The 57671-nt window shown below is 63.5% G+C and carries 44 protein-coding genes and 2 pseudogenes (1 of these 46 running past the window's edge); 35 read left to right on the top strand and 11 right to left on the bottom strand.

From position 1 onward, the window contains the following. The 14 genes from AC5Y5O_RS25110 to AC5Y5O_RS25045 all read left to right on the top strand — a co-directional run. Nucleotides 1-1009: the 3' portion of a hypothetical protein gene (locus AC5Y5O_RS25110; RefSeq protein WP_061559487.1), read on the top strand. 44 nt of this gene lie to the left of the window's left edge; 1009 of the gene's 1053 nt are visible here — the last part of the coding sequence; its start codon lies off the left edge, out of view; the stop codon is at nt 1007-1009. Beyond that, a complete protein-coding gene (gene eccCb / locus AC5Y5O_RS25105; RefSeq protein ID WP_090610004.1) occupies nt 999-4097 on the top strand; it encodes a type VII secretion protein EccCb in 3099 nt (1032 codons plus the stop codon). Before AC5Y5O_RS25110 ends, eccCb begins: the two co-directional genes overlap by 11 nt. Then, complete coding sequence (locus AC5Y5O_RS25100) at nt 4094-4522, top strand: helix-turn-helix domain-containing protein (RefSeq protein ID WP_139043413.1); 429 nt, start codon at nt 4094-4096, stop codon at nt 4520-4522. The genes eccCb and AC5Y5O_RS25100 overlap by 4 nt, the downstream gene beginning before the upstream one ends. A gap of 220 nt (nt 4523-4742) precedes the next feature. Then, on the top strand, nt 4743-5039 hold the full coding sequence (locus AC5Y5O_RS25095; protein ID WP_061559484.1) for a PE domain-containing protein: 297 nt from the start codon (nt 4743-4745) through the stop codon (nt 5037-5039). A 15-nt stretch (nt 5040-5054) separates the two neighbouring features. Next, entirely contained in the window at nt 5055-6536 is a 1482-nt protein-coding gene (locus AC5Y5O_RS25090; protein ID WP_082811603.1) for a PPE domain-containing protein, read from the top strand. Between the two features lie 79 nt (nt 6537-6615). After that, complete coding sequence (locus AC5Y5O_RS25085) at nt 6616-6918, top strand: hypothetical protein (protein ID WP_061559482.1); 303 nt, start codon at nt 6616-6618, stop codon at nt 6916-6918. A gap of 44 nt (nt 6919-6962) precedes the next feature. Beyond that, nucleotides 6963-7256 (top strand): WXG100 family type VII secretion target, encoded by a 294-nt coding sequence (locus AC5Y5O_RS25080; RefSeq protein ID WP_061559481.1) that lies wholly within the window; start codon nt 6963-6965, stop codon nt 7254-7256. 56 nt (nt 7257-7312) lie between these two features. After that, a complete protein-coding gene (locus AC5Y5O_RS25075; RefSeq protein ID WP_239723493.1) occupies nt 7313-8194 on the top strand; it encodes an ESX secretion-associated protein EspG in 882 nt (293 codons plus the stop codon). A gap of 619 nt (nt 8195-8813) precedes the next feature. Continuing rightward, nucleotides 8814-9743, top strand: coding sequence for a MinD/ParA family ATP-binding protein (locus AC5Y5O_RS25070; RefSeq protein WP_175364742.1), 930 nt, complete (start codon nt 8814-8816; stop codon nt 9741-9743). Continuing rightward, nucleotides 9740-11239, top strand: a complete 1500-nt coding sequence (gene eccD / locus AC5Y5O_RS25065) for a type VII secretion integral membrane protein EccD (RefSeq protein ID WP_061559478.1) — start codon at nt 9740-9742, stop codon at nt 11237-11239. The genes AC5Y5O_RS25070 and eccD overlap by 4 nt, the downstream gene beginning before the upstream one ends. Next, a complete protein-coding gene (locus AC5Y5O_RS25060) occupies nt 11236-12861 on the top strand; it encodes a S8 family serine peptidase (protein WP_061559477.1) in 1626 nt (541 codons plus the stop codon). The genes eccD and AC5Y5O_RS25060 overlap by 4 nt, the downstream gene beginning before the upstream one ends. Continuing rightward, the gene (eccE, locus tag AC5Y5O_RS25055) at nt 12861-14405 is read left to right on the top strand and encodes a type VII secretion protein EccE (RefSeq protein ID WP_061559476.1); all 1545 of its coding nucleotides are present in this window, start codon (nt 12861-12863) and stop codon (nt 14403-14405) included. The genes AC5Y5O_RS25060 and eccE overlap by 1 nt, the downstream gene beginning before the upstream one ends. Before the next feature lie 65 nt (nt 14406-14470). After that, the gene (locus tag AC5Y5O_RS25050) at nt 14471-15289 is read left to right on the top strand and encodes a DUF2637 domain-containing protein (protein WP_061559475.1); all 819 of its coding nucleotides are present in this window, start codon (nt 14471-14473) and stop codon (nt 15287-15289) included. A gap of 67 nt (nt 15290-15356) precedes the next feature. Then, complete coding sequence (locus tag AC5Y5O_RS25045; protein WP_239723492.1) at nt 15357-16751, top strand: type IV secretory system conjugative DNA transfer family protein; 1395 nt, start codon at nt 15357-15359, stop codon at nt 16749-16751. 300 nt (nt 16752-17051) lie between these two features. Here AC5Y5O_RS25045 and AC5Y5O_RS25040 read toward each other — a convergent pair whose 3' ends face one another. From AC5Y5O_RS25040 to AC5Y5O_RS25030, 3 genes are read right to left on the bottom strand one after another with little or no spacing between them, the layout of a single operon-like run. Beyond that, entirely contained in the window at nt 17052-17663 is a 612-nt protein-coding gene (locus tag AC5Y5O_RS25040; RefSeq protein ID WP_061559473.1) for a hypothetical protein, read from the bottom strand. Between the two features lie 10 nt (nt 17664-17673). Continuing rightward, nucleotides 17674-18528, bottom strand: a complete 855-nt coding sequence (locus tag AC5Y5O_RS25035) for a hypothetical protein (RefSeq protein WP_061559472.1) — start codon at nt 18526-18528, stop codon at nt 17674-17676. Continuing rightward, nucleotides 18518-18901, bottom strand: coding sequence for a helix-turn-helix domain-containing protein (locus AC5Y5O_RS25030; protein ID WP_139043415.1), 384 nt, complete (start codon nt 18899-18901; stop codon nt 18518-18520). Before AC5Y5O_RS25030 ends, AC5Y5O_RS25035 begins: the two co-directional genes overlap by 11 nt. A 130-nt stretch (nt 18902-19031) precedes the next feature. Between AC5Y5O_RS25030 and AC5Y5O_RS25025 the strand changes: the two genes are divergently transcribed. From AC5Y5O_RS25025 to AC5Y5O_RS24990, 8 genes are all read left to right on the top strand, one after another. Further along, nucleotides 19032-19478, top strand: a complete 447-nt coding sequence (locus tag AC5Y5O_RS25025; protein ID WP_061559470.1) for a hypothetical protein — start codon at nt 19032-19034, stop codon at nt 19476-19478. After that, nucleotides 19475-20551, top strand: coding sequence for a hypothetical protein (locus tag AC5Y5O_RS25020; protein ID WP_061559469.1), 1077 nt, complete (start codon nt 19475-19477; stop codon nt 20549-20551). Before AC5Y5O_RS25025 ends, AC5Y5O_RS25020 begins: the two co-directional genes overlap by 4 nt. Further along, complete coding sequence (locus AC5Y5O_RS25015; protein ID WP_082811601.1) at nt 20499-21485, top strand: conjugal transfer protein; 987 nt, start codon at nt 20499-20501, stop codon at nt 21483-21485. The genes AC5Y5O_RS25020 and AC5Y5O_RS25015 overlap by 53 nt, the downstream gene beginning before the upstream one ends. A 35-nt stretch (nt 21486-21520) precedes the next feature. Continuing rightward, entirely contained in the window at nt 21521-21838 is a 318-nt protein-coding gene (locus tag AC5Y5O_RS25010; protein WP_082811600.1) for a hypothetical protein, read from the top strand. Between the two features lie 137 nt (nt 21839-21975). After that, nucleotides 21976-24747: an ATP-binding protein gene (locus AC5Y5O_RS25005; protein ID WP_239723509.1), complete on the top strand. Its 2772-nt coding sequence runs from the start codon at nt 21976-21978 to the stop codon at nt 24745-24747. Next, nucleotides 24744-26864, top strand: a complete 2121-nt coding sequence (locus tag AC5Y5O_RS25000; RefSeq protein ID WP_061559467.1) for a hypothetical protein — start codon at nt 24744-24746, stop codon at nt 26862-26864. The genes AC5Y5O_RS25005 and AC5Y5O_RS25000 overlap by 4 nt, the downstream gene beginning before the upstream one ends. Nucleotides 26865-26884: 20 nt before the next feature. Then, the gene (locus AC5Y5O_RS24995; protein WP_500027887.1) at nt 26885-28666 is read left to right on the top strand and encodes an AAA family ATPase; all 1782 of its coding nucleotides are present in this window, start codon (nt 26885-26887) and stop codon (nt 28664-28666) included. Nucleotides 28667-28824: 158 nt separating this feature from the next. Further along, on the top strand, nt 28825-29673 hold the full coding sequence (locus AC5Y5O_RS24990; RefSeq protein WP_061559465.1) for a class I SAM-dependent methyltransferase: 849 nt from the start codon (nt 28825-28827) through the stop codon (nt 29671-29673). A gap of 167 nt (nt 29674-29840) precedes the next feature. Here the strand turns inward: AC5Y5O_RS24990 and mobF are convergent, their stop codons facing one another. Next, nucleotides 29841-35696: a MobF family relaxase gene (gene mobF / locus AC5Y5O_RS24985; RefSeq protein WP_239723511.1), complete on the bottom strand. Its 5856-nt coding sequence runs from the start codon at nt 35694-35696 to the stop codon at nt 29841-29843. Between the two features lie 295 nt (nt 35697-35991). Here mobF and AC5Y5O_RS24980 point away from each other — a divergent pair, with 295 nt between their 5' ends. Beyond that, the gene (locus AC5Y5O_RS24980) at nt 35992-36576 is read left to right on the top strand and encodes a hypothetical protein (RefSeq protein ID WP_061559577.1); all 585 of its coding nucleotides are present in this window, start codon (nt 35992-35994) and stop codon (nt 36574-36576) included. 834 nt (nt 36577-37410) lie between these two features. On the opposite strand, the gene AC5Y5O_RS24975 is transcribed toward AC5Y5O_RS24980, so the two are convergent. The 4 genes from AC5Y5O_RS24975 to AC5Y5O_RS24960 form a co-directional block, all read right to left on the bottom strand. Further along, the gene (locus tag AC5Y5O_RS24975) at nt 37411-37674 is read right to left on the bottom strand and encodes a hypothetical protein (protein ID WP_061559539.1); all 264 of its coding nucleotides are present in this window, start codon (nt 37672-37674) and stop codon (nt 37411-37413) included. After that, nucleotides 37671-38060, bottom strand: coding sequence for a hypothetical protein (locus AC5Y5O_RS24970; RefSeq protein WP_061559538.1), 390 nt, complete (start codon nt 38058-38060; stop codon nt 37671-37673). The genes AC5Y5O_RS24975 and AC5Y5O_RS24970 overlap by 4 nt, the downstream gene beginning before the upstream one ends. An 18-nt stretch (nt 38061-38078) precedes the next feature. Beyond that, a complete protein-coding gene (gene nrdH / locus AC5Y5O_RS24965; RefSeq protein ID WP_061559537.1) occupies nt 38079-38318 on the bottom strand; it encodes a glutaredoxin-like protein NrdH in 240 nt (79 codons plus the stop codon). A 258-nt stretch (nt 38319-38576) separates the two neighbouring features. Continuing rightward, the gene (locus tag AC5Y5O_RS24960; protein ID WP_500027882.1) at nt 38577-39740 is read right to left on the bottom strand and encodes a DNA cytosine methyltransferase; all 1164 of its coding nucleotides are present in this window, start codon (nt 39738-39740) and stop codon (nt 38577-38579) included. Nucleotides 39741-39842: 102 nt separating this feature from the next. Between AC5Y5O_RS24960 and AC5Y5O_RS24955 the strand changes: the two genes are divergently transcribed. Then, nucleotides 39843-40976, top strand: a complete 1134-nt coding sequence (locus AC5Y5O_RS24955) for a tyrosine-type recombinase/integrase (protein WP_074376070.1) — start codon at nt 39843-39845, stop codon at nt 40974-40976. Then, complete coding sequence (locus AC5Y5O_RS24950; protein WP_109548542.1) at nt 40973-43057, top strand: tyrosine-type recombinase/integrase; 2085 nt, start codon at nt 40973-40975, stop codon at nt 43055-43057. Before AC5Y5O_RS24955 ends, AC5Y5O_RS24950 begins: the two co-directional genes overlap by 4 nt. Before the next feature lie 60 nt (nt 43058-43117). On the opposite strand, the pseudogene AC5Y5O_RS24945 reads toward AC5Y5O_RS24950, so the two are convergent. After that, a pseudogene (locus AC5Y5O_RS24945) lies at nt 43118-43783 on the bottom strand (DNA cytosine methyltransferase); the annotation flags it as partial. A 266-nt stretch (nt 43784-44049) separates the two neighbouring features. After that, nucleotides 44050-44586 carry a hypothetical protein gene (locus tag AC5Y5O_RS24940; protein WP_139043416.1) on the bottom strand — a complete coding sequence of 179 codons (537 nt, stop codon included), beginning with the start codon at nt 44584-44586 and terminating at the stop codon, nt 44050-44052. A 299-nt stretch (nt 44587-44885) separates the two neighbouring features. Between AC5Y5O_RS24940 and AC5Y5O_RS24935 the strand changes: the two genes are divergently transcribed. From AC5Y5O_RS24935 to AC5Y5O_RS24900, 8 genes are all read left to right on the top strand, one after another. Continuing rightward, entirely contained in the window at nt 44886-45113 is a 228-nt protein-coding gene (locus AC5Y5O_RS24935) for a helix-turn-helix domain-containing protein (protein ID WP_061559533.1), read from the top strand. A 109-nt stretch (nt 45114-45222) separates the two neighbouring features. Next, the gene (locus AC5Y5O_RS24930; RefSeq protein ID WP_061559532.1) at nt 45223-46224 is read left to right on the top strand and encodes a DUF4226 domain-containing protein; all 1002 of its coding nucleotides are present in this window, start codon (nt 45223-45225) and stop codon (nt 46222-46224) included. 508 nt (nt 46225-46732) lie between these two features. Next, complete coding sequence (locus tag AC5Y5O_RS24925; protein ID WP_061559529.1) at nt 46733-47074, top strand: hypothetical protein; 342 nt, start codon at nt 46733-46735, stop codon at nt 47072-47074. Between the two features lie 204 nt (nt 47075-47278). Beyond that, complete coding sequence (locus AC5Y5O_RS24920) at nt 47279-48103, top strand: DUF4226 domain-containing protein (RefSeq protein ID WP_082811612.1); 825 nt, start codon at nt 47279-47281, stop codon at nt 48101-48103. Further along, nucleotides 48103-49404: a tyrosine-type recombinase/integrase gene (locus AC5Y5O_RS24915; RefSeq protein WP_239723508.1), complete on the top strand. Its 1302-nt coding sequence runs from the start codon at nt 48103-48105 to the stop codon at nt 49402-49404. The genes AC5Y5O_RS24920 and AC5Y5O_RS24915 overlap by 1 nt, the downstream gene beginning before the upstream one ends. 58 nt (nt 49405-49462) lie before the next feature. Continuing rightward, the gene (locus AC5Y5O_RS24910; protein ID WP_232232271.1) at nt 49463-51289 is read left to right on the top strand and encodes a site-specific integrase; all 1827 of its coding nucleotides are present in this window, start codon (nt 49463-49465) and stop codon (nt 51287-51289) included. Continuing rightward, nucleotides 51265-53778, top strand: coding sequence for an integrase (locus tag AC5Y5O_RS24905; RefSeq protein WP_239723510.1), 2514 nt, complete (start codon nt 51265-51267; stop codon nt 53776-53778). The genes AC5Y5O_RS24910 and AC5Y5O_RS24905 overlap by 25 nt, the downstream gene beginning before the upstream one ends. Next, entirely contained in the window at nt 53775-54170 is a 396-nt protein-coding gene (locus tag AC5Y5O_RS24900) for a hypothetical protein (protein ID WP_036474258.1), read from the top strand. The genes AC5Y5O_RS24905 and AC5Y5O_RS24900 overlap by 4 nt, the downstream gene beginning before the upstream one ends. A 434-nt stretch (nt 54171-54604) precedes the next feature. Here AC5Y5O_RS24900 and AC5Y5O_RS24895 read toward each other — a convergent pair whose 3' ends face one another. Further along, nucleotides 54605-55453, bottom strand: a complete 849-nt coding sequence (locus tag AC5Y5O_RS24895; RefSeq protein ID WP_036474260.1) for a hypothetical protein — start codon at nt 55451-55453, stop codon at nt 54605-54607. A gap of 221 nt (nt 55454-55674) precedes the next feature. Between AC5Y5O_RS24895 and AC5Y5O_RS24890 the strand changes: the two genes are divergently transcribed. Together AC5Y5O_RS24890 and AC5Y5O_RS24885 are read left to right on the top strand one after the other, a co-directional pair. Further along, the gene (locus AC5Y5O_RS24890; protein WP_036474292.1) at nt 55675-57081 is read left to right on the top strand and encodes an AAA family ATPase; all 1407 of its coding nucleotides are present in this window, start codon (nt 55675-55677) and stop codon (nt 57079-57081) included. Beyond that, nucleotides 57082-57671, top strand: a pseudogene (locus AC5Y5O_RS24885) (hypothetical protein); the annotation flags it as partial.

The following is a 57671-nucleotide window of genomic DNA, read 5'->3' as shown; positions in this document are numbered from 1 at the left end:
GATGACGAAGGCGCAGATCATTTTGCCTGCGGTGATGGGCGCGGCGTTCTTGGGCATGATGGCCATGATCGTGACCCAGCCGGGGCTGCGCTCGGGACCGATGAGTTTGTTCTCGTTGTTCGTGCCGGTGATGATGATTGCGTCGTTCGCCGGGGTGTTTATGCAGGGCCGTTTCGGTGGCGGCGATAAGGCCTTGTCTCCGCAGGCATTGGAAGAAGAGCGCCGTGTCTACATGAACGAGCTCGACCAGACGCGTGACGTCATTCAAACTGACGCCGAGCGTCAATTCGCGAACTATCAGTTCTTGCATCCTGAGCCGTCGATGCTGCGCGGCTTGGTCGGTTCGCCGCGGATGTGGGAGCGCTCCGGTTCTGCCGAGGACTTGTCGATGCACTTTGGTTTTGTCCGTTTCGGAACTGGCACATCGGATTTGGCGAAGAAGCTGGCGAAGCCACGGTTAGGTGAGTCGGCCGATTATGAACCAGTCTGTTACGACGCGTTACGCAAGTTTGTGTTGGAACAATCCAAGATCAGTGGGATCGCCAAACCACTGTCCCTTAAGGCGATTCCGTTGATGACATTGGTGGGTGAGGATGGTCTGGACACAGCCCTTGATGTGGTGCGGGCGATGATTTGCCAGGCAGCCTGCTTTCATTCACCCCAGGATCTGAAGGTCATGGTCGTCACCGACGAACCAGCGCGATGGGATTGGCTGAAGTGGCTGCCGCATTGCCTACATGACAAGCTTTTTGACAGTGGCGGCCCGTTGCGAATGGTGTGGACTTCGCCGACGGCCATGGATGCGGCGGTGGGTCCCGAATTGCACGGCGCCCGTAAGAATTACGGCGACCCGACCGCAGGAGAAACACGCCCACATTGGCTGGTGATCAACGACCAACTCCGTGTGGATAGCGAATGGGACACGTTGAATCGCAAGGGCGTTGGGGGCGTCGCGGGCGTGACCTTTGTGCGTGTAGTGGTCAAGGAGGGTGCGGCGGATGACAACTGAGTTCACATTGCACGTCAAGCGCGACGGGGCCTACGACGAGGAGGGGTTTTTCGCGGTTCCCGACACGTTGGACACAGCGTCCGCGGTCGCGTTTGCACGCAAAATGGCCCGCTACCATGCGGATTCGCGAGTTACGCAAAGCTCAACTGCCGCCGCGTCGAAAGTCGTTGATTTGTATGAGATTCTCGGCCACCCCGATCCGGGCAATATCGATGTGGAGGAGGCCTGGGCGGCGACCCGACTTGGCCCGCCGCTGCAAGACGACGAGGGCGAGTTGCGGTGGGGCCGCGAGTGGATGCGGTTCCCGATCGGTATTGATCCCCGTAACGGGCAGCCTGTGGCACTGGATTTGAAGGAAACCCACGAGTTCGAAGGGATGGGCCATCACGTCGTCGTGGTCGGCACCACCGGTAGTGGTAAGTCGGTGTTTTTGACGGCGTTGATCACCTCGGCGTGTTTGACGCATTCACCAGATTCGCTGAAGGTGGCGGTGTTTGACTTCAAGGGAAGCGCACTGGCCCATTTGGTGGCAGGGTTTCCGCACACCGTGGCGGCGATGAGCAACTTGCGTAACGATCGCCTGTGGATCGTGCGGATGGAAGATGTCCTGCTCGGCGAGATGGAGCGCCGCAAGTCCTGGCTTGACCGGGCTGGCGTCAGTGACATCGCTGAGTACGAGTATTTGCGGATTCACAAAAAAGAGAAGTTGCGGCCCATGCCGCACCTGCTGCTAGTTGTCGATGAGTTCACGCAGATGTTCGCCGAACATGATGGCGCCAAAGCGGTCATGGACGAGGTCGGCCGTCAAGGACGCTCGCAGGGGCTTCGTCTCGTGATGGGGTCACAGCGGCTGGGCCATCAAATGCAGGGCGGCATCATGAGTAACATCCCGGTGCGGGTAGCGCTGCGCACTGTCGGCGACACCGATTCCCACGAGTTGTTGGGGAGCGACGAGGCCAATCATCTGCCCAAAAAGCCCGCTGGCGCGGGGCTTTTGAAGGTAGGCGCGAACAAAACCTTGACGCGGTTTCAGACGGCGTTCGTGCTCAAGAGCTACGTACCGCCCCAGCGGGCGGCAGCGGACGCGGCCAGGCAGGAAGCCGGTTACCTTGAGCCACAAGAGTTTCAGGCGGTTGGTATGCCTGCTCTGCAGTTGGCCCGCGTGGCAGACGGTGAGCAGACCAAAGTTCCCGAACCGCGCGCCATCATTGGCGCCGACGGCCGTACCGTCAAACAGGTACAGGCCACGGTGGATTACCTGAACGGGCTGAATCTTCCTGCACTGCAACCGATGTGGCTGCCGCCGCTGCAGCCGTTGCCTGCCGATGAGCTGGTGCGGCGACTGCGGGGCCAACCGTGGGATGTCGATTATGGCTCGTCCCAAGACGAGCTGTCGAGGCTGATGTTTCCGGTCGGAATCGAAGACAGGCCGCGCGATCACCGCCAGCTTGTGTATGCGCCCAACCTGGCCGAAGGTAACTGCGCGGTCGTTGGTATGGGGCAATCAGGCAAGACGGTGGCCATCGCCACGATGATCTCGGGTGCCGCGTTGCTGTATCACCCTCGGCGCCTTCAGTTGTATGTCATCGCGCTCAGCGGCCCGGATCTCAACGTGGTGGCAGGTTTGCCTCACGTCGGTGGTTTCGCCCGCGAGGTCGACCCCGAGCAGGTCAAACGAATCATCGCCGAGATGCTGGCGCTGATTGATCAACGCGAGCAGGCGTTCACCAAGCTGGGGTTGACGCTAACCAAGCTGCGTGAACGCAAATTTGGCGGCGTGCCCGGTGAGGTGCCTCAGGACCCATTCGGCGATGTGTTTTTGGTCATCGATGGCTGGCCGACGTTCGTGAAGAACTGGGAGCTGTTGATCCCTGATGTGGAACGAATCTTGGCCAAAGGACCTGACGTTGGGGTGCACGCGATCGTGTCGACCAGCGGTTGGGTGGCCAACAAATTCCCGTCAGGAATGACCAAGCTGTTCACCAGCAACGTGGAGCTCAAGCTGGGCGACAACGACGACACCACGGTCAACAATGGGAAAGTGGCGCGCGATGTTCCCTTCGGGGAGAGGAAGGTGTTCCTCGATAACGAAGACGACACCGGCGGCGAGGTCGAGCAGGTCGACGTGGTCAAAATCAGGGGACGCGGCACGACGATGGACGGGTACCATTTTCAGGCCGGGTTACCGGAGATAACGGTGCAAGGGCGGCGCGTCGACGTCGCCGCGGCCGTTGAGATGATTCACGGGATCGCTGGACCCGACAGCGCGGCCGCGCGGGTACGTATGTTGCCCAAAACGGTTGGTATCGACGAGGTTTTCGCGCAATGGGAGCAGCGTGAACATGGGCCGGGCGGCGCCAACCGCGCGGGTGTGGTGCCGTTCGGGATTTCTGAAATCGGTTTGGAGCCGGCGGTCGCGAATTTCGCTGCGACACCGCATTTGCTGTTTACCGGGCGGCCTGAATGCGGACTGTCGAGCGGGTTGGCGACGGTGGCCCAAGCTGTGATGAGGGTGTACGGGCCCGAGCAGGCCCAGATCTATGTCGTCGACCCTCACAATGAGTTGCTGCGCGTGGTCGAAGGTGATCATTTGGGCGCCTACGCTTTCCGAGAAGACCAAGTGCGCGCATTGGGGGACAGTCTGGGGGCTTTGATGACTGAACGGATGCCGCTGATCGATCAAAGCCAGCAGGAGTTGGCCGCGGGGACGCGGCGCTGGAGCGGGCCCGAGATCTTTGTCTTCATCGACCGTGAAGAGACCCTTGCCAGTTGGGACAGTGGTGGCTTCGTGCCGGGTACCGGGTACCCGTTGGGACCGCTGACGCGGTTTATTGCGCGGGGTAAAGAGGTCGGCTTGCACTTGGTTGTGTCGCGGCGCATCGCTCAGTGGGGCCGTACGCAGACCAATCCGATAATCGGGGAGTTGCTCAAGGCCAAAGCGCCGACGGTGGTGATGGACGGGGATGCTGATGAAGGGCCGATTGTTGGCCATACGAAAGCGATGCCAGCTGACCCCGGCCGTGGTCTCTACGTCACTGACCGGGTGGTGGCGCCGGTGCAGATCGCGTTCCCGGCGAGCACGCATTGAGTGAGCTTGACCCCGCGTTAGTGCTAGCCCATGCCGTGGACCAAGCCCGCTTGGAACAGGGGTTGTCCAAACATGACTTGGCGCGTGTGGCCCGCGTGGCGCGGCCGACGATCTCGCTGCTGATCAATCACGGCAAGGTTCCGTCTCGTGCGGCCACGCTGGACAGGATCGGGGCGGCGCTGGGTTGGGAGGCTGGCACGTGTGCGGCGTTGTTGGCCGGGCAGCCCCTACCAGGTCCGCGCTCGCCGGCTTCCCGCTCGGCCAAGCTTGTTGCCCAGCGGCTGTTCGAGATCGCCGACGAGGCGCGCACGGCTGCCGGGGCTGCCGAGCAGTCGGTTCTTCGACTGAAAACCATCGAAGAGCGGGCGCGGGCGGCTGCGCAGTTTGTGCTCGGCGGTTCAGTAGCTGATGAGGCTCAGATCTGAACCGATTTGATGTGCGGCGTGGCCTTTGCGCGTCGGTGACGCGAGATGGTATGTCGCCAGGTGAGCGGCATGGTAGACGACAGCGGGAAACATGGGGTGTTGCCTTTTGTCGAATGTGACAACTTTGGTTGCCGGTGTCTTTGGCGGCAAGTTATCGTCGCATCAACGAGCTCTACTGCACACGGGGCGAACAGGGTATTCGGACGGGGGTTGGATTGCAATGATGTTTGTTGAAGCACCTGCGCTGGCGGCGCAGGCGGCATCCGAGGGTACGGGCGGGGCGACCACGGCGGCTACTCTTGCCGGTTCGGCACCAGCTATGGGTGCTGTGCTGCCGATGGGCGGCGAGGAAGTGTCGGTCATGTTCGCTCAAGCCATCGCCGCGCACGGCGCGCAGTTCTTGGCGGTAGGTGCTGTGGGCGTAGCCCAGCGCGAGGCGTTCGCCGCCACCGTGGCTACATCGGCCGCCACCTACACCGCCATGGACACCGTCGGCAAGGCGCTGCTGTCGCTCTAACGCGGCGGTGCACTCATGTATTGGGGTATTCCACCGGAAATCAATGCTTTTCGGTTGACCAGGATGGGCGCAGGTCCGATGGCGCACGTCCCACAGATCACCGCGTACACGGCTGCTGCGGTCACCCATTTTGAGCAAGGCGTGCAGCAGCAGGTGACCGCGACGGTGACCGCGCCGGTTTTTCAGGGCTTTGGCGGAATGGGGATGCTCGACAGTGCCACACCGATGGCGGCCTGGCAGCAGGCCGCGGCGGTGCACGCGGAGACCGCGGCGGCCACCATCCAGGCCGGGTTGAGCGCCTACGGTGCGGCCGTCTCGGCGACCATTCCTCATGAAGTGGTGGTGGCCAACCGGATCCGCGAGGCCACCTTGGAGGCGACGAACATACTGGGGATCAACACCCCAGCGATCGGCGAAGCGAACGCCGAATACGGCGAATATTGGGCGCAGAACGCCGGGGCCATGGTCGGCTACATGGGCGCGATGGCCCCCGTGGTGAGCGCGCTCGCCGTCCCGTTGCCGGCGTTACCGGATATGAGCAATCCGCTGGGGCCGGCGGCCGGCTTGGCAGGGCTGGCCGGCGAAGGGGTTGGTGCTGGCGTGCAGGCCTTGGGCGCGGGCGTGAGCGCCGGTGGAGGAATGGTGTCGGCGGGCAGCGGGATCGGCACAGGCGTGGCTACTGGGATCTCGAGCGGCGTGTTCAACGGCACGGGAGCAGGTGTGCAGGCCGCGGGTTCGCCCACTGGAGGACAAACTCCGGCACCGCAGCCAGCTACCGCCGGCACAACCGCGGGGCAGGGCCTGCCCGCGGCGACAAGCCTCGGACAGGGTGTCACGAGCACTGCCCCGCAAGGCAAAGCTCCACTGCTGCAGGCGGGTCAAGGCGGGCAGCCTCCCTTGGGCGAGTCCGGACAGTCCTTGTTGGGCCAGCTCACCCAGGCCCCAACGGAGATGATGAGTTCGCTGAGCTCTCCTCTGGAATCTGTGGGGCAACTCCCGTCGAGTGCCGCTGGGCAGCTAAGCGGGCTGATGGGCCCGTTGTCTGCGTTGACGGGTGGAATGTCGGGCGGTTTGGGTGGCCCCCCGGGCGGGGGAGCACCGGGGCTCAGCGCCGCCAGTGCACCGTGGTCGGGACTTAGTGGCGCCAACGGCGGGTTCGCCGGAGGCGGCTCACCGGTGGCCGCGGCGCTAACCAAGCCCTCTGCTGGCGGGCTGGGCGGCCCGGTGGGTGTGCCGGGCGGCTGGTGGGCCAACGTGCCTGACGGCGCTGACGTTGGCGAACAACCTGCCGCGGGACTGCGAAGCGGCGCGGCAGCGGGCAGAGGAGCCATGGCTCCCGGAATGTATGGGCCGATGGCAGCAACGGGGCGCTCCGGGCGCGGCAGTGAATATGCCGCTGTCGGCGAGCAGGATAAGACGATCACGCTACCGGCCTCTGCGCATGTAGCGCCGGTGCTCACGTCTGAGGGCGTGGTCCATGTCGGGCAGGGAGGCTAGATCCCGGCAGGGGACCGGGTCATTGCTGAATTGATCGAACCAGCAGTAACCACTTTGCTAGCGAAGGAGATACACCATCATGGCGTTGAACGCCGATGTCGCCCAGATGCTTACGGGCGCAAGTCAAATGACGAACATTCAACAAGAGGTGCTAACGGCGTTGGGCCGTTACGTCACAATGAACCAGAACCTCACCGGTACTGGGTTTAGCGGTGATGCGGCGCTGGCGTCCATGGCCACCACCGAAGACATCAACCGGACCGGCCAGCAGGTCAGCCAGCGGTTTCAGAGCGTCATCGACATGATGAAGAGCTCGGCGCACCAGTACCAGCAGGTCAACGAGCAAAACCGCGCGGCGTTGGGCTCCGTCGTTTCGACCTAACCGCGCCGACATTTCAGGCAACGACTTTTAGAGGAGAATTGATTATGGATTCAATGCGTTACGACCACGCGATGATGGCCGATCACGTTTCGGCGCAGGCACAGTTGGTCGCCCACATGAACGACCTGCGCAGCCGCGCTATGGGGACGATCAACCAGGTTGCCTCAGTCTGGACGCAGCACGGTTCTGACGCTGCCCAGGTCGCCATGCACGAGATCGATCAGGCGTTCCAGGCGGTGTTTCACACTATCGAGGACCATGGGCGCAAGGTGGGGCAAGCGTCGACGAACGCGCTGGGCACCGATCACGCGGTCCAGGCCGGTTTCCGGGGCTTGTGACCGAGACCGGCACCGCAGTTACAGCGCGGCTGTCGACCACGTCGGAAGGCTTGTGGTTGGCAGCCGCGCTTTGCGGTGTGGCGCAATTGCCGCCCGCCCTCAAGATCCGGCCCATCGGGGCGGTGCAGGCCACGATCGCCGATCACCCCGGCATGGAGGTGCTCAAGGAGGCGGGAATACTTCGGGGCGGCGAGGTTGACCCGAGCGTGTCCTCGTGGGTGAGGACACTAGGGCGTCCCGACGTCGAGATCGACGTGACGATTACCCGACCGGAGACGCGCCCGGATCGCCTTGAAGGCCCCCCAGTGGTCTTCGCCGCCCCGGAGGACCCCATTGAGGCCGCCGAGGCGCTGGCGCAGTGGTACGCCGCGCGGCCTGCCCAGCGTGTTGTCACGTTGTGTCGGCGCGACAATGCGTGGGTGGCTGCCGCGCGGCTATGGCGACCGGGCCAAGACACTAGCGATGAGGTTGTCGTCAGCCCGCTGGGTAAGAGGGAGATCGCGCATGTCGTCGTCGACACGCTCGGGCCGGCCGAGCCGGCCCAATTCCACGGCATCAATAGCGAAGCGACCGTACTCAATACAGTTCTGGGCGCCTGGCAGGCCAACCCCGCGATCGACGTCATCGCCGGCCTGGTAGAGGTTGGCCTTTCAGTTCCCCAGGCGCGGCTAGTCGAAGCGGTCGCCGATCGGGGCACGACCCGCGCGGTCATCGCCGCGGCCGAATTCTCTATCAGTGGGCCGGCGCGGGCGCCAATGGCGGTGACCGTGGCCGACACCTTGGTCGGCCGCGTCGTGGTTAGTAACAGCATCGGTCCTGACGGCAGGCAATGGACCACGTTGCTGCCCGGCGCCGACCACGCGATCCACACAGCTGTGCTCGAGCTGCTTGAAACTTTGCCCTCTGGCCGCCGCTGGGCTACTCATCAGCGGACCTAAAATTTCGAAACGCGCGAATATGGCGTCCGTTGTAGACGGATGAAAATCGTGGTTGTTACTGTCGCGCTGTGGCCAATTTACGTGGCACCAAGCGAAATTCGGATACGGTCTGGTGACGAGGGGACACGGCATGACAAGCCCACATGAGCGCGAGGAACGCGACTTTTTCAACGACCTGGCGGCGAGTCCGCCGCCAGAGACGCGGCCCGCACCACCGGCAGCAGAACCCCGCCATCCCAGCGACAGCGACGGACCGGCCAGAGATGATGGGCGGCCGCGGTTTGCACCACCTGAGGGCACTTTCGGGCCCCCTACCCCGGACACGACGCCACCACCGCCCTCAGCGCAGCAAGCCGAACCCCATCCGAAGCCGGCGCCCGTTGAAAACTATGGTGCCTCAAATCAATTCGGCCACCCGCAGGCCGCGCCGGAGGAAGCGCCCGGTGGGCGTCGCGGCGCAACGGAGCCAGCCATTCACCCCGATCCCCGGCAGGTGCCGCGTCCGCTCCCGCCGGCACAAGAACGCGGGTGGCGCGAGCCAACACCGCAACCGTCTGCACGCGCCGCGGGCACACCGCGCTCCTCGGACGCACTGCGAGAGCACCTGCGCGCCACGGACTTGATCACCCCTGACAAGGAGGAGCCATCCAAGGGATGGCGCCTGGCGCTGCTCAAAGTTTCTGGTGGGCTCATCAACGTCGGTGAGTCCAGCGACGAGCGCACAGTGCGCGGCCTCAAGACTGCGATCGGGGCCAATCTGCGGGGTACGTACACCGTCGTGGTACTCGGGGGCAAGGGCGGGTCGGGGAAAACCGCGATGACCGTGGCCGCCGCCAGCGAATTTGCTCGCACCCGTCACGACCAAGTGGTCGCCGTCGATGCCGATCCGGCCCAGGCCGCAAATTTGGCTGCCCGTGTCGATCCCAAAGCGTCATCGCTGCGCGCGATCAACGAAGACCTGAACCTTCATGGCTACGCCGATGTGGGGGCCCTGACCGGTCACAACAAAGCTGGTTTAGACGTGGTGGCTTCCCCGCGCCATGGAGGCGCACGCGGGGAGGGGTTGACTTCGCTCGAGTTCGTCAAAGGCCATACGCGCCTACAGCGTTTCTACAGTGTGCTTTTCGTTGACTGCGGCGTCGATCTCGAACACGAGATAATGAAGGGGGTGTTCGAACGCGCTGATGCGGTGCTGATGGTGGCCTCGGCCGTGGCGGACGGCGCCGAAGGCGCGAGCACAAATTTCGAGTGGTTGCGCGACGAAGGCTATCACCAGCTCTTGTCGCGAACGGTGTTGGTGATCAACCACATTCGCCCGCCGCGCAATCGAAAGGATCGCAAGGAGACGGCCAAACTTGTCGCCACACTCAGGGAGCATTTCGGGAACTGGGTCAAAAACGATCGCATTATCGAGGTGCCGTTTGACCCCCACATCGCCTCGGCGGGCGAGATAGACCTTCGACGGGTCAGCCCGAAGACCGCCCGCGCGGTACTGAAAACTGCCGCCGCATTGGCGACAGGATTTTCCACGGCGGCCGATGCGCGATGACCACAGCCCATCCCGCGCAACAGGCACCGGAGGTCCCTCGGCTGTGCAAGGTTCATTTGCTGGTCGGTGATGACAGGCTCATCGATTACGTGCTGCCCGCCGGGGTGGCGTTGATTGCGGTGATCGAGGACCTCATCCCGCGGGTCAACACGATTCTCAAAGATCGTGACCGGGCGCTACTTGATGACACGTTGACCTATCACCTGTGCCGCGCGGACGCTACTCCGCTCGATGCGCAGCGGTCCCTTGATGACAGCCGCGTCTATGACGGGGACTTGTTGTGCCTGTTGCCTTCTGAGGCCACCGAACGGTTCGCACCTGTGATCGAGGAGGTATCGACGGCGCTGGCTCGTTCAGCGCGCCAACAGTTCGCCACGGTCGATCTCACGGTCGGACGTCGCGTGGCCGGGGGGCTGTTCGCGGCGCTGGTGGCGTGGTCGGAGGTGATGTTGGCGCAGCTGTGGTGGCAACAGCATGGCTGGCTGGCCCCCGCAGTGTCGTGGGGATTGGCCGTTGTTTTCTTGCTATCGGCCAGGGCGGCGACCCGGGCACGCGATGAGCAGCGGCGCCTATCCGCGGACTTCCTGGTGTGGTCGGCGCTGATGTGTGCCGGTGCAGGCGCGGCGATGTCGGTGCCGGGACCACCCGGGGGCTGGCATGTGGTGGCCGCGACGGCCACCGTGTTGGCCGGGGTTGCGGCATGGACGATGCTGACCGGACGCTATCTGGGTGTGTTTGCGGGGATGGCCGTCATCGGGTTATCTGCGGCCGCGGTAGCTGCAATCCACGCCAGCGGTTGGCGGGTGCTGCCAGCGCATCTGGCGGTGGTCTTCTTGTTGGCGGATTTGGTGTTGGTGACGTTTGCGACCAGCATCGGCATCTTGGGGGCCGGGGTGCCCGGACCGTGGTTTCCTTCGGTCACCAACCGCGGGGTCTTTGAGACTCGAGAAGGCGCTGCTCTAAACACCGTGTCGCCGGTGGAGCGCCCGGGCACTGACACCGTTGAGCAGATCGCGACGTGGGCGCGGCGCGGCACCGCGATCGTGACGGGACTGCTGTGCGGCGCCGCTGTGGTGTTGGTCGTGGCCGCGCGGTATGCAGTGATGCCCGAAACCGGTGGCGGCTGGCGGTTTTTGGCGTTCACTTTGGGAATTTGCGCTATCTTTGTGCTCCGGTCCCGCTCGTTCGTCGATCGCAATCAATCGGTGGCACTGGCCGTGGGCGCGGTCGCCGCGGTAGCGGTGGTGATCGGCCGATACGCAAGCGCCCCCAATCCGGTCTCGCCGGTCGTGACACTGATATGCGTTGCCGCAGCGCTACTTTTGGCCGCCCTGGGCCTGCTTGGAACACTGGTGGTGCCCAAAGCACACATCAGCGCCCCGGTGAACCGCGCTGTCGAGGTCAGCGAGTACATTCTGCTGATTTTCGTTGTGCCATGGGCGATCTGGTTGCTGAACCTGCTGTGGGTGGTACGAAACGCGGTGCACGGATCATGATCAAAGCCGCGAGCACGCTGTGCGCTATTGGGCTCGCCGCAGCGCTGGTGGCCGTATCGGGCGGCGTGGCTGGCGCGATTGATCCCCCGGTGGTGCCACCTGGGCCGCCCCCGCCTGACCCCGCGCCCGGGCCCGATCAGCCGATGCGCCAGATCGCAGCGTGCACCACAACCGGTGTGTTGCCGGGCACGGATTTGCGCGAGTTACCCGCGGCGCTGCAACTGATGAACATGCCAGAAGCGTGGAAAGAATCCACCGGAGTTGGCGTGGTCGTCGGGATCATCGATACCGGCGTTGCCGCACAACCTCGGCTCCCGCACCTGGTCTCTGGCGGGGACTATGTCATGGGCCCGTTCGGTGACGGCTTAGCGGATTGCGACGGGCACGGCACAGTAGTGGCCTCACTGATTGGGGCGGCCCCCTCCGGTCTCGCGCTGGTCCCTAAGCCGACATGGGCAGTGCCTGCGGCCCCGCCAGCCGGGGCTCCGCTGCCGCGACAGATCCCTCCGCCACCACCTCCGCCGACCGTCACGGTCACCCAAACGGTGGCCCCGCCACCGCCACCGCCTGAGCCCGACCAGCCAGCATGGGCGGGGGCCCCGCCGTCTCCGGCTACCCTTGGTGACGGTCGCGGTCCGGCGCCGCTGCAGCCACCGCCAGGTGGTGGTCCAGATGCCCTGGTCGGCATCGCCCCGGACGCAGTGCTGGTCTCGATTCGCCAGACCGCACAAACCTTCGGCCTTGTTGATCCCGGCGTGTCCGACAACCCCGAGGACGTTCGCCGCGCCGGTGACATCAATTCGTTGGCACGCGCAATCGTGCATGCGGCCAATCTGGGCGTCAAAGTGATCAACATCAGTGTGGTGTCGTGTATCTCGACAGCCAAGCTGCAGGATCAAAGCGCCTTGGCCGATGCGGTCCGCTATGCCGCGCTCGACCGCGATGTGGTCATCGTGGCAGCCGCGGGCAACGTTCATGCCCAGGGCTGCAATGGGCAAAACCCGGACCCGCTGCCGGGTGATCCGACTCGGGGATGGGCGTCGGTCAAAACCATCGCCACACCGGCCTGGTTTGGCGACTACGTGGTGGCGGTGTCGGCCACCGATTCGACCGGCGTTCCCGCCAGCGGCGATGCCGCCTCATTGCACGGCCCCTGGGTCGGCCTGGCCGCGCCGGGAGCCGACATCGTGGGGCTGTCGACCAGCGGGCAGGTGATCAACGGTTCAGTCGATGACGACAAGCTGCACCCGATCGCTGGCAGCTCCTTTAGCTCAGCGTTCGTCGCCGGAGTGGCGGCTTTAGTGCGTGCCAAATTTCCGAATCTGACAGCGCATCAAGTGATTCACCGGTTAGAGGCCACCGCCCACCCTCCTGCCGGTGGGCGTGACGATGTCGTCGGTTATGGGACCGTGGACCCGGTTGCGGCGCTGACCTGGGATGTGCCGCCGGGAGACACGTTCGCCCCCAGGGTACAGCGCGCCCCGTTAAAGGTGCCGGGTCCGCCTCCGGCACGCGACGCGCGCCCGGGCTGGGTCGCTATTTCCATTACCGGTCTCGCGGTCGTCAGTTTAGTGGGACTTGCTGTGGGCCTGACGGTCTCGCGTCGCCGGGAGCAAATCTGATGAAGCAGCGATTTGTTGCGGCCCGTATCGGGTCCCGCGCCCTGGTCGGCGGCGAAGTGGTCGCAGGCTTGGTTGCGCTGGCGCTGAACGCCGTGTTGGATTCGTGGCCGATCGCGGTGGCCACGGGCGCCGCACTAGGACTGGTGATCTGTATGGTGACCTTCCGTCGGCGCACCGTGTGGCAGTGGGTGTGGCGCGTCATGTCCTGGACTCGCCACCGGGTGCGTAAACTCGGCCTGCCTCAACCGGTCGATGTCACCCTCAACGAGCAGACGGTTGGTGTCGTGGTCGACGGGCACACCGTGTGCACGATGATCTCGGTGCTGGGCAAGCCCTACATTCCTACCCTGTTGCATGCCGATCACGCCAAAACGCCTAATACGGTGCCGATTAGCGTGATAGCGCAGGAGATGCAGCGCTGCGGATTGAGCGTTGATGTCGACATCATCTGCGAGGGCAGCCGCACGGCCCGAGACAACTATGCCGAGCTGTATGAGGCGGCGCTGCGGGGGCTGCCGGCGGCTGGTCAGCGCAGCGTGACGTTGGTGGTCCGTTTCGATACGCGCAATGACCGTGTTGTGCCTGGACTGTTGTGGCGGCGGGACACGATCGCCGCGGCGGTGGCCGCTTCCCAGCGGATCACCAGGGCGCTGTGCCAAACAAACTGTCGTGCACGGCTTTTGACCGCAGAGCAGATCAACGATGCGGTGGCGGCGAGCCTGGGCGGGGCCGAGAACGCGGCAGCGTCCTACCAGGACCGATGGACGAATCTGCAGCGCGGCGGGAAAGCCTATGTCACAGCGTATTTCTTCAGCGCCGAGGACGTGCGCTCTGCTGAACTCGACGACGTGTGGGCCTACCAGAGCGACCACACGACCCTGGTGATCGCGTTGCGCGCCGAGCCTAGCGGGGTGCGGGCTTCGGCCCTGGTTCGGCTGACCACCGTGCAACCGCTTGCCAGCTCACCGCGGTTAGTGCTTAACCCGATGGCGGGCCGACAGTGGGAAGCGTTGGCGTTGACTGTGCCTGGGCGCAGGCGGCTGAGCTTGCCGTCTACGCCGGTGTCTGCCGAACTCAACACAGCGGTCGTCGCCGGCGCATCCGGTGTGCTGCTGGGTGAGCTGCGTGAGGCTATGCTGCTGATGCCGATGTCAGATCCTGCGGCCCCAACCCGAATTGTTTTGCGGGTCGATGATGACCAGGTGGTTAAGCGGCTGATTCGCCGGGCGGCCGCAGCAGGCGAACAGGTCGCTGTCTACGACCCCACTGGGCGTTGGACGATGACGTCGGCGTCCCCGCGGATTTGGACGACACGTGACATGACGGCCCAGCCGCCTCGCCCTCCAACGATGGTGATACACAACGGCGGCGCCAACAGCTACCCTCCGGCGCGCACATCGATCACAGTCGGTGATGTGCCCGCTAGTGCTGCACCCGATATCCGTATCGAACAACGTGGCGAGCGAATCACCCTGAAAACACAGCGCTTTCGTACCACGCTGAGGCCTGTGACCTTCCGTAACGAAGATGCGTATCTGCGGTAAATGATCAGCCCGATGTGGGTGGTCTTGGTGGACGAATATCGGGATGGGAGTGCACGATTGCGGGTATGGCTTGCGACAGCGCTCGTGATGATCTTGCCGACATCGATCTGCAAACCCAGCGTCGCGCAGTGCGTTTCTTTTGGGTGGTGTTGATAGGTGCAAGCGCGGCCTCGATCGCCGGCAACGCGTTACACGCGATCGTGCAGGCCGAACACGTCGCTCCGGTGCTGGCGGCCGCGGTAGCCACGGCCCCACCTTTGGTGTTGCTGGGGTCCACCGAAGGGCTTTCGCTTCTGATCAAGGTGCACCGTCGCCCGACTCTGACGTTTTGGGCGGCGCTCATCATGACGCTGTTACTGGGTGCGGGTGCCTTTCGCCTGTCATTTGATGCGTTGTGCAGCTTGGCCATCCGCTGTGGTATCCGCCCGACCTTAGCCTGGTTGTGGCCATTGATCATTGACGTCACGACCGCCCAGGCGACCGTCGCCCTGGTGGCCCTGACCCGCCTCCAACACAGCCGGGTGCAGGCGCCGGCGGCCCTCGACGAAGAGACGGAAGTGTGGCTGTCGGCGACAGATCTGCCACTCGGTGAGGCCTCAGCAGGAGACCGGGATAGCACCACGGGGCGAGTCGACGCGGCGCAATCGCTATCGTCGGTTCCGAGAGCAGATCCTGTTGTGCCCACCCGAGAGCGCCATGACCGCGCCGTACGCACAGTGATGGCATCCAAAAAGACCAAGCAGCCGCCAGAAGTCATTGACGCGGTGCTGCGCCGCCACGCTGACGGGCAACGGCCCGGTGAGATTTCCGAGGGCCTGAAGTTGCACCACACGACGGTGAACCGAATTCTGGCCACGGCGCTGCACTCTGCGACAGCAGTCTAGAACTGATGGTTGGCGAATGTTGCTGCTTTGGTAGACGTTTGACGCCAGCCGCGGCCATGATGACGCGGTGGGCAACGAACCGTACACCCCGTACTGCGGGCTGACCTACAATCGGGAAAACGTTGCCGTGCGCGCTGCGACAGCACCTCACATCCTGGTGAGCGCACCAACACGCACAGGTAAGACGCGCAGAATATTGGCCCCGGCGGCGCTCATGCATCCCGGGCCCGAGGTATTGGTGTCGTCGAAACCTGACCTGGCAGAGCTTGTTTTAAGGCGGCGCAATGTTGGCATCACGGGTGTGATCGATCTGCGTCCCGAGCACACTGAGGTCTGGCCAGCGGGGGTTAGGCGGATGGTCACTGACCCGACCCGCATGATCACCAGCGCCCATGAAGCGTTGACGGTGGCTGAGACCATGCTCGCGACGTCGGGCGTGGGTTTTAGTGGAGCTGGTGGCAACGCTGTTGCTGCGGGCGGGCTTTGGGAAAGTCAGGCCGCGCCTCCGTTGGCATGTCTGCTCTACGCGGCCAGCCCGTTGGGAAACGGTTTGGGAATGCCCTGGGTGCTCGATGCCGTGCAAGATTTCGGTATCGACGAGCTCGAGGGAGACCAGCAGATCCCCGAGATTGGGAGGCCGTCGTGGCTGACAGCTTACGGGCTGTGCGAACAACCGAAACTCGCGGCCCCGCTGTATGCCGTTATCGCCGGGATGGACTCCCGGCTGCGTGACAGCATCAAGATCACGGTGTCAAAGGCCGTAACACCGTGGCTGCGTTTGGGTTTGAGCGCCGACGAGGGAGCACCATATTTGAGTGCGGTCGACCGTATCGCTGTGGAGTCATTCGATGTCCGCATGCTAGATGAGCCAGACGCCACGTTGTTTGTGATCGCCCCGAACACCGGCTCGGTCGCTGGCGCTGCGGTGGCTCTCATCGATTCGATCGTGCGCCATTTCCGCCGTAAGATGGCCAACCATCAACTGACTCATCGGCTACTGCTGGAGCTTGACGAGGTATGTAACGCGTGTCCGTTGCCGGATCTGTTGACCTATGTGGGGGAGTCAGCGGGACTAGGTGTCAACATCTTGGCGACCGTGCAGGCATCGTCGCACTTCGACGTGGTGTTTGGGCCCAAATACGCTGACGCGCTGCGGGATATGTTTCCGGGCACTCTGATCATGTATGGAGCTCACGAGCGCTATCTGCTTGAGCAGGCCTCGCATTGGTTGGGTGAGACAACCCGGCGCACCGAATCCTATGAACCCACAGGCGGGAGTCGAGGCCAATCCTCGCAATTCGGCCAGGCGATCGGTTGGCAGGAACTGCTACCCCAAACCCGGGAAGAAGCCCAGCTTTTGCAACGCGGCACAGCCGGCGAACGAGTCGTTATCCCGGACTGGAGCGAATTCCTGCCTTTCTTCGACCAGGCGGTTCAGCGCCGAATCAAAAAGGCCCAGTGATAGTTTCGGATCGCTGCGACCGTCACAAGCTTGAGGGCGGGGATATGAGTCCTCCGAACGACGCAGTGTCGCAGTCATTTCCAACATGGGTACGTCAGGTTTTGATTCGATCCTGAGGCGCTGCTGGGCTTCGGGAAGTGAGTCGCAGCGGGCGTGGTAGCCCGCCGATCGATTGGATCTACGCCGGAGGCTCAAACTGGAAGCGCTCGTCGGCGATTGGATGATCGAACACGATTTCGACGGTCGTGATCCGCTTGAAAGGCTTGGCTTCACGGAAGCGACGGATTCAAGGAGAACTCCTCATTCGAGGTCGATTTCAAGCGTGTAGTGGTCCGCACCGGTGCCGAGTTGGTGAAGCCCCAAGGATCGCAATCCGGTACGTGAATCCGGCGGGCGCGCTGTTGCGTCGGCTGTGAGTGTGGCGCGCCCCGCGATTGTCGAGCGGCCAATGGCTGCGAAGTTCATGGCACTCAGCAGTGGAGTGGGATCGAGCATGACAGAGACTTCCTTGCCGATACCGCTGCCAAGCTTCGGATCGTCCTGATTGCTCAAAGTTCCCAGGTGGGAGTTCCAGGACCACCATAGGTCGCCGCGGCGGACTCCGTAGGCACCGTCGCGCCAGTCGCCGCTTTCGTGTTCCTGGCGGATGCGATCTCCGTGACACCAGATCCGAAGGATCTCCTCGTGCTCGGCCGGGGCGGGTGGGCCGCTTCGCCGCGACGAGACCGTCGCAATCGATGCGCCGCGGCTCTTCTGCTCTTCGATGTCGGCGTGAAACGCCGCCGCTAACCGCTCGTCGTGGCGCCAGATCCGATAGGTTGCTCGAACCGTTGTGAATGCATCCTCGCCGCGGTGTAGCAGCTCGAGCACGGCGCCGAGATCGCGGTCTTTGTCATTCACGGTGTCGGGCACAAGGTTTAGGCTACGCACCAACTACCCCCCGCGACGCGACTGTCTCCTGCTCATTCGTCGAATTTTGCGAGACCGCCTCTGAGTTGACCGGTTCGAAGTGTTGGTTGGTGGAGCCCAGCAGGGCGCTGATTGCGCATATTAGACACCAACTGGCGATCGCCGCGATGATCGCGGCTCCGCTGAGGATGGGGGCCCAGCGGATAGGTGGTGGGGTTCGTCGGCGTGCGTGCAGGGATGGCGGGATGCGCCGTGATGGGCCAGGTTCGGGTGGCGGGTCTAAGACCGTGGTCATTGGTAGCGTCGGCCCGAGAATGAGGTCATCGTCAACGTCGACAGCTTCGGGTGTCAGTGGCCACCAGTCGCTGGATCCTTCCACGGCCAACCAGCCTTCGAGGACGCCGTAGACGGCTGCGGTGAGCAGGGTCGCGGGCAGTTGGACCAGAAGCCACGGGATGATCAGCTGGCCCCAGAGACTCGGGGAAGGGTTATAGAACGGCAGCGGCAGTGCTGCCAGCGCGGCGCCCCAGAGTAGTGCCGGGATCGGGTAAGCGCGCAGCCGCTCGGGGATGAGCGTGACGATTAGTAGGTAAGTGAGTTTGCCTGCCAGCCAGCCCAGCGGCGCGATGGTCGCACAGGTTAATACCAGTGCGGCTTCGAATGATCCGCTGGCCGAGGTGGGGGAGCGCATCGGGAACGGGAGGGCGACGACGTCGTCGTGTGGGTCGGGTCGGGCACCGACATCGCTGCGTGTGCGGGCGCGAATTTTCTTGGCGAGTAGTTCGGCGCGACGCTTTTGGAAGACGAATATCCCGGCGTGTGCAGCTATCCAGGCTCGGCGTTGGTCGTCGAAGATGTCAGCGGGCATGCTCGGCGGGGTCCCGGCTTGCTAGGAGTTCGTTGAGCAACTGACGGGCGTCGGCCAGGATTGAGTGGCATTGCTCGACGAGGCCTTCGACGGCCTGCAAGACGGTGCGTACGTGGGTGTCTTGGGGTGGCGGTGTGGCTGGGACCCCGCCGGCAAGGATCGCCTTTGAGGACCCGTGGGCCCAGCCCAGGGCCTCATCGAGGCGGACCAGCGTGGCTACCGACATGGTGCGTGAGCCGTTGCTGGATTTGTGCAGTGTCGAGCGGTTGGGTCCGCCGCGGCGGGCCAGTTCGACACGGGACATGTGCAGGACCGCCAACCGTTCGGCGACGAAGTGGTCGAGGCGCGCTGGCCCATCATTAGGTGCATTCACGCCCACGAAACTACCTAAACGCAACCATTGTCGTCTAACAGTGTGGACAGACTCGCCTATTTCAGCTTACGGTTGCGTGCATAGGCGCCCACCGATCTAGCGGCGCCGAGAACGACGAAGGGGCATTGCGATGAAGGGGCTTGTGGCGGCGGGCGCAGCGCTGATGACCGTCATCGCCGCGATCATGTTGGCGATCGTCGAACTGTTGATCAAACTCATACCGTTGCTGGTAGTGGCGGGATGCGTGTGGGGCGCGGTCGCGTTGATACGCGCACACCGCGCTCGCCAGGCCGCTGACGATGAGCGTCTCATGCAGGCGTGGAGCCGGCCCGTTCCCCAAGCCTCACCGCAGGCGGCGCTATCGGCATTGCTGCCGCCGGTGATTGCTCATCGCGAACGGATGTATGTGGTGCGCGGTGAGGACACCGGCTTGGCTTCTGATCGCGATGACGGCTATGTCCATGTTTCGGCGGCGGCATTGCCGCGTGTGCAGCGGTTGCCGGCCGCGTACCATCACCGGCGCAAATTCACGCCGCGTCGGGCGACGGGGCACCGTTCGGGTCGGCGGCGGCCATGAGCTCGGTTTCTGATCAGCAATGGCTGCGTCAAATTGGGGTGGATCTAGACGCCGATGCAGCACACGACCACGACGACGAGTGCGTCTCGGTCGACGAGGCAGTCGATGAAACCTCCGATGACGACGGCGCGAGCAGCGACAACGGCGCCCCACCCGTCGGCGAGGACGACAGTGCCGACGAGCCTGCGGGTGCTTTCGACGATGATGGCGACAGCGTCGAGCCGACAGATGACGAAAGCCCCTGTGTGGATGCCGATTTGGAGGCGACGGGGCAGCGCACGCGCAGATACACGCCGTGGGTGCTGGGGGCGTTTGCTGCGGTGGTGATGTTGGCGACGGTCATTACCACGCTGGGGGTCTCACTGTCGGGTCCTGATGATGCTTCTCCGAGTCCACGCCAGCATCCCATCAAGTCGAGCGTCGCACCAACTATGGCGATAGCGCCAGCACCGGCGCCAGCTGACGGCGGCGATCACCCACTGCCATTTACGGCGTCCTCCGACTGCCCCGCGGGCGCCTCAACATCGGCGAAATCTATTGCCGATCCCGACAAGCCATCGCCGTGGATTTGCGTGCGGCACACGGACGGCCAACCGCTCTACATCACGCTCGGGCCCGCTGGAATCGAGCGTGCGTATGTGATCACTGCGGTCAGCATCGTGCCTGGGGATACGGCCGCGGCCCAAGGGTCCGGTGGTGATCCATGGCTACAGCATCGTGTGGTCACGTTGCTGCAATGGCAGTTCAATGACACGGCGCACACGGTTGTCGACCAGGACACAGGAAATGTTCACGGTGAAGCGGTCAAACCGATTTCCGGGGTGAGCGCCTCGAAAATCACTGTGATTATTCGTCAAACCAGCCGGCCGGTCGCGGCTCCTCAGCCCAGCGCGTCGGCGCCAGACGGCGGACCGTTCGGCGGGATCTTGGGTGGGCCCGCCCCGACGACCGGCGGCCCCCAACCGACCAGCGGCCCTGACCCGACCGGCTTTGGGTCAGGACACGACACCGATCCCAGTGATGGGACGTTCGCGGTGTCGAGCATCAAAATCATTGGGCACAAGGCGACATAAGGACGATGTGGTGAGAATCAGCAACGTATGGAAGAAGCGCCTCACGGTGCTGGGTCACAGCGCCGGCCGTGTCGCTCTTGCGATTCTTGTGGCCAGTTCGTCCATCAACGGTATCGCCTTGCTGTGGCGGTTTATCTTTCCGCCCGAACCGCCACCCGTGGCGGCGGTGGTCCGCGACGTGATCAACGAGACCGATCCCGTGAAGGCTTTCGCCGTGAGCTGTGTCAAAGGGCTACTTGTCGGAACCGCCTCGGGCGCTTCGAATTTGACGCGCTGCTTTCCCGGCGGCCAAAAGTACGAACTGCCGAAAACATCGTCGATGACAGTGTCGAACCCAGCGGCGTGGGCATCTAAGCGCAAGACCTCCTCTAATGACATCGTGCTCTACAGCGTGAAGGTTCAAATCGACGAGCAGCCCTACCCGTCGGCGCCGCCGACGACGGCGTTCTACCAGCTGCCGGTGGCGGTATACCGAGATAAGGGTATACAGGCACTCGATCGGATCAGCAGAGTCGATATGCCCCCTCCGGGAGCCTATGTGCCGCTGGGATATTCAGCACCTATCGCTGCCAACAGCCCGCTTTTCACGATGCTGTCTGGGTTTGCGACGTCGTTTTTGACCACCTCGGGTGGACTGGAACGGTTTATCACCACCGACTCGGGCATCACGGCCGTAGGGTCCTACTCCTCGGCCACGGTGACTGCCGCTGAGGCCGACAACCTTCCACCCGATGCCCCCTCCGATAACAACGAATTAGCCACGCACATCGATGTTTCGGCGCGCAGATCCGATTACACCCTCGTATCGCTGTCGTACTCGTTGACGTTGCGGTCGGTGGGCGGAACCTGGTTTGTCGCCCAGATCGACGCACTTCCTGTATTGGGCGGCGCGACGCCCACACCGGTCCCCACGACGGCGGTCGGACCGCACTAACTCATCGATCACATTGGGAGAAAGAGGGATTCATCATGATTGGCCAGTTATCGTCGCAGGCATTGGCTACCCACACCACGAACGTGGCTGCCGGGGCCGGCGTGATCAACATGAGTCACGAAGTGCTCTACATCATCATCGCAGTCGGCGGCACATACTTTCTGGGCAGCGGCATTGTGCGCGGTATGAGAGACCATCACAAGCGCGGCACGGGCGCCGCGATGTCGGCGATCGCCGGCGGCGTGGCTCTTGCGGTCGTCGTGGTCCACATCGTGGGGCTCTATCAGCGCGGTAATCAAGAATTTGAGCACCTGCCCGGCAGCGTTGGCCACTCCAATACCCGCGGATGGTGACCACAGCCCCGGTCGCCCCACCACGGCCGGTCGAAAAGGCCGAAGCGTGGTCGGGCATCCGTGACATCGACATCCAGATCGGGGAAGCTGCTCCCGGCCAAGAATGGCCCGGCGGCCCCTACCGCGGGGTGGAATGGGTGGCCATTGCCGCGATCGGGGGACCCACGCTGCTGTGGGTTGACAGCCAGCCCGCCGGAACCACCCTTCCGGTCCTCGCCGTCGGGGTGGTGCTTTGTGTGGTGACCGTTGGGTTGATGCGGTTGCTGTTGCCCAAAGGCCGTCCTTCTCTTTCGGCGCGTCTGGTGTTTGCCCGCAACAGTATTCGTCCACCACATCTTTGCACCTCGCAGGCTCGTGGTTCGGAGAGGCAGTTGCGTGTCGACTCCAGTTTTGACCCTCCCGAACGTGTCGAGGGAAATCTGGTCTTCACTTCCGGGGGTGTTTACGCCGAGTTCTTGATCGATGGCTTGTCGGTCAATATGCGCTCACTTGACGTCCACCGGCGAGCCGCCAGACTGACCCGCAACTTGGGGCGCTACCTGCCCTCGGGATCGCACGTACGTGGACTACTGGTTGCCGAGGACCAAAACGCCATCTTGCGGGCCATGGTAGGTGCGCACACCAACAAGTCGACATGGATTGGCCAGTGCAAGCATTGGGTGCCAATCATCGCCAAAGCGAACAAGTGGATCACCAAGGGATACCGCGGGCCCGTGCGCCCACGGTTTTGGCTAACGGTGCCTGTCGACGCGGGCACTGCGGGACGCACACCGCTCGGACAGGGCAAGCGGGCCTGGGATTGGGTCAGCGGGCGTGACAAAGACTCGAGCACATCGATTCACCACTACGCCAGCGTTGCCCGCCAGATCTGTGGCTCCTTACCTGATGAGTTCCACATTCGCGCGGCTAGCCCCGCGCAAATCCTTTGGTATCGGCGGCATCGCGCCATGCTCGGCGTCATCCATGAGCCGATGCCGCCGACCAATACTGGACCGTCCTCACTGGATGCTCGTGATTTTCCGCGCATCGCGTTCGACGAGGGCGACAACGCCGAGCGGCCATGGTGGCGACCCAGTTTCAAAGCCTTGGTTCGCGTCTACGATCCCCACGACCCCGGCCGCGGATCGAGCTACCAGTCGTTTTTGACCGTCGAGCACTTCCCCGAGACGGGGCTGGCGTTTCCGCGCGCGTCGTATCTGAATGCACTGCTCAATGTGAACACTCAGGCCAGTATCGAGTGGACCCAGCATATTTACATCCGCACACCTCAAGATGCGCAAGCCCGAAATTTCCGCCACACCAAAAACATCAAAGACCAGATGCGTCAGCGAGGTCATCGCGGCGCTGAAAATGACGAATTGCCACGGAAACTGGCGCGCACGCGGGCCTACACATCGCATCTCAACGGTAATCCCGCCGAACGCGAGCTCGACCATACGGTGGTGATCGCGGTCGGGGCCGACTCACCACAGATCCTCGAGGATGCGGTCAAGCAGGTCCGCCAAGAGCTCGACACAGTCGGTATCGCTGTCAAACGCCATCGCGGCGCTCAGGCGTTGCTGTGGAAGGCATTCAACACCGGAAGTGAAAACACCTGCCCGCTCGACGAATTTCGCAATCCCACCAGCGCACACAAGTGGTCGCTGTTTTTGCCACTGATTTCAGGGCGGGTGGGCAACGTTAAAGGCAGTGCGCTGGCCATCGACCAAACTTCGATGCGGCCGGCGATCATCCTGCACGATCCCGAGGGAACTGCGCGTCGAAACAAGAACACCGGGCTGGCCGTCGTCGGGGATCCCGGCGGCGGGAAATCTAACCGCACCAAACTGTCGGCGCATGAACTGATCCTGCGTGGCGGGCGTGTTGTGGTGTTCGAGCCTGACACGATCGCCGAATGGAAGCGGGCCCTCACACCGATCGAGGGTGTGCGCTTCATCGACCCGACCACGCCGCAGTACCTGTATGACCCGCTGGTGATCTTCCCCGCTCACCTCGCCGGGCGCATCGCGGCCGCCCATATTTTGCCCTGGATTGGGCTCTCGTACGACAGCCTGCTCGCCAAGCGGTACCGACGATTGGTGCGGCCGGAAAACCGTGCCAGTAACGGGATTTCGAGCCACCGCGCGCTGCTGGACTATCTGCGCTCGCAGCCTGACGCCGACAACGACGAGCTGCTGTTGCGCTTGGAGACAGCTCAGGAGGATTTTCCCGGGCTTTTCGACGACCACTTGCCGCCTTACCGCCCGGAAGACTCCCCGGCGACGGTCTACCTGACCGGCAACCTGGGCCTGCCTAGTACCGAGGATCTCACCAATGCCGATCTTTACGCGAAACTCTCGGGGACCCAGCGCGCCGGCATGGCAATCTATGGCCTGCTCATTGAACTAGAGCAGCGATACATGTTCGATCGTCTCGACGTATTCGACGTCATGATCTTCGAGGAGTGCGCCGAACTGCTTGCGTTTCCCACCACGGCACGCATTGCGCACAAGTTCACTCGCCGGGGCCGCAAGCACGCAAGCGGAATCTGGTTTATCACACAAGATTTCAGAGACCTTGCCCGCATGGGGGATGAGTTTGTCACGCAAAAATGGATCTTTCGCGTGCAAGACCCCCAACTGGCCTACGCAACACTGAAGTGGGCGCGCATCGACCCAGACATGTATCCCGAGTTTGTCAGCGCACTAAGCGAGGACACCAGTCCTGGCTCCACCGCGGATGAAGACATGTTCTCTGATCGCGGGGAGTGGGGCGGCTATGTCACCGAAGCCGGGGCGGTCGATCGTGCCCGACTCGGGGAAGGATTCTTGGTCGACGAGCTCGGACGTCCAGCACGCGTTCAATTCTTCGGCGCGCCAACCGAAGAGCAGGCACGCGCATTCGACAGCACCGCGGCAGTGATGGCATGAACGCCAGCGATTCCCTGGCAGTCTGGCTGCTGGAGCATCCGCGGTTGCGCCGGGTAATCGGCGCGATGACCGGTGTCTACGTCCTGTGTCTGTGGGCCGTGGTGGCCGCACCCAAAGCCTCGGCAGCAGTGGGTGCCGCTGCGCTGGGGTGGACGGGGCTGCATGACTTGGATAACGTGCCGATCGCTGACTACTTCCTCTCGATGGTCGACACCACCGAAGCCACATTCAACAACGGCCAACACGTCAGCGCGTTCGATCCCGAATCGTGGGGATCCTGGATCGTCACAGCCACCCAAACCGCGATCTCACATAGCACCGCGGCGTGGTGGTTGACCAATGAAGCTGCCCTTGTGGTGTTCTCGATCGGGATCGCGTTGTGGCTGTTGCGATTTGCAATGTCGAGCTCGTGGCTAGTCGCTCTTGTCCAAATCGGGCGGCCCGTTTTCGCCACGGTGAACACGCTCGTCAATCAGATGTGGCTGGGGCCGTTGGCAGTCGCGGTTTGTGTGGTGTTGGCGGGGTATCACCACCAGCGCGGCCAGCCGGCCCAGGCGCGCAACCTGCTGGGCACCGCCGCAGTGCTATCCGCACTGGTGTGGACGGTCTTTCGTGACCCCATCGACGATCTAGTCAGCGATCACGGCCTTTTGGGGATGGGGCGAGCCACAGGCTTTCAGATCGCCCAGGACGCCCGCCAGAGCTCGTATGCTCCGGGCCAGTCACTGGATACCCAGCTCGATGCCCTGCTGGCGCAGCTGGTGTCATCGACGGCGCGCCCCGCTCTCCAGCTACAAAACTTCGGCATGGTCGTCGACGATGTGGGCACCTGTCGCCAGGCCTGGACGCAGGCCATCTTGGCCGCGCACAGCCAAGGACCTGGACCTGCGCACGCGATGGCCGGATGTGGTGCACCCCAAGCGTTGGCCCACGCCCAACAATTGGGCGCCAACGACTTCGTGCTGGGACTGGTGTTCCTGTTCGCCGCGTTTTGGATCGGCCTTTTCATCTGGTATGTCGGCGTGAGCACGTTGCTGGTCGGTGCCAAAGCCACCTATTACTGCATCGTTGTGGTGCCCGCGGCGATGGTCGGCATGAGCGGTTGGCACCGCGGCAAAAAATTCGCGATGCGCTGCGTGTCGCAGGTGCTCTTGCATGGCGTCGAGATGATGATCTTCACCGTCTTTTTGGCGTTGAGTGCAGTCGGGATGGGCTGGGCGCTGACCACCCCGCAACTCGGGCATGGCGGCGCCACGGTGGTGCCGCGACTGTTATTGGTGAGCCTGGGTTCGGTCGTGGGCATCTTTTTGTTCCACTACATCGACAAGCATTTCTACACAGACAGTTTGGGCACGATCGCCCACCACATCAGTGGGGCGTGGCACTCCACAAGCGGTGCTGTGCGCGACGAATACAACGACTACGCTGAGGCGGGACGCAAAGCGCGCGGGCTGTTTCGCGGGGTTGCGCGCCGCGGCGATAGCGACAGCGCCGGCGACGACGATAGTTCCGAGGCAGATGCCGACACCACGGCGCCGGGTTTTGATGCGATCAAGCCTCGGCCCAGCCGGGTGCGCGACGAGGAGGAGACCATGGCGACCCGCACGCGGGCCACCACCAGCCGGATGGCAGCAGAAAAGGCAGGGGCAAGCGAGGCGGCGGCGAGCGCCGGTGAACATGCCGCGGCGGCAGCAGCAGAAGGCGCCGGCGCGACAGCAGCAGAAGGCGCCGCCGCGGCCGCCGCGCCAGAGATCGTGATTCCCGCCGTCGTCACCGAAAAGACCGTCCAGCACATCCGCCGACATCACCACCGCGACGGCTCAGACACCGGCGCTCAACAAGGCGACGCGAACAGCGACGGCCAGCCATTCAGACCTGACCAAGGTGACGAGCCGCCGATGGCAGCTTCAGATGGGCTGCCAGCGCTGCCGAGCCATCAGCGCCGACCCGCCCTGGGTGTGGGGCGCCATCAGGCGCCCCAGCCCGCAACCCCTGATGAGGATCCTGACCTTCCACTGGATACATCATCTGAGCAGCAGCAACCGATCGAGAGGTCTGAGTCGGCCGTAGAATTTCCGTCACCGCCTCGACCACGAGCAAGGGATGATCATCAGTGAGTGCCCGTGACTATTTCGACATGGGAATTAGCCGCCTGGGCCTCGGTGGGGCCGGGACCGATCACGCGGGAGCGCGAGAAGCCTTCACGCAGGCCACCGACATGGATCCCGGCATGTGCGACGCATGGATGGGGCTGGCTGTCGCGGGTGACGTCAGCCTTAACACCCTGCGCGGCGCCTATGATGCACTCTCGACTCTGCACCGCGAAACGCGTCGGATTGGCCTCACAGATTCGGCATTGGCGCCAACAGTGTCTACGCCCTTCCTCATTGATCTTTACCCACACACCCCGACCGGGATCACCCTGGCCTACGCGGCGACACTAGTTAGCCAAGGCGACTACGACCGGGCGGAGAAAATTCTCGACGAGGTCGACCTCACCGTCGAGCCCAGTCAGGCGCAGATACACCGATTCGTCGGGGCCGCAATGTTTTTCCTGACGCGCCGCTGGCCCGACTTGTTGACGTGGACCTCGCAGCCATCGTCGGGCAGCGGTGGGATCGTGGAGGCCGCCACACGACTGCTCAAAGGCATCGCCCAAACCGGGCTGGGACAGTTCGAGGCGGCGCTGGCCACGCTGGCGTCCGTCGTGACCCAAGCCGAACGGTCCAAACTCGACCAGAGCGGGATCGATACCTCGCACCTGCTGGCCGAGGCGGCCCTATACCGCGGCTTGTGCCACCGCGCGTTGGGGGACGAGGCCGCCGCCCGCAAAGAATTCAGCGCAGCCAGCGTAGACGGTCAACTGCGCCCAGACGCCGCCGCCGCGCTCGATGACACCGGCTACGGCGTCACCGTCACGACCCCAGACGTGATTGCAGCCCGGTCCAATCGGTGGGACCCCGACTCCGGACCCAGCGTGGCCGACCTGCGCAGAGCCGAGCAACGCAAAGAAGCCGTACGTGTGCTGCAGCGCGCCGAACGTGAACTCGACGAATTCATCGGGCTCCGCCGCGTCAAAGAGCATGTCAAGGAACTCAAATTCGTCAAGGTGTATGACCAGAAGATGATCGAGCGTGGTGTCCAGATCGGGGAGCGCGACACCTTGCACATGACTTTGGTCGGCCCGCCGGGAACCGCGAAAACGTCTATAGCACGGCTTATTTGCGAGATGTATTTCGGCCTGGGCATCCTGGAATCGCCAGAATTCATCGAAGTCTCACGCAAGGATCTTGTCGACGAGCACATCGGTGGCACTGAGAAGAGGACATCGGCGATCCTGGAAGCTGCCAGGGGCTGTGCACTGTTCATCGACGAGGCACCCGAGCTCTACAAACCGGATAACGAGCGCGATTTCGGCCACATCGCCGTTGACGTCATCATGAAATTCGCCGAGGACCATCGCCACGACACCATGATCGCCATGGCCGGCTATGCCAGCCCAATGAACCGGCTTTTGAGCGCCAACCCCGGTCTGCGGTCACGATTTCCGTTCCAGCTCGAATTCACCTCCTGCGACACCGACGACCTGGTACGCATCGCTGAGCTGTTCGCAGCACGGTTCCATGTGGCCGTCGAATCTACTGCTCTTTCGCGGTTCAGCAGCACCGCTGAATGGCTATGCAACACGCCAAGTACACGTCCCGGTGATCCGCACATGCTCATCGATGTCGCCGCCAACGGCCGGTTCGCGCGGACCGTCATCGAACAAGCATTGCGCAAAGCCAAGGCCCGCATCGCAGCCGATCCGACGGTGGACTTGCTCACCGCCGATCTGAGCAGCATTAGCACGATTACGCTGCCAGACATGGACGCTGCCCTCACTGACGTCCTGGCGGCCCTTGAGCTTGTCACGCCGTGAGCCAACACCGTGGCTACTGAAATGCGGATCGTCGTGGGCCACATTGATACTCGAGATGCAGTCGACCGACACCAGCCACCAGCTGGATCGCCTAGCACCAGCAGCCACCAGCCGGTGACCCCGACGGCTAAAGCCGCCAGTCCCCTCGGGGCGCACTGATGGACAAGATCGAACCGAAACACCTCACCGGTATCAGTGAAACCGCCTTGTGGACACTGTGGAACCGAGGTAGTGAGGCACTGCGTCCCGATAGGACAGTCGACGATCCTCTCGCAGTAGAGCTGATCGAGCACATCGACTATCCCTACCGGCAACGTTTCGGTGTTGCATCACAGGTCGTTTCGATGCGCGCTCACGCGTTTGACAGCGTCGTACGCACCTTCCTCGAATCGCACCCGAAGGCCACCGTGGTCGCTCTCGGCGAGGGCCTGCAAACCAGCTACTGGCGGTTGGGGAGGCCGGCGGCAACGTGGATCACGGTGGACCTGGCGCCGATTGTTGCGTTGCGAGAGCAGCTGCTCCCAGGCGAGCAGCACATCATCAAGTTCGCGGGATCGGCGTTCGACCGAAGCTGGATGAACTTGGTGCCTTCCGAGTCGAGCCCCATCATCGTGGCCGAAGGACTGTTCATGTATTTCGACGAGACCACCGTCTATAAGCTCATCAGCGACTGCGCCCGTCAATTCCCCGGCGGCACCTTAGTTTTCGATGCCGCACCGGACTGGTTTGCGCGTATGAAGGTCAAGACCGTCGGCGCCAGGCGAGACGTGTTGACCAAAGAGCGATACATAGCTCCGCCCATACAGTCTGGCATATCCGCTAAAGACGCCGCAGCCCTCGCCACCCACATCGATGGTGTCGCCTCGTCTCAGGCCGTGCGGATGCCGCCGGGCCGGGGCCTTCAGGGTTGGCTGCTGCGCGCAATTTACCAAGGGCGGCTGATTCCTGCCCGCTGGCGCATGCCGCTTTATGTGCTGCGCTTCAAAAGCACGACGGGCGACCGTTGATCCTGACCCAATTGGTTTTGAAAGCAGATCTTGGCGCCGTTTGTTCGCGAATGTTGACGTCGGTCTCGCTTTGATCCCTAAATCGTCGACATCAGTGAATTCGAGAAGCTGGAAGGGTGCGTCACCTGCTTGTCAGTACGCCTGCGCCATCGAGCGAGGCAAATCGCTTAGTCGTCGGTGATGCCGAGTTCTGGGGTTTGGTGCTTGGCGTGGCGGCTGCGTTCGCGGAGCCAGGTGGCCTCGATGTGGCGTTGGTAGGCGGCGTGGATGGTGGTGTGTAGCTGGTCTGCGCGTTTCAGGCTGTCGCGCAGCTGTTCATTGAGGATGGCTGGGTGCAGGCGCCGCGTTTGGGTGAGTGCGGGGTCGAGGTCGGGCTGGGTGACGCGGTTGATGACAGTCGGTGTTGGGGGTGCGCCGATGGTTGTGGTCCAAGGCAATTCGGTGTCGAGGAGCCGCAGGAGCCGCTGGGCAGGTTTGGGTGGCCACGTTTGGCCGGTGGTGTCGAGCAGGATGAGTCCGGACTGATTGGCTGCGGCGTGCTCGGCGAGGTCGGCGATCACTGCGGGGTCTGCGGTGGCGGCGTCGTCGATGATGATGAGACTGCCGGGGGGTAACGGCGATTGCGACTGGTTGCTGGTGATGGTGGCGTGGGTTTCGGTGATGGTGGCGGCGGTGTCGGCGAGCTCGTCGGTGATGGCGTGCTCGGCTTGTTCGCGGGTGGGGCTGCACCACAGGATCTTTCGTTCGGAGGCTGCGGCCGCGCTGTGCAGGGTGTGTAGGGCGGTTCGGCGTTCGGGCGAGGGTTGGGCGTGCACGACCGTGACGGCGAAGGGCAGCCTTGCGGTGCTGGTGATGGCTGCGGCTGTGGCGGGGGAGAGGTCGGCGGTGGCGCTGATGGTGAGGCTGAGGGGTCGGTGCGGTTGGAAGCGGCTGGCGGCGTCGAGCACGCGGAGCTCGGTGGCCAGTTGGTCGAGTTGGGCGGTGATGTGGTCGGCTGAGCGGGTTTCGGCGGCTGCGAATGCGGCGGCGGCGGCTAGTTCTGCGCGGTCGAGGTCTCCGCGCAGCTGGGTGCAGTAGCGGCGGGCGGCGAGCACGGCGCGATCATCTTGGGATCGTGCTTCGGCGATGATCTTGTCGACGTCGTCACCGCTGATGATGCGGTCCACGCCGCCGGCGGCTTGCGCGCGCGCCGCGAGTGCTTCGTGAAGCGCAGTCTGATAGCGCTCGGCGGGCGTGGTGTCGGGGAGTGCCATGAGGCGCAGTTGGATATCGAGTTTGGCTGAGGCGAGGTCGAGTGGGTCGACGTCGGTTTGCGACTGCAGCTCGTTGAGCTGGTCGCGTGCCCAGTCGACATCGCGTAGCGCTGCCTCGTATTCGGTTTCGGCGTCGGCCCATTCGGCAGTGACGTCGTGGACGGCGATCAAGTAGGGGCGGTCGGCATCGGCGCGCTGGCGCAGGTCGCGGATGTGCGGGGCGGCTTGGCGCATTACGAGTCCGTCACCGATTGCGGCGCGGGCATGCAGGGCCTGATGGTCGGCTAGCGCCTGCTGGTACTGGGTGCGCAAGGTGGTGAGGTCGAGGAGAGCGGCCGGCAGTGGCGGGGGTGCCACGCGGTGGCGAGGGAGGTCGTCGAAGTCCAGGCCGGCGAGTTCGTCGGCAGTCTCGAGCGGGGTGTTGATCGGGTCGGGCTCAACGAGTTCGAGGTGCCACGGTTGCTCGGAAGCGTCGATTGCGGGCATGTCGATCCTGGGGGTGTGGGGGTCGGGGGGAAGTTGTTCTTCTTCGTCGGGGTGCAGTGGGGGTTGTTCGGGTGGCGGGTGGTCGGTGTGGTCGTGGTGGCCGCCGATCAGGTCAACGGTGTAGGTGACGGCGCGGGCGTAGTGGTAGGCGGGGATGGTGTGGTCGGGGTCGACGTCGGCGAGGTGTTCGGCGGCGACGTGGAGCAGGTCGGCGGGGGTCCAGCGGGTGGGGTCGGCGGCGTTGATAACCGAAACGAGGCCGGGCCAGGCCGGATCGGCGATGATGGATTCAGCAGCTGCTGACCCAAAGACGTTGTGCAAGTCGGTGATCCAGGCCGGGCACAGGCCGGTATGGGGGGTGTCGAGGGTGGCCGTGGAGGTCAGTTCGGCGGCAAGACGCCACCACAGCGCGGCGGCGGGCAGCTCGTCGGGTAGCGGTCGTTGGGTGGCTGCCGCGCGGACGAGGGCAGGCAGGTCGGGTCGGCTGGTGGCGGCTTGAGCGAGGTGGGCGGCCAGTTGGGGCCAGTACCCGTCGGCGCGGATGCGGGGATCGATGGAGTCGATCAGCTGCTCAAAGCGGCGCGCGTGTGGGCTCTGGGTGCGTACCACCGCTTGGGCGCGGTTTTCGAGCAAGTTTTGGACGGTGCGGGCGCGCACGGCGTATTGGGGTGGGCCGAGCAGTCGGGTGTCTTCGGGAACCACGTTGTGGGCGGCGCGGAAGACGGCGATCTCGGCTGCGAGTTGGGGGTTGGCGGCGAGAACGGGTTTGGCCCATGCCGGTGCGGTCGCCGGTGTCCATTGGCGGGTGACGGTTTCGCGGATCTGGTCTGCCAGCTCGGTAACCAGCGTGGCGCGCCCGTCCAGGCAGTTCTGCCATACGCGATCGTTGGCCAGCAGCGCGGGGGTGGCGGGCAGCCAGCGCAGCGCCCCGATACCGGCGGAGTGTCCGCCGGTGGGGTCGATGCGCCAGTCGATCACTGCGGCGGGATCGTGGGCGCTGAACAGCTCGCCAACGCCGGCGGCCTCGGTCAAGGTGGCGAACGGGTCGCGCCCATCGGCGGCGACGAGAGCCAAGTGTTTGCAGAGCACTGGCCATGCTTCGGCGCGGGTCAAACCTGGATAGAGCTGATCGGCGGTGACGTGCAGTTGGGCCAGCAGAGCCGGGGAAGCCAGGGCTTGGGCTGCCTCGCCCAAGGCGTTGTAGTACATCGCCGCGGCCGGGCCGAGCCGCACGAAGGCGTCGCGGGCTTGGCGTGCGGCGCTGGTGGCCGAGACTTGTGCGCCGTCGCGGGCCAGTGTTTTGGTCAAGACATCGACGGCTGTTTCGGGGTGTGTTGCTTTGGGGGACAGCACTCGGTGCGGGTCGGATTCCGCTGTTGATAGGTAGATGTGGTTTTCGATGCGGCCGCGAGTTAATGCCACGTAGAGGAGTTGGCGGGTGAGATGGCCGGCGCCGACGATGTGGCAGGCGTGTCCGGCGGTGAGTCCTTGTGCGGAGTCGATGGTGGCCGCGTAGCCGAGGGTGACGTGCTTTTTGACGTAGCGGGCGGGCAGGTGCACTGTTTTGCCGCTGCCGAGGTGGCGGGCTTTGATGCTGCCGTTTTTGTGGGTTTCCAGGATTTGGAAGCGGTAGCCGTTGCGCACGTAATCGGTGGGGCTTAGGCGCAGCCAACGGGCGTTGCGGCGGGTGCGGATAAGGTCGCCGGGGGAGGCGGCAAGCCGATCAGAAAGGGTGATTTCGTGGCCGTGCAGGGTGGCCGGATCGGCGGCGGCGAGGCGATCAAGACGGGCTCGGGCGTTGAGTCTATCGACGATTTCGTTGGTGGGGGCCAACAGGATCCCGTCGCGGCCGGCGTCGAGGTCGGCGGCCCACGCGGTGTAGGCCATGTCGGCTGCGGTCGCATCGGCGCCGACGTGCACACGCTGTTGGTCGATGTAAAACCCGAGCCCGGCGGGGTCGCCTTCGCGGATTGCCAGGGTGGCTGCGCTTTCGGCGGTGGAGGCAAAGCGCACCAGTTGAGAAAGCGTCAGGGCGCCGGTCTCGTGGGCGATGTCGCGCAGGACGCCGCCGGCTGAGATTGATGCGAGTTGGCGGTCATCGCCCACGAGGCGGATGTTGGCGCCGCGGGCTAAGGCGTGGGTGATCACCGCATCAAGTTCGAGCGTTCCGGCTTTGCCGGCCTCGTCGATGATGATCAGGGTGTCGGGTCCGACCGTGGTGAACCATGGTGGTGGGGCCGAACGACTCGATGCGTTGGCCGGGTCGGCCGACCACACGTATTTGGCGATGGTGTCGGTCGGGGCCGATAGATCCTCGCCGAGTTCGATGGCTGCCGCCGCGGTGGGGGCTAAGCCGATGATGGTGCCACCCGAGGACCGCCATGCATGCGACAGGGCGGCCATCGCTGTGGTCTTACCGGTGCCGGCAGGTGCTAGCGCTAACGCCACTCGTCGCCCACTGCTTGCCATTTCGCGGACCAGGGCGACCTGTCCCTCGTTGAGTTGTTTGCCGCGTGCGGCCGAGTCGGTCAGCGCCAGCTCGATATCGATGTCCTCGACCGTGCGCCCGTCGCGTTGCAGGGCGGCCGCAACGATGCGTCGCTCCGCGGCCAGCAGCTCGTGCGAGGTGTAGGTAGCGCTGCCGTGGCGGCTATGCACGCTGGTTCCATCGCGGCGGCGCAGCTGCGCAGGTTCTCCCATTTCTCCGTCGTCGATGTCGATATGGGCCATCGACAGCGGCTCGGCTAAGGCAGTCTCGGTGATCTTGTCGGCCAGCGTCTGGTCGGCGGCATGCCCGCTGCCGCGAACGCGGCGCTGCGCTTCGGCGAACACGTGGTGTCGTTGCCAGGTTGCCCGCGATTGGGCCACCGTGGCGATGACTTGGGCAGCGTGCGAGGCGATCCACTCGTCATCGACGGCCTCGATCTGGGGTGCCGGCACCGCCAACACCGTGCCCAACATCGCGGTCAGCTCCCGCACATCGCCGAGCACCTCGATCGCTTGGCCGCGCCACGTCTGGCGCTGCTCGGCTAATGAGCGGGATTCGTGTTTGGCTTCGCGGGTCTCCAGGGTCGCTTGTTGAGCCAACGCGATGGTTTCCACGTGGGTGGGCTCGCGGCCGTGGGTGGCTTGAAACTGTTTGGCCAGATCGGCGGTGCGCGCTTCGATCGCCAGCCGCCGCGACGACCACGCGGCCATCAGCTCGACTGACATTCCCACGATTTCACGCACTGGCCTCTTGCCGCGGCCCTCGCCAACAACGTCGGCGAACCGCAGCGCCAGTCGCTGCCCAAGGTGGGCTTCCAGGCGCGTGTTGTACAGCTCGGAGGCGGCCACGGTGAACTGGTGCACAGGTTGCCCGTCCAGCGCCAGCCAGCGCAGCACACCGTCGGCGCCCACGGTGGCGACCTTGTTGGAGATCGCGACATGGGTGTGCAGATCAGGGTCGCCGGCACGTGAATCGCGGTGGGTGAACGCCGCCGCGAGCAATCCGGTGGTGTCGACCTGGGCGACACCGTCCTTACCTGAACGGGTGAACGCGGCGTGAGTTTCTAACCACGCCAGCGCATCTGCCACCGCCGCGTCGTGACATTCCTCCACTACTTTTGCGACGTCGAGGGGCGCGATCGCCCACAGCGTAGACACTGACTTCACAGGCGAAAACGTCAAGTCGTAGCCGGCGACCGCGGTGGTGGCCGCGCGGGTTTCCCGCGCGATAAACCCACTGAGTTCACGATCGTCGGCGGGCGCGCGGCCGTACTGCTCGGCGAACCTTCTGTGCGCGACAACGGTGCGGATCGCGGCGCGTGTGGGCGCGTCGATCGGCGCGTTCCAGTGCAGTCCGGCTTCTTCGTTGTGGTCGCGATAGGCGACTGCCAGGGCGCGAGCAAAGGTGGTTTCGCCGTCGCGGATATAGAACTTACGGCCCAGTTTGGCGGCGTCGATCGCCGCGGCACCGCGCACTCCACGTGCGGTCGCATAGGCTGTGATCGCATCGGCGTTGGGGTGTAAACCTTCGCCGAACAACGCTTTCATTTGGGCTTCAGTGACCTCGGAACCCTCTGGGACCGCCCATATTTCGGATACATCGCTGGCCGGTATTCCGCGGGGTAGGGCTGATCGCAATGACGCCAGCCCTGATCCCACCCAACGGCCCGGGCATTCACCTTTCGACGAGTAGTAATCGATCAGCGGTGCCCGTCCACGGGCAGTGGAGTCCACAGCAGCCACTTGCCGGATGAGGTACTGATACCCGTCGCCGGCAGTGAGCTTGTGCATCGTCATCGTCACCGCAGTTGTCCCCTTCGAGGCGCACGTTAGAGACCCGAGCGACGATCTGTCCTACACAGTTAGGGCAGTTCTTAAGAAACCCTTACCCCTTAATGCAAGAGGTGTGTGGTGTATGGGGTGGTTGAGAAGGGTTGGTGCTGGTGGGCATTGGTGTGTGGTGGTTTGGGGTGTGATCGGCTTAGGTTGCGGGACAGTGGGTTTAGGAGACATGGGTGGGGGACAAATGTGGACATACTGATGTTGGTCGGTGTGGTAGAGCGGGTCGACGGCTTCGTCGTAGGGTGCGGCAATGGTGAATATCAACTCGAAATCGGCGGCGCGTAAACGGGTTCGCGAGGCGCAGCTGAGGGCGAACGAGGCCCGCGTGGAGCGCGAGCGTCAAAACGTTGATGACGCGGCGTCGTTTCTCGTCGAGCTGGGTCGTCTGGCGGCCGTGGATGAGTGGGAGGAGACCCGCATCCTTGAGATTGGGGCGGAGGCGGAGCGGCGGCGCCATGAGCACCGCCAGGCTGGTGCCGCGGCGGTGGCTCGAATGCAGGGTCGTGGTGAGACACTCTCGGCGATAGCGGAATTGGCTGGGGTCAAAGTCGGTGACGTTCGCGCGGTCGTGAAGGCGACGAGCGCACCTACCGTGGCGGCGCGGGATGCACTAGGTGCGGCCAACGGCGCGCCGGTAGCGCGAGCACTAGGTTCGAATGGCGTTACGGCGCAAACCGATGACGCGGCGGCGGGTGCACCAGGCGAAGATCCTGGCGCGACGGCGCAAGCACTAGGTTCGAACGACGTTGCGGCGCAAGCCGATGGCGAGGCGGTGGAAGCACGAGATACGGACGGCGCTGCGCTGCATGCCGAAGATGTCGGTGGCCGGGCTTAGCGTGGGTGCGTGCGTATAGATCCGGGGATTCCGCTGTGGGTCGATCCTGTTGTGCATGCCGACGAGTGTCGGCGCTTCGACTCCTACATAGTCCAGGGACCTGACGCTGACGACTGTGATTTTTTCACGGGCGCGATCGGTAAAGACGGATATGGTCGGTTCTTCATTTACCGTAGGGGTAAAGGGATTTGCGTGCGGCCGCATCGGTACGCGTTGGCGCGTCGGCTCGGTGTGCTCCTTCAGCCAGACGAGCTGGGTTTGCATGAGTGTGATAGCCCGCTGTGCGTGAAAGTCTGTGCAGCTGAGGCGCCCCGCCAGCATGTGGTGGTCGGGACACAGAGTGAAAATATGCGGCGGATGGCTCGGATGCGGCGTGGAGGAGGCCGTAGGCCGGTTCCCAGTGATGGGTTATGGGCTCGCCGGGAACGCTCGGTGGCGTTGCGCACGGTGTTGCGGGAACGGGGCTGGGATCGGGCCGCAGTAGAGTCTGCGCGACTCGGCGATATGCCGACGTTATGGTGAGGAGCTTGAGCACGGTCGGTGATTAGCCGGCCAGGACGGCCGATCGTGTTGCACGACGTCGGGAATCAGCGTGGATGTGGTCGAGACGGTAGACAACGGTGTGCATCGCCCAGTAGACGGCAACGATGTGGGCCCCGGGTATCACGCTGGCTGGTCGGGCCCAGATGTCGGCGGGATTGCTTGTGCGGCGGCGGCGACGGTGTGGAATCGCAGGCCTGTTGGCCCCTCGCGTATTCCGGTCGCCCAGATCTTGAGTTCTCGGATCTCAATAGAGGGCTCGGTGGACGCCGGGTCTGTGAGTGGGGAGTTGGCTTAGTCGCCAACGTCAGGTTGTCGCGACGCGTGCGATCGGGCAGCAGCGGCGAGTGTCGCGGCGCGCAGGAGCTCGGGGTCGAGCGGATAGGTTTCGTGCTGAGGCCCCCAGGAGTCGATCCATTCGACGGTGACTTGCCGGCCATCGATCGCAACGATTAAACCGTGGGTGGTCTTGCAGGTGCAGGTGGCGCACGCGCGGCTCACCGCTGCGGTGTTGGCGGCGTCGACGAGCTGGCCGATGTGAAAGTCGTTGGTGTTCATGGTTGTCGTCTCTGATGGTCTGGGGGCGAGTGGTGCGTGGTGTGGTTGATGGCGCCGGTGATCTGATCCCAGGCGATTTGGATATCGTGGCGTTCGGCGGCGCTCGCTAGGGCTAGGGACTCATCGACTGCGGCCTTTGCGGCCGTGAATTGTTGGTCGGTGATCGGGTCTGTGCGACGACGCTCGATGGTGGCGATCGCGATCGTCTGGCCGTCGCATAGGTCAACGAGTTCGTAGCTGGTAAAGGGTTCGGTGAGTTGGATCGGGCGGCGCGTGCAGTCGACGTGGCGGTGGTAGGAGTCCAGCGCTGCGCCGGCGTCGCGCCGGTCGGGGTGGACGCTGAGAGACAACCCTTGGCTGTGGTGCTCGATTACGAGGTCGTACATCGTTGTGCTCCTTGGGTTTCAGACGGCGGCAGCCAGGCACGCTAGTTCGCGAATCCTGCCGGGCCGGAAACCGCTCCAGTGTTCGGACCCGGCGACGACAACTGGTGCCTGCAGGTATCCAAGACTCATCACGTAGTCGCGGGCCCCGTGGTCGTCGGTGATGTCGACGAGACTGTATTTGACGTTATTTTTGTCCAATGCTTTACGCGTGGCTGTGCATTGAACGCAGGCCGGTTTGGTGTAGACCGTGATATCCATTTGAACCTCTCCTAATGTCGGCAGAATGGCTATTTGATATTCTCTATTCTAACCGTTAAGATGTTGTGGTACAACCATTCTAGCGTTATTTCTACGAATTGTGCTCGTTGTCTTTGAATGGCTGAATGAGTGCATCTAAATTGTCATTTATAGGCCCTTGTATGCGTATAGCGTGCCTGCGAATCGTGGCGCTAGTTTCGCCACGAGCTTGGTATCAATCGCTTATTCGTGACCGATACCAAGCTCGTGGATCCGCAATTATTGGCCGCTTGCAAGAAGGCGGACAACGAAGCCGCCGAGCCATTGAGCGACGTTGCTGGACACCGCATTCCCAAACCCCATGGTCTGCTCGGAACGATTGCCGGTGACCCGATAGTCGTCAGGGAAACGTTGTGCCCGAGCATGTTCACGGGGGCTGAGCATCCTGAAGCGGCAATCGTCGATGTCGATCGCGGAGGCCGCCACCAGGGCCGCCGAATCTCGAGTCGCTACCGTGTGCAGTGGCTCGTCGGTCGTCTTGGCCTTGCCCTTGCGGTAGGGGATCACCAGAGAGAGGTTGGGGCGCGCCACAACCGAGGGCACCGGGTCGTTGACGCTCTTGGTCATGTGAGCGATGCCCGCATAATCCACGCCGCCGTGGTGCTTCTGGATGAAAGCGCCCGGCGGGACGGTCAGTCCCTGGTGGCCTCCGCCGGTTCCGCCCCCCGTAGCCACCGCGGCCAGCGGGTCCTCGATCGAGCTCACGTCGGCGTGGTTGCGTAACACGGTGATCCATGGCTGGGGAGTGAACAGGCCATCGGTGTCGCGAGTCATGCGGGTCCGCAGCGGGTCGGCGGCGCTGATCGCTTCGGTGTTCCAGGAACCTCCGGCCGGCACCACCATCTGCGGTGTCACGAGAGTGTGCGGGCGGCCGTTGGCGGTGATGGCCCCGACCGGGTCGCTGATGGGCTTAATGCGGCGCGCGTCCCCGTCGTTATAGGCTCGGCGGTCAAGCACAGACGGCGGGCATATGACACCGTCGCCGATTTTGGTGGAGCGAGTAGGCATCGGGGCACCGGCCGCCGGGTAGGCGCGGTCTTCACCGAGTCGGCCGTGATTGGTAGCGATCACGGTGGGTTCGGCGAACTGGGCGATCCCGGCACGGATGCGGCGCATGGTCGCGGCCGCCAGCGGCTTGCTGCGGTCGCCGATGCGCTGGCCTAGGTCGCTCCAATCGATGGCCACAGCAGCGGGCCGCACAAACGGTTCGACAACACTGTGCCTGCACCGGGCATTGGGGCAGCGATACACGTACTGCTGGCGGTACTTTCCGATGCGGCGGCGGTCCAGACGCTTCCAGGACTGAACCGCGTGGTTGATCTCGTCGCACTGGGGGCACCAGGTCAGCGGGCGCGGCCTGATGTCGATGGTCGGCAACGACACTGCTGTGAAGACACTGTTATCTGGACGATCATCCGCATTTTGGCTCGTGAGCACCGGATTTGCCTCCCCGAATTCGTCGGTCGGATCGGCTAGGTTGCGGCCATGCGAGTCGTTCATGTGTCGGATCCGGGCGTCGGCGAGCCGGCGGTGGAACTGGTGGATGGCCAGGGTTGTGTCGTCGAGGACGTCGCAGCGTTCCTGCGGGCACTGACGGTGCGGCGGTTCTCCCCGAACACCGTCCGGGCCTACGCCTATGACCTTCAGAAGCTGATGGTGTTCCTCGACGACCGCGGCCTGACGGTGCAAGACTTCACGCCAGCGCGAGCGATGGACTTCCTGGTGACGTTGCGCCGCTCGTCGTCGACGGGGCGGGCTCAACGCCTCGACCTGGCCGCGACCACAGACGGTGGGAGGCTGCTCTCGCCGCGCACCTGCAACCGGATTTTGGCTGCTGTCTCGTCGTTTTACGAGTTCCTGATCACCTGCGAGCGTTATGACGGCAGAGAGAATCCTATTCTTAGGCAAGTTGATTCGGGTGCGATGCGTACCGCTGGCCGGTGGCGTCCGCCGCTGCTGAACTCCAAGAAACAGATCCCAGTGCGGCGAACCCTGCGAGTCAAGACTGTCGACTCGCTGCCCCGGCCAATGTCCGACGAAACCTATCGCGCGCTGATCTTGGTCATGCGCAGCAAACGCGACCGCGCCTTGCTCGAGCTGATGCACGAGGGCGGGCTGCGCCCCGGCGAGGCACTCGGGCTGTGCCTGGAGGACATTTCCTATGGCCGGCGTCGCGTGACCGTGCGACATCGCGATGACCACCCAAAGGGTGTGCGGCAGAAGTCCCGCCGTGAACGGGTCGTCGACCTGCTGGAGGGCCGGGCGCTCCCTGCGATCAACGACTATGTGCTGCGTGAGCGCCCTCAAGACGCCGAGACGGGGTACGTCTTCCTCGTCGGCGGCCGCGGGAAACGTCGTCACGAACCCCTCAGCTACGACGGCATGGTGCGCATGTTCGCCCGTGCTGCTGAGCGTGCCGGCGTCCGAGATGCATGGCTGACACCCCACGCGCTTCGGCACACACACGCCACCCGCATGTTTGAAGGCGGTATGCGTGAGCTGACCCTGATGGCGCGGCTGGGTCACGCCAGCCCGGACTCCACCAGGATCTACACCCGCATCAGCGATCAAGAAGTCGTCGCCGACTACCGGCGCGCCCTGGAATCGGAGGACCAATGAGTAACGTTGCCGCGCTGCCATCACCGGTCCCCGATCGTGGAAAGCGTTCGGGGCATTGCGATCCCGGCGAATACGAGACCTTCCTGGTGGGAAGTGCCTGGAGCGCGGAGCGAAAGCACCGTCAATTGCTCTACGCGCGGCGCTTCGCCGCCGCGTACCCCGAGTTGGACGCATGGCTGCAGCTGCCGCTGGGCACCCGGCTTGGGTGGCGTAACAACGAGACCCAGACCCGACGCACACGCGGCCCATTGCGCAGCGACGTGACCACCGAGTGGATCAACTTCCACGCCCGGCACTACCTGATCTATCTCTCCCTTACGGGGCGGCTTCACCTCGACTGGGGATGGCTGTTGGGAATCGGTGTGCTCAAGCCCTGGACGGTCGCCGAAAGCCTCGGTTTGCCACTGGTCGAGCAGGCCAACGCGCTCGCGGCCAAGCATCGCGAGCTGGGCCTCAGCGAGCGGCGCTGCCGGTATCGCGTCCACTGGGGTGTAGCGCGGCTCGTTCTGCATCGAGCAGATCCCGAGCTGTCGACGCTGACCACCGACGACGTTGAGGACCTGCGCGAGGCGATCCGTACCGCGGCATCCATCCCCGGCATCCCAGAAGTGCTCGGCGCCAAGATGCAAGGGACGCTGACCAACTTCGCAACGCGGGCGTTCAGCACTGGCGTTGCGCTCTACCACGCCGGCATGATCGATGCGCTTCCGAAGCGTCAGGTATCGCAGACGCGCCGACCGCTGAGCACCGTGCCGCGGATCGCGGCCGTCATGAATCGCTATGTGGCAGAACGATCTCTGATCGACTCCAAGGCGTCTGTCGATCAGGCGCGCGCAGCGCTGCGGCGGCTGTCGGATTGGCTCAGCCAGGAACGCCCTGCGGTGGAAAGCCTCGCCGAACTCAAGAGGCCGGATCTTCTCGACTTTCTGACGTGGTTGCAGAGCCAGCGCAAAATCAAGCACCCAGACCAGGAGCTGTCTGTTCCGTACCGAAGCATGATCACCTGGCAGATCAACGCGTTTTTCCGCTACGGCTTCAACGCCGAGTGGGGCGACATGCCCACCCGTCCGCCACTGTCGACGGCCGATGTGCCCCGGCAGGTGCACAAGGTTCCGCGCTATATCCCCGAACAAGAGCTCGAGCCGCTGATGGAGCGGATCCGCGCCCTGGAGTGCCCACTGCAGCGGTGCTCGCTGCTGGTCGCCCGCTGGAGCGGGGCGCGGCGTACCGAGATCCGCAAACTGCACCTCGACTGCCTCGACACCTACCCGGACGGCACCCATCGAATTCGACTGGCGGCAGGCAAATCCCGCAGAGAACGCACCGTCCCCATACACCCCGAGGCCGCGACCGCGATCGAGGAGCTGGCCGCGATACGTCGGCAGCAGGACGACCGGGCGATCTTCGACCAGGATCTCAGCAGGCCGGTGCGCCGGCTGTTCTTGCACAACGGGCGGCTGGCCAGCCCGGATTACCTGTTCGCCTTCCCTTTGCAGCGGGTCTGCGCCGAGGCCGGACTGCTCAAGGACGACGGCAAGGCTGCAGTACATGCACACCGGTTCCGGCACACCCTCGGCACCGAACTCGCCAGCAAGGGCGCCAAGACCCTGACCATCATGAAGATCCTCGGGCATCAGAGTGCGGGCATGTCCATGACCTACGCCCACATCTCCGACCCGGTCGTGCTTGCCGACTACAAGGCCGTCATCGAACCCGGCGCGATTCTCGCTGGCCCGCAGGCGGATGTCGTCCGCGCCGGCCGTCTCGACCAGGAATCGCTGGACTGGTTGAAGACCAACTTCTACAAGACCGAACTCGAACTCGGACACTGCCTGCGGCTGCCCCAAGAAGGCCCGTGCGAGTGCGACATCTACCTCACTTGCCCAAAGTTCCTTACCACCAAGAAGTACGCCCCACGGCTGCGTGAGCGGCTCTGCACTGAACGTCAGCTCGCGACCGACGCCGAGGAACGCGGCTGGGCCCGCGAGGTAGAGCGCCACGAACGGACCGCCGACCGCATCCGCGCCTTGCTCGACGAGCTCGGCGAATCCGCCGAGACCGGGAGCGACACGCCCGACTAGCGAGCGAATTTCAGCCACGCGGTCAGCGCCAAAGGCGCAAAAATTGTCCAGATAAACGATGTAGAGGCGATCGCGCCACTGGGGGGCGTGAGGATTTGCGTCGTCGCCGATGTGAGCCGAAGACACCGAGATGAACTGGTGATTGTAACCCAGTTTATCCATTGCGGTACACCAGATGTCGAATAATTCCCAAGAGGCCGCCTCGATCACGTTCTCGATCAGGATAATTCGATAGCGGTGTACCTCGGTGGCGCGCACCACATCCCAGAACGTTGCGCGTGTGCGGTCCAGCGCGGCCGTGGGTACGTGGCCTTCCGGCTCAAGCAGCGACAGCTGGGCGCTGGGGCGGCGGGTGCCGCCCGCGGGGGAGAGCTCGGTGCAGATCGGCGATGCCCAGAGCACATCCGTGTCAGGCAGCCTGCGCATGTCGTAGTTGGACACATCGGCGATTAGGTGATCGGCGTTGGGGAAGTTCAGCGCGTGGGTTTCGATCGCTTTCGGCCAGTGGTTGGCACCCAAAGCTAGAGTCATCCCGGCATTTTCGAGGCCGATACTGGAACCGCCGAATCCGCAGAAGATGTCGGTATAGGTAATCCCGGTAGGCAGTCCGCTGGGTTGCCAGTCGCTGTGTGTGGATGCCAGAGCCTCTTCGATTTCAGCGAGGTGTTCGGCGGATAGCTCGGGGGCGTGCAGTTTCGCCGAGCGGGATGTGGTCGAGCTGGTCATGGGGCCATTCCTTATCTGTTGGTTGTCTATAGTCTACCGCCAGTGGTGGCCTATAGACAACCGCCATGGAACCACGATGTGAGAGAACGCGCGTCGAATCAGGTTGTCGCCGCGAAGAACTGGCGACAACAAGCCATCAGAGGCGGGAGGCAGTGGTAAAGACGACGGCCTTCGAACCACAACTGGTCGCTGCGGCGGAGTCGGCAAGGTATAACGCCCGGGCGGCGGCCGCGCTCTTCGGTAAGGTCCCTGTCGTCGGAGCTGGCTCAGGCTAGGCCACTGAAGAGGTCGAGTTGTTCACCGGCGGATTGCAATTGCAGCGCGCGGCGAAGTAGCCGGGTCTGCCAGGTGTCGATGGCGCGGGTCCGGGCCCAGTGGTCGTCGTCCTCCTCGTCGGTGGGGTGGTATCGGCCGCAGGGTACGGTGCGGGCATTGGTCGCTTGGTCCTGCTGGGGACAGTGGCACCAGTCGGCGATGCGTCGTTGCTCGGCGTGGGCGGCATCACGGCATTCCGTGAGTTCACGGCGGATGTCGGCGGGCAATGTGGCTGCGTAAGAGTTAATCTGGGCTTTTGTCAGGCTCACCCGTACGACTCCGCTTTGTGGCGCGGTGATTTTTCCCCGAACGGTGTTCCAACCGGTGAGCCAGTCGGGTCCACCGTCGGGTCCGCTGAAACCCCAATGGCTGTAGCAGGACTGCATCAGGTAGTCGGTTCCGGCAGGGCCAAGGAGGCACTCGCGCATCGTCCACCCACCGATGGCGAACATCAGCCACCGTTGCTCAGCGGTAAGGGGTTTAGCCATGTGTGGTGAGCCCTTTCTGCATCTATGGTTGTCTATAGACTACCATAATCGGTGGGCTATAGGCAGCCATCGAATTGACGAGAGCTCCGGTGTCCTCCACCGCCACAACGGATTTGATGCATCCTGGAATTGTCCCGGCGGTCTGCCCGACGTCGTCCGTGACCGCGAGGTGCGCGAGCGGGTCAATCGGCTCAGCAGCGTCGGCTGCGCCCACGCGCAGAGCCATCGGCGTTGATCATCTGGTAGCTGCTCCCGCGGCCCAGGCTGTAGGCTATAGGCCACCACGGGAGGGGCGGCAAGTGTCAGAAGTGGACGAAGCAAAGGTGCTTGCATCTGTCGGTGGCCGCATTCTTGAGCGGCGCACCGAATTGGGGTTGAGTCAACGTGACCTGGCTGCGGCGGCCAAGGTCGACCGCTCTTTTATGGCCCGCGTCGAACAGGGCCTGCGTAGCCCCACTGTCGTCTTCCTGGCCAAAGTTGCTTATGCGATGGGCACAACCGTCAGTTCTCTGACCCGCGACATCTGACGGCTGCCGGTCGGGCCTCCGCTGTCCTGGTCACTTTGAGCGCACACCAGCGAGTGAAGTCGTTGGTGATGTTGGCGCAGCCAGCCGTGAGTACGCGATACTGGCGGCTATGTCGTCGCTCGATGCGCTGGTGGCCGAAACAAGCCGGGCACTCAGTGCTGCGCGCGGGCTGTTCGGGTCCGCGCCTGTCGGGGGATCGTTGCCCTCGATGCAGCAGTTGGTGGTTGGTCGGCAGGGGGTAGCTCAAGTTGGCCAGGCCGCGGCAGCTGGCTGGCATGGTGGGGCAGCAGGGACCTACATGACCACCAACGCCGACCAGGTGCAGGCATTCAACACCACACTGGCCGCCGATGGTCGGGTAAGTCCAGCGCTCGGCGAAGCGGGGCGCAGCGCGGCCGAGGGGGCCCACCGCATGGACGCTCTGATCGCTCAGACTCGTGCCGGGGTTACTGCCCTGGCCCCGAGCACGCGAAGCACCGCAGGAAAGCAACAGCTGGCCAGTTACTTGCAGGGCCAGCTGGACCGAGCCAAGGGGCTGGTGCAGAACTTCCAGCAGCGAGGTGGTGAAATTGCCGGCGCCATCCAAAGCGCTGGCTATGGGACTGGTGGCGGTCACGCTAAGGATGCTCCGCCTGCGGTACCGCTGGATTCGCAGAAGTGGAAGCCCGGCGATAAGCACCATATGCCGTACGGCGCCGGCAAGGGTGGGTTGGGTCCGCCGAACTTTCCTGATTCGCCGCCGTGGGTGGATGTTTTTGACAGGACGAAGGATCCGGATCAGGTTCCGCACTATTTCGTGAGGTCTGATGAGATTCCCGGCTACAAAACGCTTCCGCCGGGGGCGCTGGGGCCCGCCACGGTGGCCGATGAGCACGGCAATCCCGATTCCTATGTCGAGCTGGGGCCGAATTCGGGGGTGTGGGTGCCGCAGTCGTCTTTTCCGGGCGCGAAGTTCTATCCGCCGGGGTGGGCTGGTGATCTGCCGCCGTACGGTTACGACGAGTACGTTCCCGGCTCGGGGATTTACATGTGGCACGGCGACTTAACTCCTGAACCGTATAGGCCGTATGGCCCTCTTGGGCCGCCCACCTTGCCGCAAGGTGGCCACTAACGGAGCACGGGCTTTTCTGCAGCGCGACGAAAAGGCCTATGGCACGGTGTGTTTGTTCAGCGCCGTCGAAACCCGGACGAGGGTCTATGCGGCCAACGGCTCCAACTTCGGCACGCGACCGGCGCGGCTGCAAACCCATCGAAATCGGTGTCACACGACCAGCGCCTAAGCGCAAGCAAGGCCTTAATGTAAGTAGAAAAGCAAGCGCTGGAAAGGCGCTCACCGTGGAGCGGTTACTGAATCATGCGATCCAATTGACTGGGATCGCAATGGATAGCGTCAAAACCGACGCTATCGACACCAGTCGACTCACCACGATCATCAACGACCTAACGAGCATGCGTGACACGATCTTGGCGAATTCTCACCACGACAGCCCATTCCTGGCAGGGCTTCTCGTGCAAGCTGTCGACGACAGACTGGCGGAGGTCCAGGACATAATGGCCGGCTCCCGCAGAGCCAGCTAACCCGTTGGACGTCGGGTGCACAGTCTGGCAAGATCGCACGTATGTTCGACTCCTGGGAACGATCGGCGGAGTTCCCGACACTATTTGCAGTGGACCGAGCGGTGCAGGTCGACGTGGGTCGGATATTTCCGGTGAGCGGCATCCGTAAAGACAAATTGCCTTTGTGGGTGAAAGCGTGCGGGCTGTTACTCGAGCCTTTGATGCCCGCCCGGCAGATCGCCTGGCTCCGCCGATCGGATGGGGGATGGGTCGCCGCGGTCGAAATGACGGCGACGAGCGCTAACCAACAGTCCAAGCTGACGATGAACCTGTGGTTGCCGTCGCATGCCGTGGCGCCGCCTCGCAGCGATACGGGGGAAGATCGAGAAAGACTGGGTCGATGAGGCGGCGCGCAGCCCGGATCTGGGCAATGTTGAGGCGCGTCGGACTCACATTCGCGCCGGCCACCCGAGTCCGGGAGCCAACTAGCTGAGGCCCAGATACTGTGTCCCAGTGGCCGTTAGGCGCGTGTACAGCAAACCGGTCTGAGTAGCGAAGTTGGCGGTGGTGATAGCCGCCTGGGGCGGGTTTAGGTGATACTGCCTGCCATGACCTCGTTGGATGAGCTGGTGGCTGCGGCTGGACGTGCGCTAAGTGATGGCCGGAGACTGTTTGGGGTGTCGCCAGTTAATGCCGGTGGATGGTCATCGGCGCCGGCGTTGGTCGCTGGCCGCCAGGGTGTGCTGGCAGTGGGCGGCGCTGCCGCTGCCGGTTGGGTCGGTGTGGCGGCCTCAACCTATGGGCGACGCAATGCGAGCGAGGTTCGTGCGCTGGGCAATACCGTTGTCGCCGATGACCGGACGGTCCCGGCCCTGACCAACGTGAGCCACGTTGCTGCCAGCGGGGCCACGAGCATGGACAACCTTATCGCCGAGACCCGCGCAGGGGTGGCGATGATCGCCCGTAGCGAGAACAGTCCGGCAGGCCGGCAAGAGCTGGCCGCTTACCTGCAGGAGCAGGTCGCGCGGGCCAAAGCGGTGTTGCAGACTTCGCAGCAAGACAGCCACGAGCTGGCAGTGTCGATCAAGAACGGTTCGGGCGGCTATCGGCGCGACGGCGTCCCCAGTGCGCCCGCCGATGGGCCGGGCACCGACGGCGACAAGGACCGCGGGGGCGCCGATGAGCTGGATAATCATGTCCGACTTGTGGATTCAAAGGGCACATCGGACTATGCCGATCAACCGCAGGTCGCCATTGATCCCAGAAACACATTTATTGGTGACCAGCGGTTTGGTTACTGGTTATGTTGGCTCAAGACATTGTCTCTTCAGAAAGTTGATCGGCTTTGGGCGATCGGGCTTATTTCGTCGTGTGGGGATCTTCTGCAGGCCTCGTTGATGCTGAGACGCGCTTTCCACGCAGCACTCGCTTAGTGTCGGACTCTGAGCAGCGGGTGGCTGATGGCTTTCCCGTTGTGGTCGACCAGGACGGGTTTCCTGTGGAAGAGATCCTTGGATTCTTCGTCGCGAGGAGTTATTCGGCTAGGAGCACTTCGGCCCAGTATGCGCGCGTGTTTGCGCGATTGTGCGATTTTTTAGAGTTTCGGGGCGCTAGGTCACTGCTCGATGCGACGCAGAAAGATTTGTCCGCTTATCGCGTTTATCGTACGCAAACCGCTGCACAGCCAATTTCTCAGTACGCGTTTCGCGTGGAGGCGACTGCGTTGCGGCAGTTCTATAGCTGGGCGGTCGAATCTGGCCGCTTGCGGCAGAGCCCGGTAAAAAAGTTCTCCAAAGTTGGGCGAGACAATCTGTCCACGAATCGGATTCGTCATTCGAAAGTTCGACACGTCGACGGTTATCTGTACGACAAGTGGCTTGAAGAGGCGGGCTGCCGGTCAGCCGGCGCATCTGTTCGGTCAGCGCGAGAACGAAATATCGCTGCCTTCAAGACGCTAGTGTCGACGGGTCTGCGGATACAAGAATTAGCGAGCTTACTCACATTGGATATCGATAACGGCCAACTGCTCAAGCATGCGATGGTTGTCGAGATGGAGTCTATTACTAAGTATGAAATTAATAGAAACGCAATTATCCCAAATTATGCGTTGACGGCGATTCGCAAGTATCGCAAACTCGAGCGTCCAAATGTAGTGCTGAGGCATCAGCGCTCCCTAGCCGGGCAACTCGACGGCTGCTTTATGGTGGAGTATTTCGATCCCGGCACCCGGCGCGTCTGGGGGCTGTGGCGAGGACGGCGCCGCCAATACCTACTGCACCAAGTTCCGGTGGAGATGCGGCTCAAGGCAGTGATCGTCAGTGCAGACCGAATCGTCGAGCCCTTGTGCCTTTTCCTTAGCGACAGCCGCGGGCTGGGGATGACCCGTTCAGGGTGGGAAGGCGTCTTCACCGCAACAAGTGAACAGCTTCTTCGCCGGTACCCAGCCGACAGACAGGTGCGCAAGGTGACGCCACACGACCTGCGACACACCTTTGCTATCAATTACCTTCGGGCTGCGCATCAGGCGCGTGCAAAGGCGCAGGGGCAGTCCACTTTTGGCGATGGACCGCCGTTGCGTGATCCCTTAATCGACCTGCAAGAACTGTTGGGGCACGCAACATCGGCTCAAACGCTGAGGTATCTGCGCTATGTCGAGGATATCGACATAGCTGTTGCCGCCGCGGCGCCTGATTCTGCCGTCGACGCGAACGACGACCGTGCCGCGGCGAAATGAGCGTCGGGCGCTGGACCGATTCGGCGCGCATCGAGCACAGTCGATAGCGGATGCGCGGGTGCCCGCGGTCGGTATTCGCCGCGTCGTGGTGCTTGATAAGTTTGGTCAAGCAAGCCTGTGCGAGATTAATCCCGACAACTATCGCTGCAAGCGGCTGGCTGCTCAGCTGGCTGATCAGTGGGCACATATGGCAACCGGATTGTCGCGATCAGCGGTATACGCCCACTGGCAAGCTTCGGACCGCTACTTAAATTTTGTTGTGGCACAGGGATATTCACACGTCAGCCTGAACGAAACCCCGGAGGCAGTCGTGACGACGTTGTCTGCGTGGTCGAAATCCTTGTTAGGCAAGTACGGTGCAACGTCGAAGGTCCCGTATCGGCTGACGAACATTGTCCAAGCACAGTTGGCTTCGGCGGTCTCCGATGGTGTCGTAACGGATGGTGTGCTGTGCGCGTTGGCGCTCGGGCCGGCGCTGATCAAGCGGCCGGTGGACCGGCCGCTTGATGAGTTCGGCAAAGCCGAGCTGCAGCGAATGGTTCTGGCGGCCCGTGCGCATATTCGGGCGTTAAGAGCCATCAGGGACTGGGCTGCGAAATTGATCGAAGCCAATGAGCACGACGGTATCACCGACATGGCGCAGCGAACTGTTGCCGAGATGCTGGCCATGGCTACATCGGGCAGTCCCGTTGTTGTCTCGGGGGCACTGGACAACACCGAGATGCTCGCGCACTTTCCGGCAGAGGCGTGGTCGCTATATCGGCCGCCAAGTGCTCTTGCGAACTCGGGGCCGTCGGCGAAGGGGTGGTGTGTGCGAGCGGTCATGCCGGCCACCGTTGATCTGACACCATTTCGCGTGCTGCTTCTGGCCACGACAGGCATTGCTGCAGATGAGATTTCGTCACTGCGGATCTCCGATATCGAGTGGCAAGCTGATGGTGTCAGGCTGCAGACGAATAAACCGCGCGCCGGGCGCTCGAAGGGGCGGTTCTTCCCGGTCTCGCAAGGCGGCGGGTGGAGCGTTTCTGGCGTGTTGGAGTCGCTGCTGGAGCATACGAGAACTGCCCGTGCTCTGGCGTCAGGGCAGATCAGCGGCGAGTTATGGCTATCGGTTAACTGGCAGCGCCCCGATGCTGAATGCCGTTATCTCCCAAGACAATTACGTCAGGCGTCGGCGACGACCAGCTTGGGATATTGGCTCCAACGAGTGGGCGGGGTGCATGAAGTCGGTGAAGTTTCCCTGCCGCATGATCTACGGAGAATCCGAAAGGCGAAGCTCAGCGAGCGCGCGATCGGCCTGCAAGGAATGTTCGCCGACATTGCCGGAGACGAGCACACGACGCGGGTTTTTTACACCCACTACGCGCACACCACGTCGTTGAAAGTGTATTCGGCCTCGGTGGTTTCACGATTTCAGCGGTCCCTCGCCGATGCGGTCACATCTGGTTTCACGGCCTTTCTGAAGCCGCGTGCGGAGGTTCCTTTGACTGCCCTCACTGAGGCGCTGCCGATTGAACTATCGCACGCCCGCAGCTTGAGATCGGGTGAGTTTGATATGGGCGTGGTTGACTGTCGCGATCCGTTTGACTCGCCGTTCACCGTCCGAGGCAAGTTGTGTGGGTCAGCGCCGCTGTCATGTTTGGTGTGCGAGAACGCCGTGGTTTTTACCGACCATCTTCCCAACGTTTTGGCGCTGGTCGAAGCGATGGACAACATCCGGAGATCAATGAATCCCGAAGAGTGGATAGCTATTTGGGGCGCTCAGTACGACGCGGCCGTGGCGCTGATCGAGTCGCTGCCCGAAAGTGTCCGCGAAGCCGCGCGTCAGCGGATGGCTCAGGCTCGTACCGACCTTCCCTCATGGTTGCAGCGAGGCGCCGAATGACTTCCGCTACCGCCGCGAATGGCGCGCGGGGCATAGACGGCAATTCGGGTGCGAACCGCCTTGTCTCCGAGTTGTACTCGGACACTGAAGAAGTGTTTCTGTCGAGGCCGGATCGGCTTGAGGGAGTGCGGTCTGCGACTTTCGGAGATCAGGTGTGGAACCCCGACGGTGTTATTCCGCGGCGGCCCAATGTTCGGCGCGGCGCGGCATGCATCACGTTCCCCAGCCATCCGGCGTGGTCGCTGAGAAGTCGTGAGGTCGCGATGGCCCTGTTGAATCCCGCGGACCCCCGACTGTTGGCTCGCTCGGTGTCGTTTGGAAGTCGCACGTTCGCCATCTTTCATGCTCAAGGCCGCGTCGTGTCGTACAAAACGGCCGCCGCATGGCAGATCCAGAAGGGCCTGCCTGACGACATCACCGCGTGGAGCCGCAAAGACTGGATCTCCATGGTGAACGCCGAAATGGCCAAGGGAGCCAAGCGCGGAACGGTGCGCAACCTGATCAACGCCGTCAGAGACTTGGTTGTGCTGTCGCCGATTCTGACCGGCGGCGGCATCGCATCCGACCCATGGAACGGCCGTCCTGCGCATGTGATCGCCAAGCAGGCCCGTGAAGGTGCCACCGAAGTGATGACACCCGACCGGTGGATCCCGCTGATCGGCGCCTGCTGGACCTACATCAGTGTCTTCGCCGATGACATCGTGGGCTTGCGGGACAGCCATCGCTGCGCGCTGCAAGAGCGGGTGCGGGGACACTGGCGACGACGCCACACATACGACAACCTGATTGAGGGATATCTGGAGTCGCCGGAGGCCGTCATACCCATGAAGAAGTGGCATGGAGACCTCGAACCCAATTGGGAACAGTTGTCCCGCCTGGTGACCGGCGATCACATAACGCGAGTTTTTCAGCTTGGCCAAGGCTCGATAGGCCAGATTCGGCGACAGACTGTTCGTGACGCGATCGCCGACGGGGACGTGCGAGCCGAGCGGATAAACGGCGCTGCCTTGGGCGCGCTCCTGAAAAGACGGGCCTCTGAGTTGGCCGGGATCCGATGCACCGCGGGCGGGCCGAGGGCCTGCGAAGCTGACAGGATCCTGCAAACCTGGATCGACGATCCCCAGAACCTGGTCGCCCTTCGCGCGGGCGGCGACGGTCGCACAGGTCAGGAAATCACCGCCGACGACATCAACTGGTCGATGATGGAATACCTGCTGTACGGCAACAAGACGAGCAAGCATTACACGTTGGGGCCCTGGAAACGAGGCTATCGCCGTCGAAATCTGATCCTTACGGCCGCGCAATCGGGCCGCACCTTCCTCGCGGATCACGGAGCGATGAGTACCCTGCGAGACTGCGTCGACTTCGCCTTGGTAGAGCAACCCGATGGCCGCCACGTGCCGTGGCGCGAATCGATGTCTGACTACGAAGCCCGGTGCGAGCTTCGCGCGCTCCGAGCGGCCTGCTACGTCTTCATCGCCGCGATGACGATGATGCGCGATAGCGAACTTCAAGCCATCAAGCGCGGATCGATCACGACGCACTACGGCGTGCAAGCGATCAAATCCAGCACCTACAAGGGTCGGCGAGCCGAAACGACGGCGCACTGGTGGATTGTCGAGGAGGCCGCAACGGCGATCCGCGTGCTCGAACGACTCAGCGCCCATCCAGAATACCTATTCGCGAAGTTCGTTAACGGGCCTCACGAAGATGCCGAACCCGGCATCCGACCCGCTCATGAACTCGAGTTCCTGCTGGAGCACTTCGCGGCCACCGGAGAGCGCAGCGGACTGGCGCCGATCCCGCATGGCTCGCCGATCACGTCACGGGCGTTGCGGCGCACCACCGCGTGCATCGGCCGCGAACTCGGCGGTAACGAACTCGCTATGAGTCAGCAACTCAAGCATGTCATCAGCTACGGCTACTCCAACGTCACCGCCGACTACATGGCACCCGACCCGGCGTGGTCAAACCTGCTTGATACCAACAGGTCTGAAGAGAATCACGCACATATGATCGACATGATCAAGCAAGCGCGGCAAAGCAACCATCCGCTGGCCGGGCGCGGCGGTGCACGCCTCACCGACGCCATCGTCGACGAATCCACGTCCACCGCGGCATCGAGTAGCCCAGAGCTACTAATCTCCGACTCGCAGCTCGCGGTCCTGCTGAAGAAAATCGCTCCCGTAATCCGGTTCGGACCCGCTAACGCATGTCTGTACGACGAGGAGACTGCACTGTGCCGACGCACCGCCGCGCGCGACACCCAAGGGCCACTACTGGGCTTGTGCCAGCCCACGCGCTGCCCGAACTCGGTTGTCGGCCCCGAACACCTGCCTGTCTGGATCGGCGAACTTCAAATGCTGAAGTCCACAATCGCCGACAATCGGCTCAGCCCCCCACGGCTGCAATCACTTTCCGAACGGCTCGCTGAGGTCGAGCAGGTCCTCCACAGTGCGAATGTTGATGCTGACCGTGAACAGCGATGAGTAGCCGCGACAACATCCGCTCAGCCATGGAACGGCTGCTCTCGGGAGCACCTCAATTCACGGATGGACGGCTGACACGGACGAACCTCGCGCTAGAAGCCGGCATCGGCCGCGCCACCCTGTACCGCCAACCTGATCTCATCGCGGAGTGGACCCGCAAAGTCGCACAAGCAGATGCTCACGAGCTGCCGACGTCCAGCGAAGCAGCCGTTGCGCGGCTGACACGACAACTCGCTGACGAAAGAGACAGGCGCACCGACGCAGAACGCGTCGCCCAGGGGCTCGCGCTGGTCGTCGCAGAACTGTACCGACAGTTAGAGGATCGCGACGGGCGCGGCGCCGATCGCGTTGTCGCAATCGCCAGGCAGCGGGATCAACGACCGCACCGATAACTATGTTGAGGACTTTTCGTCGATATCCGAAACAGGAACGCACGGGGGATCGCACTGCTACTGAACCGGCGAAGTGCCTTGTACGCCAAAGAGCTTGGTGGATTCCCCCCTCGAACAGAAATGGCATAGCTGGTGGCATGTGGAGTGCGCGGTGTGCGGCCGGGAGGGGGCCATGGTGACGGATAGGGGGGCGAGCGCTGGTCGGGCGGTTGACCCCCAGCTAACTGCTAGTCGACCTTGCGTGGGAGCATGCGCTGCCTGTGGTCAGCGCGTTGATCTGGCTAAACGTGCAGTGCCGGCTGCCCTCGATCGCGGTGTAGTACGTTCACGGCGAACTCGCTTGCTCGTGCGGTATTTCGTGTGGGAAAGGTGACCCGTCGAGAGCGTGCCCGTGGAGCGGTGTTCGTCGGCTTAGGACTGAACCGTTACTTGCCTCATGTCGGCAGCCGGGTTCCGCAAGAAGGGCACCAGGTGATCGGGCTTCCGAGCAACGCTTCGATGGAGGACAAATCGTCGTGATGCAGCGTGCATATCTGGCGGGCCAGATGGATCCGGATGGTGTCAATGATGAACTGTGCCCGCTCAACAGGTGTGGCGCCGTAGCCGTCGTCATCAATGGTGCCGTGAGCGATGATGTCGCCCTGTTCGAGTTCTTTTTGCCCGTATTGGGGTGTGCCGTCGCTATGGGTGCCGGCGAGCGTGCGGACGAAGCGGCCGCTGGGCCGAACGTCGAGTTCGATGCGCCACTCGCCGTGGCGCTCGCGGAAGTAGAAGTTGTGCCCGTCCACATCTCCGTCCCACTGCTCCGGGAACAAGCCGCCATGGCTACCCACGGTGACCCCCTGTTGCCCCGCTAGCCAGGTCTGCAGGCCAGCTTCAGCGGCCCGTTCGTCGGCCGTGATCTGTTGGCCCTCAGGGGATTCCCAAAAGGCTTGGATGTTGTTGCGCCATTGCTCCCAGGTGCGGCGTCGATCCTGGCGGGTGCGGGCACAGGTGCAGGCGAATCCGTAGTCGTGCAGATCGGTTTCGGGTAGCCGTGGGTGACACCCGCACCGGCAGCGCTCGCCGCTGTCGACGTAGCGCCAGACGGTGAGCGCATCAAGGGCCACGTCGGCGAGCACCTCGGGTTCAGGGGCGCCCTGCAGGTCGAACACCGTCGCCAGGTGGTCGCGGTAGCGCCGCCGCGCCTCGGTGCGGGCACGCTCGAGCTGCTCCCGGTACTCGGCGGCCCCGGGAGTGGTGGAGAAGTCGGTGACATAGAGCTCCTCGGGTTCCTGATCCATGCCGTCGAGGATGTCATGAGCGCGGTGTCGTGTCGCACGAATTTTATGCAGCAGGCGACGTGGGTGCGTCAGGGAACTCTCGCGTAGGGCCCGAGTGGGAAGTGCTGATCTGGTTGCGCGGCAAGGCCAATCAGCGGACGTGGGAAAACCAAGTTGACTATGAGCCCGGCGGGGTGCGATTCTGTTCGGCTGCCCTTTTCCCGGAAATGACGAATGAGGCGATGAACCTAACGAACGACGAACTGACCGATGTGACCACCGAGCAGGCCGACGGCGCTGACGCCCATCGCCGACCCATCACCGACGTCCACGGGTGGCTCGACGGCCTTGAGTATAGTGCGCGGCCCGCGCTGCGCGCCCTGGGTGAGCTGCTCCTCGGCGTCACCGAACGCGACCGCGCCGAGCCGGCCGAGAGCGCCGAGCGGTTCACCGCCCGCTGCCTGGGGGTGGCGGACTGCGGGCACCTGGTCGATGAGGAACGCGACCTTAACCCGGTGTCGCGGTTCACCTTCGCGCTGGCGCTGGCCGAATGGATCCAGGAGCACACCCACGCTTGCGAGATCGGTCCGGGCGAGGACACCAGCCCGCCCAAGTGGACCCAAACCGAGATCGGCGACCAACGCTACCGCCACCCGCTCAGTGTGCGGGTGCACTTTCCCGCCGGAACGCTGCTAGCCGACACCGGCTGTGTCATCGCCCTCCAGGGGCGCCAAAGCATCCTGCAATCGGCCGAAGTGAGCGCCTACGTGACGCCGGAGCACCAGGACCGCGCCCGCGCGGTGCTCGACCGCCTCGCCGACCGCGCCAACAAACTCAACCCGTACCGAGGCCGCGCGGTGCGCGCCACCCACACCGCCGGGCTCACCTTGACCGTCATCGATTTGCCCTCGACCGCAACGCGGGACAACGTCATCGTCGCCGACCAGGTGTGGGCCGAAGTGGATCTGAGTGTCAGCGCCGTGCGCGACCGCCACGACCTGCTCAACACCCACAGCCTCGGTGCCCGGCGTGGTGTGCTGCTCTGCGGTCCGCCCGGTACCGGCAAGTCAGCCGTGTGCGCGGTCGTGGCCCGCGAGGTCGTCGGGGAATTCACCGTCATCTACGTCGAGGCCAAAGCCGGCACCCAACTGCTGGGCGCCGTCGTGGAGGAAGCCCAGCACCTCGGCGGCCCGATCCTGCTCATCCTTGAGGACGTCGACCTGTGGTGCCGGGACCGCAGCACCGGCGATGCAGGGTTGTCGGAGTTGTTGGGGGCCATGGACATCGGACCGGATGCCCGCATCCTGACACTGGCCTCCACCAACGACGCCGCCACCCTGGACAAGGCCGCCATCCGCACCGGGCGCTTTGACTCCATCGTCGAAGTCAGCTACCCCAACCAGACCGACGCTGCCCGCATCCTGGCAGCACTGATCCACGACCTGCCCGGTAGCCAGACGGTGGACACCGCGGCGGTGACGGCCGCCCTGCCTGCGAACACCAGCGGCAGCGACATCCGCGAAATCGTGCGCCGCGCCGTCCTGGCTGGCGACGGCGGTGACGGCGGACACGTCACTACGGCAACGCTTCTGGCCGAGGTAGGCAGCGGACGCTACCGCCCAACGATTCCGGAAGGGATGTACCTCTAGATGAGCAAGGACAACGACATCCCCGAACTCACCCACACGCAGAAGACACCTGGGCAGCCCGAGACATCCGACCTGAGCGAAATATCCGCCCGCGTGCGCGACGACAGCGCGACACGGGAAGACACACACTGCGCGCTCACGCACCTGCGACCGGATGACATCGACCAGGACACGCTGCTCAACTCCCTGCACATGCCGCCCGACGCTGGCCCGTATGCCGCAGCGCTGGACCGGATCCTACGCAGAATCCCCGACGGCTGGGGGCGTTGGATCAGCCACGACGCGGGCTGGTATCCGATCGTGGCCACTCTCGACGACCGCCTCACCGCGATCGACCCCGACTACGTCGCACACCAAGTCAAAGAGAAATTCGGCACCCTGCGCTACTACTGCGCACCCAGCGAGCCGAGCACCGAACTGCGGGAGGCGTTCTGCGACATCATCGGCGAAGCCGAACGCATGTCCGCCGTTACGTGCGAACGATGCGGTGAACCCGGTGTGGCGCAACGGCGCGGCCACTGGCGCAAAACGCTCTGCGCGTCATGTGCTGAAAAGCTCCACTACACCTCGATCCCACCGCGCAACGACCG

Source organism: Mycobacterium sp. NGS40 (assembly GCF_059812735.1).
Note: the sequence above shows the minus strand (reverse complement) of the source record. Positions and strands in the feature narration are given on the sequence as shown.

What these genes read in the sequence shown, in the direction of transcription:
- eccCb (WP_090610004.1), top strand. Translation starts at nt 999, where the DNA reads ATGACAACTGAGTTCACATTGCACGTCAAGCGCGACGGGGCCTACGAC.
- AC5Y5O_RS25095 (WP_061559484.1), top strand. Translation starts at nt 4,743, where the DNA reads ATGATGTTTGTTGAAGCACCTGCGCTGGCGGCGCAGGCGGCATCCGAG.
- AC5Y5O_RS25090 (WP_082811603.1), top strand. Translation starts at nt 5,055, where the DNA reads ATGTATTGGGGTATTCCACCGGAAATCAATGCTTTTCGGTTGACCAGG.
- AC5Y5O_RS25085 (WP_061559482.1), top strand. Translation starts at nt 6,616, where the DNA reads ATGGCGTTGAACGCCGATGTCGCCCAGATGCTTACGGGCGCAAGTCAA.
- AC5Y5O_RS25080 (WP_061559481.1), top strand. Translation starts at nt 6,963, where the DNA reads ATGGATTCAATGCGTTACGACCACGCGATGATGGCCGATCACGTTTCG.
- eccD (WP_061559478.1), top strand. Translation starts at nt 9,740, where the DNA reads ATGACCACAGCCCATCCCGCGCAACAGGCACCGGAGGTCCCTCGGCTG.
- AC5Y5O_RS25060 (WP_061559477.1), top strand. Translation starts at nt 11,236, where the DNA reads ATGATCAAAGCCGCGAGCACGCTGTGCGCTATTGGGCTCGCCGCAGCG.
- eccE (WP_061559476.1), top strand. Translation starts at nt 12,861, where the DNA reads ATGAAGCAGCGATTTGTTGCGGCCCGTATCGGGTCCCGCGCCCTGGTC.
- AC5Y5O_RS25050 (WP_061559475.1), top strand. Translation starts at nt 14,471, where the DNA reads ATGGCTTGCGACAGCGCTCGTGATGATCTTGCCGACATCGATCTGCAA.
- AC5Y5O_RS25035 (WP_061559472.1), bottom strand. Translation starts at nt 18,528, where the DNA reads ATGCCCGCTGACATCTTCGACGACCAACGCCGAGCCTGGATAGCTGCA.
- AC5Y5O_RS25025 (WP_061559470.1), top strand. Translation starts at nt 19,032, where the DNA reads ATGAAGGGGCTTGTGGCGGCGGGCGCAGCGCTGATGACCGTCATCGCC.
- AC5Y5O_RS25020 (WP_061559469.1), top strand. Translation starts at nt 19,475, where the DNA reads ATGAGCTCGGTTTCTGATCAGCAATGGCTGCGTCAAATTGGGGTGGAT.
- AC5Y5O_RS25015 (WP_082811601.1), top strand. Translation starts at nt 20,499, where the DNA reads ATGGGACGTTCGCGGTGTCGAGCATCAAAATCATTGGGCACAAGGCGA.
- AC5Y5O_RS25010 (WP_082811600.1), top strand. Translation starts at nt 21,521, where the DNA reads ATGATTGGCCAGTTATCGTCGCAGGCATTGGCTACCCACACCACGAAC.
- AC5Y5O_RS25000 (WP_061559467.1), top strand. Translation starts at nt 24,744, where the DNA reads ATGAACGCCAGCGATTCCCTGGCAGTCTGGCTGCTGGAGCATCCGCGG.
- AC5Y5O_RS24995 (WP_500027887.1), top strand. Translation starts at nt 26,885, where the DNA reads ATGGGAATTAGCCGCCTGGGCCTCGGTGGGGCCGGGACCGATCACGCG.
- AC5Y5O_RS24990 (WP_061559465.1), top strand. Translation starts at nt 28,825, where the DNA reads ATGGACAAGATCGAACCGAAACACCTCACCGGTATCAGTGAAACCGCC.
- mobF (WP_239723511.1), bottom strand. Translation starts at nt 35,696, where the DNA reads ATGACGATGCACAAGCTCACTGCCGGCGACGGGTATCAGTACCTCATC.
- AC5Y5O_RS24980 (WP_061559577.1), top strand. Translation starts at nt 35,992, where the DNA reads ATGGTGAATATCAACTCGAAATCGGCGGCGCGTAAACGGGTTCGCGAG.
- AC5Y5O_RS24975 (WP_061559539.1), bottom strand. Translation starts at nt 37,674, where the DNA reads ATGAACACCAACGACTTTCACATCGGCCAGCTCGTCGACGCCGCCAAC.
- AC5Y5O_RS24970 (WP_061559538.1), bottom strand. Translation starts at nt 38,060, where the DNA reads ATGTACGACCTCGTAATCGAGCACCACAGCCAAGGGTTGTCTCTCAGC.
- nrdH (WP_061559537.1), bottom strand. Translation starts at nt 38,318, where the DNA reads ATGGATATCACGGTCTACACCAAACCGGCCTGCGTTCAATGCACAGCC.
- AC5Y5O_RS24955 (WP_074376070.1), top strand. Translation starts at nt 39,843, where the DNA reads ATGCGAGTCGTTCATGTGTCGGATCCGGGCGTCGGCGAGCCGGCGGTG.
- AC5Y5O_RS24950 (WP_109548542.1), top strand. Translation starts at nt 40,973, where the DNA reads ATGAGTAACGTTGCCGCGCTGCCATCACCGGTCCCCGATCGTGGAAAG.
- AC5Y5O_RS24940 (WP_139043416.1), bottom strand. Translation starts at nt 44,586, where the DNA reads ATGGCTAAACCCCTTACCGCTGAGCAACGGTGGCTGATGTTCGCCATC.
- AC5Y5O_RS24930 (WP_061559532.1), top strand. Translation starts at nt 45,223, where the DNA reads ATGTCGTCGCTCGATGCGCTGGTGGCCGAAACAAGCCGGGCACTCAGT.
- AC5Y5O_RS24925 (WP_061559529.1), top strand. Translation starts at nt 46,733, where the DNA reads ATGTTCGACTCCTGGGAACGATCGGCGGAGTTCCCGACACTATTTGCA.
- AC5Y5O_RS24920 (WP_082811612.1), top strand. Translation starts at nt 47,279, where the DNA reads ATGACCTCGTTGGATGAGCTGGTGGCTGCGGCTGGACGTGCGCTAAGT.
- AC5Y5O_RS24905 (WP_239723510.1), top strand. Translation starts at nt 51,265, where the DNA reads ATGGTTGCAGCGAGGCGCCGAATGACTTCCGCTACCGCCGCGAATGGC.
- AC5Y5O_RS24900 (WP_036474258.1), top strand. Translation starts at nt 53,775, where the DNA reads ATGAGTAGCCGCGACAACATCCGCTCAGCCATGGAACGGCTGCTCTCG.
- AC5Y5O_RS24895 (WP_036474260.1), bottom strand. Translation starts at nt 55,453, where the DNA reads ATGGATCAGGAACCCGAGGAGCTCTATGTCACCGACTTCTCCACCACT.
- AC5Y5O_RS24890 (WP_036474292.1), top strand. Translation starts at nt 55,675, where the DNA reads ATGAACCTAACGAACGACGAACTGACCGATGTGACCACCGAGCAGGCC.